General features: G+C 68.1%; 55 protein-coding genes, 1 tRNA gene, 1 pseudogene and 1 riboswitch (2 of these 58 running past the window's edge). Of the genes and pseudogenes, 20 read left to right on the forward strand and 37 right to left on the reverse strand.

Annotated elements, in window-relative coordinates:
• Positions 1-400 carry the end of an aspartate ammonia-lyase gene (locus Q9R02_RS09505; protein ID WP_305996434.1) on the forward strand. Its footprint begins 1,037 nt before the window's first position, so 400 of the gene's 1,437 nt are visible here — the last part of the coding sequence; its start codon lies beyond the left edge, outside the window; its stop codon occupies positions 398-400.
• A gap of 77 nt (positions 401-477) precedes the next feature.
• A complete protein-coding gene (locus tag Q9R02_RS09510) occupies positions 478-2,004 on the forward strand; it encodes an amino acid permease (protein ID WP_305996435.1) in 1,527 nt (508 codons plus the stop codon).
• 88 nt (positions 2,005-2,092) lie between these two features.
• Here Q9R02_RS09510 and Q9R02_RS09515 read toward each other — a convergent pair whose 3' ends face one another.
• Positions 2,093-2,533, reverse strand: coding sequence for an Lrp/AsnC family transcriptional regulator (locus Q9R02_RS09515; protein ID WP_305996436.1), 441 nt, complete (start codon positions 2,531-2,533; stop codon positions 2,093-2,095).
• 80 nt (positions 2,534-2,613) lie between these two features.
• Here Q9R02_RS09515 and Q9R02_RS09520 point away from each other — a divergent pair, with 80 nt between their 5' ends.
• On the forward strand, positions 2,614-3,357 hold the full coding sequence (locus Q9R02_RS09520; protein WP_305996437.1) for an AzlC family ABC transporter permease: 744 nt from the start codon (positions 2,614-2,616) through the stop codon (positions 3,355-3,357).
• On the forward strand, positions 3,350-3,676 hold the full coding sequence (locus Q9R02_RS09525; protein ID WP_305996438.1) for a branched-chain amino acid transporter permease: 327 nt from the start codon (positions 3,350-3,352) through the stop codon (positions 3,674-3,676). Before Q9R02_RS09520 ends, Q9R02_RS09525 begins: the two co-directional genes overlap by 8 nt.
• Before the next feature lie 78 nt (positions 3,677-3,754).
• Here the strand turns inward: Q9R02_RS09525 and Q9R02_RS09530 are convergent, their stop codons facing one another.
• The 3 genes from Q9R02_RS09530 to mca all read right to left on the reverse strand — a co-directional run bounded on the left by Q9R02_RS09530 (position 3,755) and on the right by mca (position 7,226).
• A complete protein-coding gene (locus Q9R02_RS09530) occupies positions 3,755-5,950 on the reverse strand; it encodes a thioredoxin domain-containing protein (RefSeq protein ID WP_305996439.1) in 2,196 nt (731 codons plus the stop codon).
• A gap of 33 nt (positions 5,951-5,983) precedes the next feature.
• Positions 5,984-6,259: a hypothetical protein gene (locus Q9R02_RS09535; RefSeq protein ID WP_305996440.1), complete on the reverse strand. Its 276-nt coding sequence runs from the start codon at positions 6,257-6,259 to the stop codon at positions 5,984-5,986.
• Positions 6,260-6,320: 61 nt separating this feature from the next.
• Positions 6,321-7,226, reverse strand: coding sequence for a mycothiol conjugate amidase Mca (mca, locus tag Q9R02_RS09540; RefSeq protein ID WP_305996441.1), 906 nt, complete (start codon positions 7,224-7,226; stop codon positions 6,321-6,323).
• 106 nt (positions 7,227-7,332) lie between these two features.
• Here mca and Q9R02_RS09545 point away from each other — a divergent pair, with 106 nt between their 5' ends.
• The 3 genes from Q9R02_RS09545 to Q9R02_RS09555 all read left to right on the forward strand — a co-directional run bounded on the left by Q9R02_RS09545 (position 7,333) and on the right by Q9R02_RS09555 (position 9,139).
• The gene (locus Q9R02_RS09545; protein WP_305996442.1) at positions 7,333-7,749 is read left to right on the forward strand and encodes a DUF4307 domain-containing protein; all 417 of its coding nucleotides are present in this window, start codon (positions 7,333-7,335) and stop codon (positions 7,747-7,749) included.
• A gap of 188 nt (positions 7,750-7,937) precedes the next feature.
• Positions 7,938-8,432 carry a transcription elongation factor GreA gene (gene greA / locus Q9R02_RS09550; protein WP_305996443.1) on the forward strand — a complete coding sequence of 165 codons (495 nt, stop codon included), beginning with the start codon at positions 7,938-7,940 and terminating at the stop codon, positions 8,430-8,432.
• 431 nt (positions 8,433-8,863) lie between these two features.
• Positions 8,864-9,139: a hypothetical protein gene (locus Q9R02_RS09555; RefSeq protein WP_305996444.1), complete on the forward strand. Its 276-nt coding sequence runs from the start codon at positions 8,864-8,866 to the stop codon at positions 9,137-9,139.
• 113 nt (positions 9,140-9,252) lie between these two features.
• Here Q9R02_RS09555 and ilvA read toward each other — a convergent pair whose 3' ends face one another.
• The 5 genes from ilvA to Q9R02_RS09580 form a co-directional block, all read right to left on the reverse strand.
• Positions 9,253-10,491 (reverse strand): threonine ammonia-lyase, encoded by a 1,239-nt coding sequence (ilvA, locus tag Q9R02_RS09560; RefSeq protein WP_425279249.1) that lies wholly within the window; start codon positions 10,489-10,491, stop codon positions 9,253-9,255.
• Positions 10,481-11,692 (reverse strand): AI-2E family transporter, encoded by a 1,212-nt coding sequence (locus Q9R02_RS09565; RefSeq protein ID WP_305996446.1) that lies wholly within the window; start codon positions 11,690-11,692, stop codon positions 10,481-10,483. Before Q9R02_RS09565 ends, ilvA begins: the two co-directional genes overlap by 11 nt.
• 96 nt (positions 11,693-11,788) lie before the next feature.
• Positions 11,789-12,718: an aldose 1-epimerase family protein gene (locus tag Q9R02_RS09570; RefSeq protein WP_305996447.1), complete on the reverse strand. Its 930-nt coding sequence runs from the start codon at positions 12,716-12,718 to the stop codon at positions 11,789-11,791.
• 46 nt (positions 12,719-12,764) lie between these two features.
• The gene (locus Q9R02_RS09575; RefSeq protein ID WP_305996448.1) at positions 12,765-13,808 is read right to left on the reverse strand and encodes a LacI family DNA-binding transcriptional regulator; all 1,044 of its coding nucleotides are present in this window, start codon (positions 13,806-13,808) and stop codon (positions 12,765-12,767) included.
• Between the two features lies 1 nt (position 13,809).
• Positions 13,810-15,054 carry a Gfo/Idh/MocA family protein gene (locus Q9R02_RS09580; RefSeq protein ID WP_305996449.1) on the reverse strand — a complete coding sequence of 415 codons (1,245 nt, stop codon included), beginning with the start codon at positions 15,052-15,054 and terminating at the stop codon, positions 13,810-13,812.
• A gap of 133 nt (positions 15,055-15,187) precedes the next feature.
• On the opposite strand from Q9R02_RS09580, the gene Q9R02_RS09585 reads away from it, so the two are divergent.
• The 6 genes from Q9R02_RS09585 (at position 15,188) to galK (ending at position 23,184) form a co-directional block, all read left to right on the forward strand.
• A complete protein-coding gene (locus Q9R02_RS09585) occupies positions 15,188-16,135 on the forward strand; it encodes a carbohydrate ABC transporter permease (RefSeq protein ID WP_305996450.1) in 948 nt (315 codons plus the stop codon).
• Between the two features lie 9 nt (positions 16,136-16,144).
• On the forward strand, positions 16,145-17,041 hold the full coding sequence (locus tag Q9R02_RS09590; RefSeq protein WP_305996451.1) for a carbohydrate ABC transporter permease: 897 nt from the start codon (positions 16,145-16,147) through the stop codon (positions 17,039-17,041).
• A gap of 38 nt (positions 17,042-17,079) precedes the next feature.
• Positions 17,080-18,435 carry an ABC transporter substrate-binding protein gene (locus Q9R02_RS09595; protein WP_305996452.1) on the forward strand — a complete coding sequence of 452 codons (1,356 nt, stop codon included), beginning with the start codon at positions 17,080-17,082 and terminating at the stop codon, positions 18,433-18,435.
• Between the two features lie 102 nt (positions 18,436-18,537).
• Positions 18,538-20,739, forward strand: a complete 2,202-nt coding sequence (locus tag Q9R02_RS09600) for an alpha-galactosidase (protein ID WP_305996453.1) — start codon at positions 18,538-18,540, stop codon at positions 20,737-20,739.
• 100 nt (positions 20,740-20,839) lie between these two features.
• Positions 20,840-22,024, forward strand: a complete 1,185-nt coding sequence (gene galT, locus Q9R02_RS09605; RefSeq protein WP_305996454.1) for a galactose-1-phosphate uridylyltransferase — start codon at positions 20,840-20,842, stop codon at positions 22,022-22,024.
• A complete protein-coding gene (gene galK / locus Q9R02_RS09610) occupies positions 22,021-23,184 on the forward strand; it encodes a galactokinase (protein WP_305996455.1) in 1,164 nt (387 codons plus the stop codon). The genes galT and galK overlap by 4 nt, the downstream gene beginning before the upstream one ends.
• Before the next feature lie 264 nt (positions 23,185-23,448).
• On the opposite strand, the gene Q9R02_RS09615 is transcribed toward galK, so the two are convergent.
• Complete coding sequence (locus tag Q9R02_RS09615) at positions 23,449-24,309, reverse strand: Bax inhibitor-1/YccA family membrane protein (RefSeq protein ID WP_305996456.1); 861 nt, start codon at positions 24,307-24,309, stop codon at positions 23,449-23,451.
• A gap of 106 nt (positions 24,310-24,415) precedes the next feature.
• Positions 24,416-24,479, forward strand: a riboswitch (guanidine-III (ykkC-III) riboswitch).
• Positions 24,480-24,489: 10 nt separating this feature from the next.
• Between Q9R02_RS09615 and Q9R02_RS09620 the strand changes: the two genes are divergently transcribed.
• On the forward strand, positions 24,490-24,804 hold the full coding sequence (locus Q9R02_RS09620; RefSeq protein ID WP_305996457.1) for a DMT family transporter: 315 nt from the start codon (positions 24,490-24,492) through the stop codon (positions 24,802-24,804).
• Entirely contained in the window at positions 24,805-25,140 is a 336-nt protein-coding gene (locus Q9R02_RS09625) for a DMT family transporter (RefSeq protein ID WP_305996458.1), read from the forward strand.
• A gap of 3 nt (positions 25,141-25,143) precedes the next feature.
• Here the strand turns inward: Q9R02_RS09625 and Q9R02_RS09630 are convergent, their stop codons facing one another.
• The 4 genes from Q9R02_RS09630 to Q9R02_RS09645 form a co-directional block, all read right to left on the reverse strand.
• Entirely contained in the window at positions 25,144-26,187 is a 1,044-nt protein-coding gene (locus tag Q9R02_RS09630) for an FUSC family protein (protein WP_305996459.1), read from the reverse strand.
• Positions 26,188-26,332: 145 nt separating this feature from the next.
• Positions 26,333-26,767 (reverse strand): Clp protease N-terminal domain-containing protein, encoded by a 435-nt coding sequence (locus Q9R02_RS09635; protein ID WP_305996460.1) that lies wholly within the window; start codon positions 26,765-26,767, stop codon positions 26,333-26,335.
• A complete protein-coding gene (locus Q9R02_RS09640) occupies positions 26,760-26,999 on the reverse strand; it encodes a helix-turn-helix domain-containing protein (RefSeq protein ID WP_425279250.1) in 240 nt (79 codons plus the stop codon). The genes Q9R02_RS09635 and Q9R02_RS09640 overlap by 8 nt, the downstream gene beginning before the upstream one ends.
• A 439-nt stretch (positions 27,000-27,438) precedes the next feature.
• Positions 27,439-27,891: a MarR family winged helix-turn-helix transcriptional regulator gene (locus Q9R02_RS09645; RefSeq protein WP_305996461.1), complete on the reverse strand. Its 453-nt coding sequence runs from the start codon at positions 27,889-27,891 to the stop codon at positions 27,439-27,441.
• 161 nt (positions 27,892-28,052) lie between these two features.
• On the opposite strand from Q9R02_RS09645, the gene Q9R02_RS09650 reads away from it, so the two are divergent.
• Together Q9R02_RS09650 and Q9R02_RS09655 are read left to right on the forward strand one after the other, a co-directional pair.
• Positions 28,053-29,243 (forward strand): MFS transporter, encoded by a 1,191-nt coding sequence (locus Q9R02_RS09650; RefSeq protein WP_305996462.1) that lies wholly within the window; start codon positions 28,053-28,055, stop codon positions 29,241-29,243.
• Between the two features lie 40 nt (positions 29,244-29,283).
• Positions 29,284-30,111: an aldo/keto reductase gene (locus Q9R02_RS09655; RefSeq protein ID WP_305996463.1), complete on the forward strand. Its 828-nt coding sequence runs from the start codon at positions 29,284-29,286 to the stop codon at positions 30,109-30,111.
• A 94-nt stretch (positions 30,112-30,205) separates the two neighbouring features.
• Here the strand turns inward: Q9R02_RS09655 and Q9R02_RS09660 are convergent, their stop codons facing one another.
• From Q9R02_RS09660 to Q9R02_RS09680, 5 genes are all read right to left on the reverse strand, one after another.
• Positions 30,206-30,919, reverse strand: a complete 714-nt coding sequence (locus Q9R02_RS09660) for an ABC transporter ATP-binding protein (protein WP_305996464.1) — start codon at positions 30,917-30,919, stop codon at positions 30,206-30,208.
• A complete protein-coding gene (locus Q9R02_RS09665) occupies positions 30,906-31,793 on the reverse strand; it encodes an ABC transporter ATP-binding protein (protein ID WP_305996465.1) in 888 nt (295 codons plus the stop codon). The genes Q9R02_RS09660 and Q9R02_RS09665 overlap by 14 nt, the downstream gene beginning before the upstream one ends.
• The gene (locus Q9R02_RS09670) at positions 31,786-32,982 is read right to left on the reverse strand and encodes a branched-chain amino acid ABC transporter permease (RefSeq protein ID WP_305996466.1); all 1,197 of its coding nucleotides are present in this window, start codon (positions 32,980-32,982) and stop codon (positions 31,786-31,788) included. Before Q9R02_RS09670 ends, Q9R02_RS09665 begins: the two co-directional genes overlap by 8 nt.
• Positions 32,979-34,010, reverse strand: a complete 1,032-nt coding sequence (locus Q9R02_RS09675) for a branched-chain amino acid ABC transporter permease (RefSeq protein ID WP_305996467.1) — start codon at positions 34,008-34,010, stop codon at positions 32,979-32,981. Before Q9R02_RS09675 ends, Q9R02_RS09670 begins: the two co-directional genes overlap by 4 nt.
• Positions 34,011-34,092: 82 nt before the next feature.
• On the reverse strand, positions 34,093-35,268 hold the full coding sequence (locus Q9R02_RS09680) for a branched-chain amino acid ABC transporter substrate-binding protein (protein WP_305996468.1): 1,176 nt from the start codon (positions 35,266-35,268) through the stop codon (positions 34,093-34,095).
• A 281-nt stretch (positions 35,269-35,549) separates the two neighbouring features.
• On the opposite strand from Q9R02_RS09680, the gene Q9R02_RS09685 reads away from it, so the two are divergent.
• On the forward strand, positions 35,550-36,005 hold the full coding sequence (locus Q9R02_RS09685) for a MarR family winged helix-turn-helix transcriptional regulator (RefSeq protein ID WP_305996469.1): 456 nt from the start codon (positions 35,550-35,552) through the stop codon (positions 36,003-36,005).
• A complete protein-coding gene (locus tag Q9R02_RS09690) occupies positions 36,002-37,600 on the forward strand; it encodes a chloride channel protein (RefSeq protein ID WP_305996470.1) in 1,599 nt (532 codons plus the stop codon). The genes Q9R02_RS09685 and Q9R02_RS09690 overlap by 4 nt, the downstream gene beginning before the upstream one ends.
• 67 nt (positions 37,601-37,667) lie before the next feature.
• Here Q9R02_RS09690 and fdhA read toward each other — a convergent pair whose 3' ends face one another.
• The 11 genes and pseudogenes from fdhA to Q9R02_RS09740 all read right to left on the reverse strand — a co-directional run bounded on the left by fdhA (position 37,668) and on the right by Q9R02_RS09740 (position 48,331).
• Positions 37,668-38,885 (reverse strand): formaldehyde dehydrogenase, glutathione-independent, encoded by a 1,218-nt coding sequence (gene fdhA / locus Q9R02_RS09695; protein WP_305996471.1) that lies wholly within the window; start codon positions 38,883-38,885, stop codon positions 37,668-37,670.
• A 361-nt stretch (positions 38,886-39,246) separates the two neighbouring features.
• Entirely contained in the window at positions 39,247-39,504 is a 258-nt protein-coding gene (locus tag Q9R02_RS09700; RefSeq protein ID WP_305996472.1) for a (4Fe-4S)-binding protein, read from the reverse strand.
• An 85-nt stretch (positions 39,505-39,589) separates the two neighbouring features.
• Positions 39,590-40,741, reverse strand: a complete 1,152-nt coding sequence (locus Q9R02_RS09705; protein ID WP_305996473.1) for an epoxide hydrolase family protein — start codon at positions 40,739-40,741, stop codon at positions 39,590-39,592.
• A gap of 82 nt (positions 40,742-40,823) precedes the next feature.
• Positions 40,824-40,897, reverse strand: a tRNA-Leu gene (locus Q9R02_RS09710).
• Positions 40,898-41,039: 142 nt separating this feature from the next.
• Positions 41,040-42,452 (reverse strand): NAD(P)/FAD-dependent oxidoreductase, encoded by a 1,413-nt coding sequence (locus Q9R02_RS09715; protein ID WP_305996474.1) that lies wholly within the window; start codon positions 42,450-42,452, stop codon positions 41,040-41,042.
• 74 nt (positions 42,453-42,526) lie between these two features.
• Entirely contained in the window at positions 42,527-43,918 is a 1,392-nt protein-coding gene (locus Q9R02_RS09720; RefSeq protein ID WP_425279255.1) for a S8 family serine peptidase, read from the reverse strand.
• An 88-nt stretch (positions 43,919-44,006) separates the two neighbouring features.
• On the reverse strand, positions 44,007-44,972 hold the full coding sequence (locus tag Q9R02_RS16510; protein ID WP_342006915.1) for a Ppx/GppA phosphatase family protein: 966 nt from the start codon (positions 44,970-44,972) through the stop codon (positions 44,007-44,009).
• Positions 44,964-45,629: pseudogene (locus tag Q9R02_RS16515) on the reverse strand (DUF501 domain-containing protein); the annotation flags it as partial. The gene Q9R02_RS16510 and the pseudogene Q9R02_RS16515, both read right to left, overlap by 9 nt.
• A 39-nt stretch (positions 45,630-45,668) precedes the next feature.
• Entirely contained in the window at positions 45,669-46,397 is a 729-nt protein-coding gene (locus Q9R02_RS09730) for an FtsB family cell division protein (RefSeq protein ID WP_305996476.1), read from the reverse strand.
• Positions 46,398-46,527: 130 nt separating this feature from the next.
• On the reverse strand, positions 46,528-47,808 hold the full coding sequence (eno, locus tag Q9R02_RS09735; RefSeq protein ID WP_305996477.1) for a phosphopyruvate hydratase: 1,281 nt from the start codon (positions 47,806-47,808) through the stop codon (positions 46,528-46,530).
• Positions 47,809-47,950: 142 nt separating this feature from the next.
• Positions 47,951-48,331 (reverse strand): helix-turn-helix domain-containing protein, encoded by a 381-nt coding sequence (locus Q9R02_RS09740; RefSeq protein ID WP_305996478.1) that lies wholly within the window; start codon positions 48,329-48,331, stop codon positions 47,951-47,953.
• Positions 48,332-48,378: 47 nt separating this feature from the next.
• Here Q9R02_RS09740 and Q9R02_RS09745 point away from each other — a divergent pair, with 47 nt between their 5' ends.
• A complete protein-coding gene (locus Q9R02_RS09745; RefSeq protein WP_305996479.1) occupies positions 48,379-49,332 on the forward strand; it encodes an MBL fold metallo-hydrolase in 954 nt (317 codons plus the stop codon).
• A gap of 60 nt (positions 49,333-49,392) precedes the next feature.
• Here the strand turns inward: Q9R02_RS09745 and Q9R02_RS09750 are convergent, their stop codons facing one another.
• From Q9R02_RS09750 to Q9R02_RS09780, 7 genes are all read right to left on the reverse strand, one after another.
• A complete protein-coding gene (locus tag Q9R02_RS09750; protein WP_305996480.1) occupies positions 49,393-50,085 on the reverse strand; it encodes a MazG nucleotide pyrophosphohydrolase domain-containing protein in 693 nt (230 codons plus the stop codon).
• Positions 50,082-51,215, reverse strand: a complete 1,134-nt coding sequence (locus tag Q9R02_RS09755; RefSeq protein ID WP_305996481.1) for an adenosine deaminase — start codon at positions 51,213-51,215, stop codon at positions 50,082-50,084. Before Q9R02_RS09755 ends, Q9R02_RS09750 begins: the two co-directional genes overlap by 4 nt.
• Positions 51,216-51,310: 95 nt before the next feature.
• Positions 51,311-52,009, reverse strand: coding sequence for a DedA family protein (locus Q9R02_RS09760; RefSeq protein ID WP_305996482.1), 699 nt, complete (start codon positions 52,007-52,009; stop codon positions 51,311-51,313).
• A 207-nt stretch (positions 52,010-52,216) separates the two neighbouring features.
• A complete protein-coding gene (locus tag Q9R02_RS09765) occupies positions 52,217-53,542 on the reverse strand; it encodes a thymidine phosphorylase (RefSeq protein ID WP_305996483.1) in 1,326 nt (441 codons plus the stop codon).
• Positions 53,539-54,006 (reverse strand): cytidine deaminase, encoded by a 468-nt coding sequence (locus Q9R02_RS09770; RefSeq protein ID WP_425279251.1) that lies wholly within the window; start codon positions 54,004-54,006, stop codon positions 53,539-53,541. The genes Q9R02_RS09765 and Q9R02_RS09770 overlap by 4 nt, the downstream gene beginning before the upstream one ends.
• Complete coding sequence (locus Q9R02_RS09775) at positions 54,003-55,289, reverse strand: ABC transporter permease (RefSeq protein WP_305996485.1); 1,287 nt, start codon at positions 55,287-55,289, stop codon at positions 54,003-54,005. The genes Q9R02_RS09770 and Q9R02_RS09775 overlap by 4 nt, the downstream gene beginning before the upstream one ends.
• On the reverse strand, positions 55,286-55,542 hold the end of the coding sequence (locus tag Q9R02_RS09780; protein WP_305996486.1) for an ABC transporter permease. The gene runs 958 nt beyond the window's last position; only the last 257 of its 1,215 coding nucleotides appear in the window; the start codon falls outside the window, past its right edge — the gene reads right to left on this strand; the stop codon is at positions 55,286-55,288. Before Q9R02_RS09780 ends, Q9R02_RS09775 begins: the two co-directional genes overlap by 4 nt.

Consider the following 55,542-nt stretch of genomic DNA (forward strand, 5'->3'; position numbering starts at 1 on the left):
CGTGAGCCAGGTCGCCTACGAGGTAATCGGCAATGACGTCACCATCACCATGGCCGCCGAAGCCGGTCAGCTGCAGCTGAACGCCTTCGAGCCGGTGATCGTGCACAGCCTGCACAAGAGCATCACCCACCTGGAGCACGCGTGCCGCACCCTGACGGCCCGCTGCGTCCAGGGCATCACGGCCAACTCGGCCCACCTGCGCGCCACCGTGGAGCACTCCATCGGCCTGGTCACGGCCCTCAACCCGTACCTGGGCTACGCCGCGGCGACGTCCATCGCCCAGGAGGCACTCGCCAGCGGACGCGGCGTCGCCGAACTCGTCCTGGAGCGTGGCCTGCTCTCGGCCGAACGTCTTGAGGAACTGCTCAAGCCCGAACGCCTCGCCAACCTCTCCTCCTGACCTCCGTCTCCCCAGACGCTCGGCCGGCGGCATGCCCCCGGCTCCGAACCACCCGAACCAGACCGAAAGGACGCCTCATGTCCTCCCCCGGAACCCCTCAGAGCCCCCAGGCCGTTCCCGATCATCTGGAGGACGGCGGTCACGCCCACTCCACCGACCATGTCATCCATGCCGAGGACGCCGGCTACCACAAGGGCCTGAAGAACCGTCAGGTCCAGATGATCGCGATCGGTGGTGCGATCGGCACGGGCCTGTTCATGGGCGCCGGCGGCCGCCTGGCCGCCGCGGGCCCGTCCCTGGTCATCGCCTACGCCCTCTGCGGCGCCTTCGTCTTCCTGATCCTGCGTGCCCTGGGCGAACTGGTCCTGCACCGGCCGTCCTCGGGCTCCTTCGTCTCCTACGCCCGTGAGTTCTTCGGCGAGAAGGCCGCGTTCATCTCCGGCTGGTTCTACTGGATCAACTGGGCCTTCACCACCATCGTGGACACCACCGCCGCGGCCCTGTACATGCACTTCTTCGGCAAATACGTCCCCTGGATCGACGCCGTCCCGCAATGGGCCTGGGCCCTGATCGCCTTGGTCGTGGTCCTGGCCCTGAACCTGGTCTCGGTGAAGGTCTTCGGCGAAATGGAATTCTGGTTCGCCCTGATCAAGGTGGTGGCCCTGGTCGCATTCCTGATCATCGGCATCTACCTGGTCATCTTCGGCACCCCCACCGGAGCCCCCACCGGCTTCTCCCTCATCACCGATCACGGCGGCATCTTCCCCAACGGCCTGATGCCCATGATCCTGCTCATGCAAGGCGTGGTCTTCGCGTACGCCTCCGTGGAACTCGTCGGCACCGCCGCCGGCGAAACCCAGAACCCGGAGAAGATCATGCCCAAGGCCATCAATTCCGTGGTCTTCCGCATCGCCGTGTTCTACGTCGGATCCGTCATCCTGCTCTCCCTGCTCCTGCCCTACACCGCCTACCAGTCCGGTGTCAGCCCCTTCGTGACGTTCTTCGGCTCCATCGGCGTCAACGGCATGGACTCCATCATGAACCTCGTGGTCCTCACCGCGTCCTTGTCCTCCCTGAACGCCGGACTCTACTCCACCGGACGCATCCTGCGCTCCATGGCCGCGGCCGGCTCCGCCCCGAAATTCGCCCTGCGTATGAACAAGGCCGGCGTCCCCTACGGCGGCATCGCCCTGACCGCGATCGTCTCCCTGCTCGGCGTCCCGCTGAACTACCTCGTCCCGGGCCAGGCCTTCGAAATCGTCCTCAACGTCGCCTCCGTGGGCATCATCGCCTCCTGGGCCACCATCATCCTCTGCCAGATCCAGCTCCAACGCTGGGCCGCCAAGGGCTGGCTGGAACGGCCCTCCTTCCGCATGCCCGGCGCCCCCTTCACCGGCTACCTCACCCTGGTCTTCCTGGTCATCGTCCTGATCATGGTCTTCATCGACTCCCCCTGGACCCTCGGCGCCACCATCATCGCCTGCGCCCTCATGACCGCCGGCTGGTACGCCTGCCGCGAGCGGATCCGGCAGATCGCGGAGGACCGCCGCGGCTTCACCGGCGCCGCGCCCGTCATCGCCAATCGGCCCACACCGAAGAAGTAAACCCCTTCACACCGGTGCCCGGCCCGCACTCCTTGAGGGCCGGGCACCGGCGTTTAACGACGACGGCGGCCGCACCGCCGTCGGGCTGTCACCGCATCGCCTTGAGCACCTTCATGGTGAGGCGGGAGTCCACGCGGGAGATGGCGGGGTCCCCCATGAGTTTCGCGGTCAGCCATCGCTCGTAGGCGGCCAGGTCCTCCACGCCCACACGGATGAAGTAGTCCGGGATGCCGAACATGCGGCGCAGCTCCAGCACCTCCGGCATCCCGGCCAGGCGCTCCTCGAAGGCCTCCACCGTGGCGAGGTCCTTGGCCACCAGGTCCGCGTAGACGATCACCTCGAAGGCCCGGCCCATCGACACCGGGTCCAGCACGGCACCGTAGCCGGTGATCACGCCGTCGGCCTCCAAGCGCCGCACCCGGCGCAAGCAGGGCGCCGGCGTGAGACCGACGCGCTCAGCGAGTTCCTGGTTGCTCATGCGCCCGTCCCACTGGAGAAGATCCAGGATTGCGCGGTCAATGGAGTCCATAAAAGAATATTGCCCTGTTTCGCCGTAAGACAGCAATGATCGGCATTCATATTGCTCCCAGGCCTCCTTAGGATGGAGGGGTGCCTGACACTTCCCAGCCCATCGTCTCCACCCCGGCTGCCCACTCGGGCTTCCGGGACGCCGTCTCAGAGGCCGGCATGGTCTGCCTGGGTTTCGTCCCGCTCGGAATGGGCCTGGGTGTCCTGGTCACCAGTCACGGCCTGCCCTGGTGGCTGGCGCCCCTGCTGTCCGGGGTGGTCTTCGCAGGCTCGGTCGAGTTCATCCTCGTGGGGCTTCTGGCCGCGTCCACGCCAGTCCTGAGCATCGCGGCCACGGCGTTCCTGGTGAACTCACGCCACCTGTTCTACGGTTTCTCCTTCCCGCTGGAGCGCGTGAACGGACCGCTGGCGAAGACCTACAGCATCTATTCGCTCTGCGATGAGGCGTTCGCACTCCTGTCCGGGCACCGCGGCGGGAAGGCATCATCCTCTCAGATCCTCTGGACCCAGGCGCTGCTCCAGATCTCCTGGGTCAGCGGTTCCGTCCTGGGCGCCCTGCTCGGGAGCGGGTTCCTGGGCCAGGTGAAGGGCCTGGGCTTCCTCATGGTGGCCCTCTTCACGATCTTGACGATCGATGCCATCCGTGCCCGCCCCGAACTGTCCCTGGTGCTGTGCGCTGCGGGTGCCGCGGTGGTGGCTCTCCTGATCGCCCCGGCGCAGATGCTCCCGATCGCCCTCGGCCTCTTCGTGGTGCTGCTGCTGGCGCGCCACTGGCTGGAGGCACGACGACGCCGCGCGGCTCACGGGGAGGCCCACCATGGCTGACGTCCCCTATCTCCTGCTCGGGGTGGGTGCCGCGGCGGCCGTGACGTTCGCGCTGCGGGCCATCCCGTTCGCCCTCAAAGGAGCGCTCAAGGACTCCGCCTTGCTGGCCGATCTGCGCAGCTGGATGCCCCTGGGTGCGATCCTGATCCTGCTCGTCTACGCGGTGAGCGGGGTGGATTTCGGCGGTTCCTCCCACGGCATCCCCGAGGTGTCCGGCATCGTGGTCACGGCTGGGGTGCATTGGTGGCGCCGGAACGCCGTGCTGAGCATGCTCGCCGGCACCGCGGTGTGCCTGGTCCTGGCAAACCTGGTGTTCTGACGCCTCCGCGAGTGCGCCCGTCGCTGAGTGCTCAATTGTGGTGGGCTGCGGGCGCTGCACGTCACCACAACTGAGCAGTCAGTCGCCGGTGAGTTCCGCGCGGAGCTCCTCCACCGTGCCGACCGGCGCGTGGCACACCATCTCCCGGCACACGAACGCCCTCGGGCTTCCGTCCGGGGCCGGGCCACGGCCGGCCAGGAGCGGCACACTCGCGTCCGCCTCGCCGCGCCCCCAGGCGATCGCCACGCCGGGCCGGGCACTTGCATGCGCCGCACCGCGCAGGGCATCCAGTGCCGTCCCTTCGGGACCCACCAGGGCGACTTCCAGGACGCCGAGGTGCGCCGTCAGCAGCACCGCATTGGCCGTCCCGCCCACCCGTGGCTGGCCGGACGCGGCCTGCGCGGCCGTCCGGGCCAGACCGACGGCACGGTCCCGGAGCTCCGTCTCCCCCGTGAGTGCGGACAGGGTCAGCCAAGCCGCGGCGAGCACGCCTGCGGGGGCGGGCGTGGCGCCGTCGTACAGCTCGACGGCGGTGCTGCCGCCGTACGCCGCGCGCAGGGGGTCCAAGGCCTCACCGGTCTGACGGGCATCCTCGTTCAGGAGCCGGCCGTCATCCAGGAAACCCTGCTCGACGGCGGCCGCGAGCTCGCGTGCCCAGGCGAACCAGGACGCATCGCCCGTGGCCGAATACAGGGCCAGTGCGGCTTCCAGCCCGTGGGCGTAGTCCTCCAGGAGGCCCGCCACCGCGCCGGGCCGGCCCTCATGGGACACCCGCGCGAGTGTCGCGGAGGCCTCGTCCCAGTGGACGTCGCGCAGGTACCGTCCCGCGGCCACGGCCCGGCTCACCCATTCGGGCCGGTCCAGGGCGAGGCCGGCCTCCACCAGGCCCGTCACGGCCATGGCGTTCCAGGCGGCCACCACCTTGTCATCGACCACCGGCAGCGGCCGCCGCGCCCTGGATTCGAGCAGGGCGAGCCGCGCCGAGTCCAGCAGCGCGCGGTCCTCGGCGCTGAGCGGCCCGCCAGGGTGCAGGGGTGACCCGAGCGCGGACACGGTGCCCCGCTCGGACACGTGGAGCGCCCGGGCCAGCCGCACGCCGACGTCATCACCCAGGACCTCCCGGAACTCATCCAAGCTCCAGACGGCGAAGGCACCCTCCCGCTCGTGCAGGCCGGCGCTCTCCAAACCCGCCCGGCGCAGCTGCTCCTCAGCCGGCGTGGAGTCCGCGTCCAGGGCGGAGAGGAACGCTCCGGCCGCGGGTCCGACCCCGCGGAGCCCGCCGTCGGCGGATGGCGTGGTCAGAAATGCGACCAGTTCCTCCGTGGCGGCGACGGCCTCGGACTCGGGATACAGGGCGGCCCACCGCTCACGATGGATAGCCCCTTCCGGGGACCGGAGCAACCGCAGGTGGCGGGCGTGACCGCGCAGAAGCTGGGCGTTGTCGTAGAGCATCTTCTCGAAGTGCGGGACGGACCAGTCCGCCGTCACCGAGTACCGGCAGTAGCCGCCGTCCAGCTGGTCACGCAACGCGGAGCGGGACATGGCTGCCAGGGTCCGTGCCAGCACATCCCCCGCGGTCTCAGCGCCGTCCAGGCCGCTCGCTGCATGGCCGGCCAGGAAGGGCAGCAGTGGGCTGGGCGGGAACTTGGGGGCGGTGCCGAAGCCGCCGTCGGGCGATTCGAGCTCCCCCAGCCGCGCGACGCCGGCGCTCAGGGCGGCGGCCAGGCGTGCGCCGACGTCGTCGAATGTCTGAGCGGTGACGCGCACGGGCGAGGCGTAGTCGCCCAGGCCCGCGGCGAGCTTGGCCGCCTGTTCGGTGACCTGTTCGCGGCGGTCCCGCCAGGCCTCCACCACGGCGGTGAGGATCTGCGGGAAGGATGGGCGCCCCCCGCGCGGTTCGGGGGCGAAATACGTCCCGGCGAAGAAGGCCCGGCCGTCCGGCAGTGTGAACACCGTCATCGGCCAGCCGCCCTCACCGGTGAGCGCCTGGGTGGCCGTCATGTAGACGGCGTCGACGTCCGGCCGTTCCTCCCGGTCCACCTTGATGGCGACGAAGTGCTGGTTCAGGTACGCGGCGACGGTTTCATCGTCAAAGGACTCATGGGCCATGACGTGACACCAATGGCATGCCGCATAGCCGATCGAGAGGAACACCGGGACATCCCGGCGGCGCGCCTCGGCGAACGCCTCAGGCCCGAAGACGTGCCAGTCCACGGGCTGGTGGGCGTGCTGGCGCAAGTAGAGGCTGCTCTGTCCGGCGAGGTGATTGGCCATGAATCCACGCTAACCCCTCGGACAGACAGGGATTCAGTCCTGTGACGGACCGTCCTGTGCCGTGGGCTCCTCGCCCGCGGCCTCGGCGGCGTCGAGCTCCGCCTTCTCCGCCAGCTCACCGCGGTACCGCACCCGGCGGATGCGGCGGACCATGTCCACGATCAGGAACGCCATGATGATGACGATGAACGCCGTGGCGATGAAGCCGAGCAGGCCCGGCGTGACCATGTCCTGCGTGAGGCCCGGCTTCAGGCCCGGGAGAGGGCTGGGGCTCGGGTCATTGGCAAGTTGCACGAACAGCTGGAACACGCTTCACACCTTCGGTCTGTGGGGAACTGTTCAATTCTACGCCGGATAGAAGAGCGTGGAGTCAGCGCAGGCCGGCGAACAGATCGGTCTCCGGCACGGTCTCCCCCAGCCGGGAGTGGATCAGCACGAATTCCTCGTACGGCCAGATGCGGCGCTGCAGTTCGGCGGGGAAGGCGAAGAAGAAGCCGTCCGGGTCGATCTGGGTCCGGTGGGCGCGGAGCGCGTCGTCGCGGCGCGGGAACCACTCGCCGCAGTCGATCCGAGTGGTGGGAATGTGCAGCGGCTCGGCCTTGGAGTCCAGCCAGGCGTCGATCCACCCCAGGTTCGGGATCTGCAGCCCTTCCTCCCGTGCCGCGTCGCGCAACGCACGCATGCGGGGCAGGCTCATCCCGCAGTCGTAGTAGAGCTTGCTCGGCTCCCAGGCGGCACCGGTGCCCGGATAGCGGTCCGGGTCGCCGGCGGCATGGTACGCCTCCACGGCCACCCTGTGCGCCATGATGTGGTCGGGGTGCGGGTAGCCGCCGTTCTCGTCATAGGCGACGACGACGTGCGGCCGGAACGCGCGGACCAGGCGAACCAGCGGGGCTGCGGCGATCTCCAGCGGCTGCACGGCGAAACTTCCGGCGGGCAGCGGAGGCAAGGGGTCCCCCTCCGGGAGACCCGAATCGATGAAGCCGAGCCACTGCTGCTGCACGCCGAGCACCTCAGCCGCACGGTCCATCTCCTGGCGGCGGGCGCCGGCCATGTCCCGTTTGGGGTGCGGCGCCGTCTCCATCCCGGGGTTCTGGATGTCACCGCGGGAACCGTCGGTGCAGGTGGCCACGAGGACCTCGGCACCCTGGTCCACGTAGCGTGCCATGGTGGCCGCGCCCTTGCTGGACTCGTCGTCCGGGTGGGCGTGAACGAACATGACCCGGAGGGTCTCCTGAGTGGACGCGTCCGGGACGATGGCGTCGACGACGCTCATGGGGTGCCTCCTGGCAGGGGCTCGGCCCACCTCCGCGGATCCGCGCGGGCCGGTGGGTTCAAGGAACTAGAATGGTGTGGTGACGTCGAGCCAGAGTCCAACGCCTGTGAAGTCAAGCCTAGCCAATCGCTACGGCGGCCAGAAGCGTCCCGTCACACGCAAGACCAAGATCACCCTCATCATTTCCGGCGTCGTCGTGGCGTGCGGTCTCGCCGCTCTGCTGAACGTGAACGTGTCCAACGTCGACAGCGTGAACTTCAACACCGTGAGCTTCAGCGCCAATGACCCGTCGTTCGCCGAGGTCGACTTCCAGGTCTCCAAGGACCGCACCCATGAGGCCGTCTGCGCCGTCAAGGCGCTGGACAACCAGTTCGCCGTGGTCGGCTGGAAGTACGTGGACATCCCCGCCAACGCAGCCGATTTCGGAGCCGAGAACGGCCGCACCACGCAGCAGCGCGTGAGCATCCGCACGGAGTCCCTGGCGGTCTCCGGCGTGGTGGACAGCTGCTGGTCCAAGGGCTGACACCCTCTTCGCGCTCCGGCGGGCGCCCATGAACCGGTGGTCGCCGTGAGTCCCATGTGACTTTGGTTTATCCGGCCACTTGCCTACACTGGTCGAATACCTTTTGCCCCGTCGCACTGGTTTGTGCCTGTCATACAGCGGCCAGTCACGGGGTCTTTGCTTGTCTGTTGATCAAGAGGAGTTCATACGTGTCCACCACCAATGGCGCACCCGCAGCGTGGCTGACCCAGGAAGCGTACGACCGTCTCAAGGCTGAACTGGAGCACCTTTCCGGCCCCGGTCGCGCTGAGATCGTCGGGCGCATCGAAGCCGCGCGCCAGGAAGGCGACCTCAAGGAGAACGGCGGCTACCATGCCGCCAAGGATGAGCAGGGCAAGATCGAGGCCCGCATCCGCCAGCTGACCGTGCTGCTGCGCGACGCCCAGGTGGGTGCCGCACCCGCCGACGACGGCGTCGTGGAGCCCGGCATGGTCGTCGTCGCGAAGATCGCAGGGGATGAGGAGAAGTTCCTCCTCGGTTCCCGTGAGATCGCCGGCGGCTCCGACCTGGACGTCTTCAGCGAGAAGTCCCCCCTCGGCGCGGCCATCACCGGCCACAAGGAAGGCGAGACCGTCACCTACACCGCCCCGAACGGGAAGCAGATCACGGTGGAGATCATCTCCGCCAAGCCGTTCACCGGCTGAGAATCCGCCTCCCTCTCCGCGAGAGTACAGAAGTGGTCGCTTCCCATCACGGGAGGCGACCACTTCTGTCTTCTCGCGAGGTGAATGCGCGACGGCGGGTGAAGGCTCTCGACGGACGGGACCCCGGCGTCTAGGCTCGGGTCATGTCGGGGGATACAACTGCTGCGACCGCTGGGCGGCGCTTCTTGATCGTTGCTCTGGTCCTGCCACTTCTGGCGGGGTGCTCACCGTTCGAGCCACCGCCGGACATGGCACCGATGCCGCAGCGCACCGCCGTGTACTCGCCGGCTCCAGGGGCCAGCGGCCCGGCCCTGCCCGCGCCGCCGCCGGCGCCCTCGGACTTTCCCACCCTGCCGGCTGTGCCCACAGCCGGCCCTGTGGTTATCGACACCTCGAAAGTGGCGCAGAAGGTCATTTTGAAAGTCGACCGCATGACCAAGGTTTCCTGGCTCGTGCACCTACGGAGCGTGACACAGGGGACCGTGATCTTCACCGTCCAATGCCGGGGAAAGGGTCAACTCACGGTCTCCCTGCACACGTCCGTGGGGCCGGACTACGGCGTCAGCGGCGATTGCGGCGCATCAGGCGAGCCCGGCACCTTTGCGGGATCCATGCAGACCCCACCGGACGGTGTCATCGACGTCTCCGTCACCGTTCCGCCCGGTGCCGAATGGGCTCTCCTGGTCACCCAGCCGGCCGGCTCCTGACCGCACGCGCCAGCCACCCGTCGTCGTACCCCTTCGCGAGAGGACAGAAGTGGTCGCATTCCGTGATGGGAAGCGACCACGTCTGTCCTCTCGCGGGGACGAGGGGCGGAACTCTAGAAGTGCACCACGATCGGCTGGAAGCCCTCGGCGCGGAGCGCGTTGAGCACCACTTCGGAGTGTTCGTGGCCCTTGGTCTCCAGGTCCACGGTGATGGACACGTCGCCCATGCTGATGGAGCCGCCCACGCGGGTGTGGTCTACGCCGGTGACGTTCGCGTCGTGCTCGGCGATGATGCGGGAGATCGTCGCCAGCGAGCCGGGACGGTCGTCCAGGAGGATCCGCACGGTCAGGAAGCGGCCCGCGGCGTAGAGACCGCGCTGGATGACCTTCAGCATGAGCATCGGGTCGATGTTGCCACCCGAGAGGATGACGGCCACCTTGCCGGGGTTCTCGATCCGTCCTTCCATGAGCGCGGCCACCCCCACGGCGCCCGCGGGTTCCACGACGAGCTTGGCACGCTCCAGCAGGAAGATCAGGGCCCGGGCCAGGGCGTCCTCGCTGACCGTCACCACATCGTCCACCAGCTCGCGGATGATGCTGAACGGCAGCTGGCCCGGGCGGCCCACGGCAATGCCGTCGGCCATGGTGGAGACCTTCTTCAGCGGCACCAGGGCGTCGGCGGCCAGCGACGGCGGGTAGGCCGCCGCGTTCTCCGCCTGCACGCCGATCACGCGGATCTCGCGGCCCAGCTGCCGCGCGCGCTCCTTGATGGCCACGGAGACGCCGGCCAGCAGCCCGCCGCCGCCCACCCCCATGACGATCGTGTCGACGTCGGGCACCTGCTCCAGGATCTCCAGGCCGATGGTGCCCTGGCCTGCCACCACGTCCACATTGTCGAACGGGTGCACGAAGACGGCGCCGGAGGCGTCGGCGTAGCGCTGCGCCTCGGCGAGGGCCTCGTCCACATTGTGGCCGTGCAGGACCACCTCGGCGCCGTGGTCGCGGGTGGCCGCGAGCTTGGGCAGGGCCACACCGAGCGGCATGTAGATGCGGGCCTTGATGCCCAGTGCCTTGGCCGCGGAGGCGACACCTTGGGCGTGGTTGCCGGCGGAGGCCGCGACGACGCCGCGGGCCTTCTCCTCGTCGCTCAGCCGGGCCATGCGGACGTAGGCGCCGCGGACCTTGAAGGAGCCGGCGCGCTGCAGGTTCTCGCACTTGAACACCACGTCGCCGCCGACCATCCGGGACAGTGCCCTGGATTTCTCGATGGGCGTGACGGTAATGACGCCGTCGAGCAATTCCTGTGCACGGACGACGTCATGGAGCGTGACGGGCAGGGCTTCAGTGGTCATCACTGATGGCCTCCTTGGAATTGATCGGCTGTTCTTCTTGCGTCTCCGTCTCGCCGTCGGCGAGAGGAAGTTCAGGGGTGGCCGGGACGACGTCGGTCTCCCAGCCGCGGGCGGCGATGAACCGGATGGCGGAGTTCAGGGCCGCCAGGACCGGCACCGCGAACAGCGCGCCGGGGATGCCGGCCAGGAAGGAACCGGCCGCGACGGCCAGAATCACGCCCACCGGGTGGAGGGAGACGGCCTTGCCCATGACCAGCGGCTGCAGCACGTGGCTCTCCAGCTGCTGCACCACCAGGACGATCGCCAGCATGATCACGGCGTTGACCAGGCCGTTGGCCACGAGGGCCAGGAGGACGGCCACGGCGCCGGTGACCAGGGCGCCCACCACCGGGATGAAGGAGCCCAGGAACACGGCAAGCCCCAGCGGCAGGGCCAGCGGGACCCCGATGATCGCCGCACCCGCGCCAATGCCGATCGCGTCCACGGCGGCCACGAAGACCTGGATGCGGACGTAACTCCCCACCGAGGTCCAGGCCTTCCGCCCCGCGCCGTCCAGCGCAGGGCGGGCTTTGCGGGGCGCCAGTTTCGTCAGGAAGGCCCAGATCTGGCGGCCCTCCAGGAGGAAGAAGATGAGGATGAAGAGGGTCAGGAGCAGCCCGGCGGCGATGTGCCCGGCGCCGCTGCCCACGCTGAGCGCGCCGGTGAGGATGGCGCTGCTCTGGTTCTGGAGGCTGCCGGTCAGCTGACTCAGGTACTTGTCCAGCTGGTCCGTGGTGATCTGCAGAGGCCCGTCCTGCAACCACTGCTGGACCTGCTTGACGCCTTCCAGCGCCTGTCCCCACAGCTCCTTGAACCCGGCCGTGGCCTGCCGCCCCACGAAGATCAGGGTGAGCACGACGACGGCGATGAGTCCCAGCATGGTGATCGCCACGGCGATGCCACGGGGCAGCCGGCGCCGGCTGAGCCAGGCGACGACGGGGTTGAGCAGTGCGGTGAAGAGCGCTGCCAGGAGGAGCGGGATGAGGAGGAAGCTGACCTTGGAGAGGAGCCAGATGAGCACTCCCCCGGTGATCAGGATGATCCCGACGCGCCAGGCCCATTCGGCGGCGACGCGGACTCCGTAGGGGATGTCCTCATCAAGCATCCGGCCACGCGTCGGACGGGGCTCCACTGACGTGCCGTTCTTCGCGGTTCCTGACATGCATCAATCCTGGCGCAGTGGCACGCTGTTTGGAAAATGCGTTCGCATGGCGGGCGTCCGGCGGACCGGACAGTGGCCCTGCGGGCACCCTCTCCGTCACCAGGACGCGGCGATCCCCCAGCTCATGCTGAACTCCTGGCCCGGCTCCACCCAGGTCAGTCCGGCGCCGGTGTTGAACGCGTTCGCCGGCCCCGTCATGGGTTCCACGGCGAGCGCTTTCGGGCCGCCCCAGGAGCCTTTGGACGCGAAGATGTGGACGTAGCCGCAGTGCTCGTCCTGCCAGAGCGTGACCTCGCGGCCGTCATCTCCGCGCAGCACGGTGCGCGCCCGCCCGTCCTCACCGCGGCTGAGGCCCGTGTACGCGGTGTCCGTGTCCAGCGCGGCCAGAGGGGCGCCACCGCGGAGATCGTGGACCCCGTCCACGGCGCGCACGGCCCGCGGAATGAGACGCTCGTCCGCTTCCAGCCACGAGTCCGCGGCGACGGTGAGCGTGAGCTGCTCCGGGCTCAGATCCCCGAGCTTCACGTAAGGGTGCGCGCCGAGCACGACGGGGGCGGCAGCCGCGCCGTCGTTGGCGAACGTCTGGGTGACCGTGAGCGCGCCGGAGGCCTCCAGTTCATAGCGCACGCGGTGACGTGCGAGGAACGGGTACCCGTGCTGGGGGAAGATGGGCGACTCCAGCACCACATGCGCCGGCCCCTGCTCCACGCAGGCGTACGGGGCGTTGCGCAGCAGCCCGTGGATGGCGTTGTTCCGCGGCACCTCGGTGATGTCCAGCTGCTGCACCGCACCGTCGAGCATCCAGCGGCCGCCCTCCACCCGATTGGCCCAGGGAGCCAGCGTGATGCCACAGGCGCCGGGCGGGATCTGCTCATCCGTGAACGTCTCGGTGACGGGCACGCCGCCCACGGCGAAGCTGCGGAGAGCCGCCGCCAGCTCGGTCACGACGACGACGGCGCCGCCGCGTTCCAGCCGGTACTGGGCGCCACTGGCGCAGGTCGAGGGGGTGTCAGCGTGTGCGGGCATGGCACCACCGTACCGGGAAGGCCCGGCCAGCGATACGTCCCGCGGCTCACCCGGAATGCGTGGTCCCGCAGCCGCACGAGCGGCGCAGCACCAGCTCGCACGGGAACACCTGGATCCTCGCCGGATCGTCCCGGCCGGAGCCGATAATGGCGCGCACGGCCGCCTCGGCCATCTCCTGCACCGGCTGGCGCACCGTGCTCAGCGGAGGCCAGGTGAACTCGGCCTCTTCGGAGCCGTCGAAGGAGAAGACCGCCACGTCCTCCGGCACCCTCACCCCCGCTTCATGCATGGCGCGCAGGAATCCCACCGCCTGTTCGTCCGAGGTGATGAACACGGCCGTGGGCCGCTGCGGAAGCGCCAGGAAGCGGCGCCCTGCCTCATATCCGCCGGCCCGGTCGAACGGACAGCGGATGACCCGGCCCTCAGGCAGGCCGAGGCCCTCCAGTGCGTCCCGCCAGCCCTGTTCGCGGCCGTCCAGGGTGTTCCCGGTGACAAGGCCCTGGACCAGTGCGATGTCCCGGTGGCCGTGGCCGGCCAGGTGCTCCACGGCCTGGCGGGAGCTGCCCACGAATTCGGGGCCGATCGCGTCGAACGGCAAGGGGTATTCGGAGAAGTTGAGCAGGACGGTCTTGATGCCCCGCCCGTCCAGCTCACTGACGTCCGGGCGGTGGTTCACCACCGAACACAGGAACACCCCGTCCACCTGGCGGTCCACGAAGTTGCGCAGATGGCGCGACTCCACCGCGAGGGAATCCCGGGAGTCGCCCAGCAGCATCGCAAAGCCCCGCTCCTCGGCTGCCTGCTCCACGGCCTTCGCCAGGCCGGCGAAGAAGGGGCTGCTGATCTTGGGCACCACCATGCCCAGGATCTGGGAGGACCCCACTTTCAGGGCCCGTGCGGCGATGTTGGGCCGGTAGCCGAGCGCGGCGATGGCCTGCCTGACCTTCTCCTCCGTGGCCGGGGAGACGTTCTTCGGCCCGCCATTGACCACGTAGCTCACGACGGCGGTGCTGACGCCCGCCAGACGGGCGACGTCCTTGCGCGTGACGACGGGGCGAGGCGAGGCGGAGAGGTCCGGCATGAGGACCATGCTAGCCGCGCGACCCGGCGGTTCCGGCCGCCGGGAGGGCCGCGGGGGCGTCCCCGAAATCGCGGATCGGGAGCCGCTCGCCGCCGCGGAGAGCGGATTCATGCGCGACGACGCCGGGCAGGGTGAAGCGGGCGGCCACCCAGGCGTTGACCGGCGGCAGGGTGCCGGTGGCCACCGCGGTGACGAAGTCATCCACGAGGAAGGCGTGACTTCCTTCGTGGCCGCTCGACAGCGCCCGCAGCGCTTCGGGGAGGCGGCCGGCGTCGTGCACGGGGGCGAGCCCGGAGACGAAAGCGTCCCGGAGCGCGGGGTCCAGGCCGGCGAGGGAGGGATCGTCCAGCGGGAGGCTCGGAAGCGTCTTGATCTGTTCGCTCACGTCCGTGAAGCCCTCCTTGTCCTGCCAGACGGCGGTCTCCACGAGCTGCTCGAAGCTGGCCTCGGTGCCGAAGAAGCGGAAGCGGCTCTCCCGCAGGTGGGAGGGGTACCCGACGCGGCGGAACTCGTTGATCCGGACGCTGCCGCCGCCGTCGAGCTCGAAGAGTGCGCTGGCGTTGGAGAAGTCGTTGCCGAACCGGCTGATGTCCCGGTCGAAGACGCCATCGCCACGGTCGTCGCGGACACCGACGCAGCTGACGCTCGTGAGGTGGCCGCCGATCCCACCGAGCACGCCGCCGATCGAATGGGTCGGGTACAGCATGGGCGGGTAGCTGGCGGTGCTCCGCCAGTCCTCGCCGCCGCTGTACTGATAGGCGGCGTAGAAGCCGAGGTCCATGTCGTGGACATAGTCGCCCTCGGCGTAGAAGATCCGGCCGAAGGCGCCCTCGGCCACGCGGTCCCGGGCGTAGACGGTGGCCGGGTTGTAGTAGCTGGTCTCCCCCATCATGTAGCTCAGGCCGGTCTCCTGCACGGCCTGGATGATGGCGGCGATCTCCGCCTCGCTGATGGCCATGGGCACCGCGGAGTAGACATGTTTGCCGGCGCGGAGTGCCTGGACCACCAGCGGCCCGTGCGTCCACCGCTGCGTGAAGATGGCGACGGCGTCGACGTCGCTCGCCAGCATCTCCTCGAAGCTCGCGAAGGTGCCACTGAGGCCCTGTTGCCCCACCAGAGCGGCGGCGCGCTCGGGCAGCAGGTCCGTGACGTACACGTCCGTCACGAAGGGGTGCGCCGCGAACAGCTTGGAGAACTGGCCGGAGAACTGGCCGGCGCCGACGATGCCGAGGGAGAACGGTGTGCTCTGAGTCATGCCACGAGTGTGCACCGTCGATCTACTCGAGTCAATAGATCAATTAAGTTGCCTGAAAACTCTTGATCATCAGAAAGTTACTCGTGTAGATTCATCGACAGTTGTAAGCCATATCACACCGATGGAGGTCATCATGGCTACCCCAGTACTCGCCGGCAGGAGCGCCGGCACCAGGCCCGGAAGGCCCCGGCGGGGAGGACCCGCACGCCGCCGCACCTCAGGAGACCTGAAGATCGCGCTCGTCTTCATCCTCCCCGCACTGATCGGCCTGGTCTTCTTCTACCTGGTGCCCACCATCCGCGGCATCTACCTGAGCTTCACCGACTATTCGATCCTGGGAGACCCGGACTGGGTGGGCGTGAAGAACTACCAAGCCATCGCGAAGGACCCGCTGTTCTGGAACGCGTTGTGGGTGACCGTCGAGTACGTCGTCATCAACATCGTCCTGCAGACCGCCATCGCCCTGGGGCTCGCGCTGCTGATGCATCACGTGGCCAGATCCACCTGGGTCCGGGGCGCGCTCCTGATGCCCTATCTCATGGCGAACGTGATCGCGGCTCTCCTCTGGTTCTGGATGCTGGACTATCAGATCGGCATCGTGAACCAGATCATCGAATGGCTCGGCCTGCCGCGCGTGGCGTTCTTCGGTGATGAGGGCTGGGCCATCCCCACCCAGGCCCTCATCAACACCTGGCGCAACATGGGCTACACGGCTCTCCTGATCTTCGCCGGCCTCCAGGCCATCCCAGGCAACCTCTACGAGGCCGCCCGGCTGGACGGCTCGGGTCCATTCCAGACCTTCGGGCGCATCACCCTTCCGCTGCTGCGGCCGGTTCTCGCCCTGGTCCTGGTCCTGACCGTGACCGGCTCCTTCCAGGTGTTCGACACCGTCGCCGTGACCACCGGCGGCGGCCCGGTGAACGCCACCCGGGTGCTCCAGTACTACATCTTCCAGCGCGCCTTCAATGAACAGGACTTCGGCTACGGCTCCGCCATCGCCGTGATCCTGTTCCTCATCCTCATGGTGGTCGCGATCCTCCAGATGAAGTTCCTGCGCGGCAACGAATCGGACCTGGACTAGGAGCGCCCCGTGAGCACACAACGCACAGCCCGCCGCATCACCCCCGGCAAGGTCGTCGCCTTGATCTGCCTGGCCCTGGCCATCGCGGTCAGCGTCCTGCCCTTCTACTGGGTCCTCCGCACGGCTCTGTCCACCAACGGCTCCCTCGCCGCCAACTCGGCCAGTCTTCTTCCCGCCGACTTCAATCTGGGCGCCTTCCAGCGCGTCTTCGGGCTGCAGAGCCCCTCCGAGGCGATCGCGGAAGGCGGTTCCGGCGGCTCCATCAACTTCTGGGGCTACCTCCTGAACTCGGTCCTCTACGCGGGGATCACCACGGCGGGCGCCGTCTTCTTCAGCTCACTGGCCGCCTACGCGTTCGCACGGCTCCACTGGAAGGGCCGGGACAAGGTGTTCGCCCTCTTCCTCGGCACCGTGCTGGTGCCCGGCATCTTCACGGCCCTGCCGAACTTCCTGTTCGTGAAGAACCTGGGCCTGCTGAACACCATGGCGGGCATGGTCCTCCCCTACGTCTTCATGACACCGTTCGCCATCTTCTTCATGCGGCAGTTCTTCCTAAACTTCTCCCGCGAAGTGGAGGAGGCCGCCATGCTGGACGGCGCCGACCACTGGCGGATCTACTTCCGGATCGTCCTGCCGAATGCCGCCGCACCCCTGGCCACGCTGGCCCTGCTGACCTTCATGGGCCAGTGGAACGACTACTTCTGGCCGCTCCTGGTCGGTGGCGATGAGAGCTCCCGCGTCCTCACCGTGGGCCTGGGCGTCTTCAAGTCCCAGTCCCCGCAAGGCGCCCCGGACTGGTCCGGCCTGATGGCCGCCACCCTGGTCTCCGCCATCCCCGTCCTCATCATCTTCGGCCTCTTCGGCAAGAAGATCGTCAACTCCATCGGTTTCAACGGCACCAAGTGAACTCCCCCTGCCCTCCGGCACCAAGAGAAAGCACCACGATGAAGAATTTCCCCACCACCACGAAGGCCCTGGGCGCCCTGGCTGTCGCCGCTGTCGCCGCCGCCACCCTCAGCGCCTGCGGATCCGGCGGCTCGAGCGCCTCCGGCCAGATCGACTACTGGCTCTGGGACGCCAACCAGCTCCCCGCCTACCAGCAGTGCGCCGACGACTTTCACGCGGCACACCCCGATCTCACGGTCAAGATCACCCAGATCGGCTGGGGCGACTACTGGGGCAAACTGACCAACAGCATGGCCGGCGGAACCGCACCGGACGTCTTCACGGATCACCTGGCCAAGTACCCGGAGTTCCTGAAGACCAAGCAGCTCCTCCCCCTGGACGACGCGGTCGCCCAGGACAAGATCGACCTCACGCAGTACCAGGACGGGCTGGCCGACCTCTGGGTGGGCCAGGACGGCAAGCGCTACGGGCTGCCGAAAGACTGGGACACCGTCTCCGTCTTCTACAACAAGGACATGGTGACCAAGGCAGGCCTCACGGACGCCGACATGTCCAAGCTGAGCTGGAACCCACAGGACGGTGGCACGTATGAGAAGGCCATCGCCCACCTGACCCTGGACAAGAACGGCAAGCGCGGCGACGAGCCCGGCTTCGACAAGAACAACGTGGCCGTCTACGGCCTGGGGCTGAACAATTCGGACATCGAGAACGCCGGCCAGACCCAGTGGAGCTTCCTGGCCGCCACCACCGGCTGGACCACCACGGACAAGAACCCGTGGGGCACGCACTACAACTACGATGACAAGCGGGTCCAGGACGTCTACACCTGGTGGGCCGGCCTGATCCAGAAGGGCTACATGCCCAAGCTGGAGACCACCGTGGGCGCCAGCATGGCGGACAGCTTCGGCGCCGGCAAGGCCGCCATCAACACCAATGGTGACTGGATGATCAACCAGTACAAGGGCTACAAGGGCATCAATGTCGGCATCGCGCCGACTCCTGCCGGCGTGAATGGCAAAAGCATGTCCATGTTCAACGGCCTGGCGGACTCCATCTGGGCCGGCACCAAGAAGAAGGACGCGTCCATCAAGTGGGCCGAGTACCTCGCCTCCGCCACGTGCCAGGACGTGGTCGCTGCCAAGGCCGTGGTGTTCCCCGCCATCAAGAGCTCCACGGACAAGGCCGAAGCCGCCTTCAAGGCGAAGGGCATCGAGGTCACGCCCTTCACCCAGCACGTGAAGGACAAGACCACCTTCCTCCTGCCCATCACGGACAACGCCGCCAAGGTGGGCGGCATCCTGACTCCGGTGGCGGACGCCATTCTGTCCGGAAAGTCCCCAGCCGGCTCGCTCACCGCTGCGAATGAGCAGGTCAACGCGCTCTTCACCAAGTAGCGCAACCAAGACCGCCGTGGCGGGCAGGGTCCTCAAAGCCGCCCGCCACGGTGACCAGCCGTCGTCGTCCTCCACCCCCTCCGTCCAGCGAAGGCAGTTCCCATGAACCCCCTCCACCTCTCCGCCGCCGGGACCAGCCTGGTCCTCTCCTTCGACTCCGGCGAGGCACAGATCGCCCACTGGGGCGCAGCGCTCGGCGCGGACCTCCCTGATCTCAGCCGGCTGACAAACCCGGTGCCGCACTCGGCACTGGACGTGCCCGTCGTCGCCGGCCTCATCCCGCAGGCGTCCTCCGGCTGGCTGGGCCGTGCGGGACTGCGCGGCCACCGGCTGGACGACGACGGCATGCCCGGCTTCGACTTCTCCCCTCGCCTGCGGGTGGTGGAGGCCGGGCTCCTGCCGCCGGATGCCCGCGGCGCGCAGACAGCGCACCTCCTGCAGCGGGACGAGGAGGCGGGCGTCGAGGTGGCGACCACCCTGATCCTGAACCCCGGCGGTCTGCTGGAGATCAGCCACGAGCTGAGCAACACCGGCTCCACCCCGTATTTCCTGGAGGAGCTCGCGCTGGTCCTGCCCCTTCCCGGGCAGGCGGGCGAACTGCTGGACCTCACGGGCCGCTGGTGCCGGGAGAACCACCCGCAGCGCCACGACATCCGGCAGGGCACGTGGGTCCGCAGCGGCCGACATGGGCGCACCGGGCACGATTCCTCCCTCCTCGTGGCCGCCGGAACGCCCGGTTTCGGGAACCGCCGCGGCGAGGTGTGGGCCACGCATTTCGGCTGGTCCGGCAACCACGAACAGTTCCTCGACTCGCTCGCGGACGGCCGCCGGATGCTGGGCGCGTCGGAGCTGCTCGGACCGGCCGAGGTGACCCTGGCGCCCGGCGAGCACTACTCCACCCCGGTCCTGTACGCGGCGTATTCCGCCCGCGGCCTGGACGGTGTCACGGAACGCTTCCACCGGTGGTTCCGTGCCCGCCCGCACCATGTGGACACCACCTCCGGACGCCTGCGGCCCGTAGTCCTGAACACCTGGGAGGCCGTCTACTTCGATCACCGCCTGGAGCCGCTGAAGGAACTGGCCACCGCGGGTGCCGCGCTGGGAGCCGAGCGGTATGTGCTCGACGACGGCTGGTTCCGCGGCCGCCGGGACGATCACGCCGGGCTGGGCGACTGGTTCGTGGACGAGGCGCTCTGGCCGGACGGTCTGACGCCGCTCATCGATCACGTCACCGGGCTCGGCATGGAGTTCGGGCTGTGGGTGGAGCCGGAGATGGTCAACCTGGATTCGGATGTGGCCCGGGAACACCCGGACTGGATCGCCGGGCCGGCCCGTGCACCGCACACGGAGGGCGGGCGCCTGCCCCTGGAGTGGCGGCACCAGCACATCCTGGACCTCGCCAACCCCGGCGCCTGGCAGTACATCCACGGCCGCCTGGACGCGCTCCTGAACGAGAACCGGATCGCCTATCTGAAGTGGGACCAGAACCGCGACCTGGCCGAGCACGGTCACTGCGGACGGTCCTCGGTGCATGAGCAGACCCTGGCCTACTACCGTCTCCTGGACGTGCTCAAGGTCTCGCACCCCGAGGTGGAGATCGAATCCTGCGCCTCGGGTGGTGCCCGCGTGGACCTCGGCGTCCTGCAGAGGACGGACCGGGTGTGGGCCTCCGACTGCAACGACGCCCTGGAACGGCAGACCATCCAGCGCTGGACCCAGGCGGTGCTGCCGCCGGAGCTGGTGGGCTCACATGTGGGCCCGACGCACTCGCACACCACCGGCCGCGTGCACGACGTGACTTTCCGCGCCATCACGGCCCTCTTCGGGCACTTCGGCATGGAGTGGGACATCCGCCAGGCCACCGAGCGGGACCGGACGGTGCTCCGCCGGATCATCGCCGTCTACAAGGAGCACCGCCCCCTGCTCCACTCCGGAACCCAGGTGAACGCCGACCTGGGCGATGAGCGCCTGCGACTGCACGGCGTCGTCGCGCAGGACCGCTCGGAGGCGCTCTACGCGGCGGTCATGCTGGGCACTCTGGCCGCCGAGCTGCCCGGCCGGGCGGGGCTGCCGGGGCTGGACCCGCGCCGCAACTACCACGTGGAGGCACTCATGCCGACCTCGGAGGATCTACCGAAGACGGTGGAAGGCGACGCCGTGAGCCCCTTCGTGCAGATCTCCCCGCCGAGCTGGTTGGAAGACGGCTTCACGGCGAGCGGCGCATTCCTGGAGCACGTGGGGCTGCCGCTGCCGGTGCTCCGCCCAGAGCACGCGCTGCTGCTGCGGGTCACCGAGGTCGGTTGACCAGGTCCGGCACAGCCCCGTTGTTAACTATTGTGCTTTAATGTTTGTTGTTGATAGAACCATGCATCGGCTTCCACTCCGTCCAGGAACAGGGACATCCATGACTCATGTGACACGCTCGCGGCTCTCCGATGGCCGCGAGATCCTCTACTTCGACGAGGCCCCGGGCAGGGTCCCCGCCACGGATCTCCGTGGCCTGACCCCGCGCGCCACCGGGGCCGACGGTTCCGGCGAGGTGCGGTTCGATGCGCTCAGCGGCGAGTGGGTCGCCGTCGCGGCGCACCGGCAGAGCCGCACGCATCTGCCCCCGGCCGACGAATGCCCCATCTGCCCGAGCACACCCGGGCGCTCCACGGAGATCCCGGCGGACGACTACCAGGTGGTCGCCTTCGAGAACCGCTTCCCCTCGCTGGGCCCGGTCCTGGGAGAGATCCCCGGCAATCCGGGCTGGGGAACCCTGGCTCCCGCCTCGGGTCGCTGCGAGGTGGTCACGTTCACCCCCAGCCACACCGGGTCCTTCGCGGAGCTCCCCTGGGACCGCGCCCGCACCGTGGTGGAGGCCTGGTCCCACCGGACCGCCGAGCTCTCCGCCCTGCCCGGGATCCGGCAGGTGTTCCCGTTCGAGAACCGCGGTGCGGACATCGGTGTGACCCTGCACCACCCCCATGGCCAGATCTACGCCTACCCGTACGTCACTCCGCGCGCGGAGGCCATGGCCCGCACCGCCGTCGCCCATTGGGGTGAGACGGCCCACCGGGAATCGCTCCTCGAGACCGTGGTCCGGCAGGAGCGTCAGGACGGCTCGCGCATGGTCCTGGAGGGTGAGCACTTCAGCGCCTATGTGCCCTTCGCCGCCCGCTGGCCCCTGGAAGTGCACCTCGCCCCGCATCGCCGCGTGCCGGACTTCGCGGCCCTGACCCCGGAGGAGAAGGACGAACTCACCGGTCTCTATCTGGACCTCCTGGGCCGGGTGGACGGGGTCTACGGCTCCCCCACTCCGTACATCGCAGCGTGGCACCAGGCCCCGTTGGCCCCCGGCTATCGTGAGGCCATGGGCTTCCATCTCCAGCTGACGTCCCCGCGCCGGGCGGCGGACAAGCTGAAATACCTGGCCGGCTCCGAAGCGGCCATGGGGGCGTTCATCAACGACGTGACCCCGGAGGCCGTGGCAGCCCGGCTCCGCGCCGCCGTCTCGCCCTACCCGGCGCCGGGGCGCGGCGTCGTCGTCCCTCACACCGCCGCACTTCACACGATCACCGCACCCACGCAAGGACTGCCGGCATGACCACTTCCTCCTCCGAACAGGACCTCGTCGACGCGTTCCGCAGCGCCTTCGGGCACGCTCCGGACGGCGTGTGGATGGCGCCGGGGCGCGTCAATCTGATCGGCGAGCACACGGACTACAACGAGGGCTTCGTCCTGCCCTTCGCGATCGATCTGCGGGCCCGCGTGGCCGTGAAGGCCCTGCCGGGCACTCGGACGGTCAGGCTCGTGTCAGCGCAGGGTTCGGCAGAGGTGCAGGAGTTCAGCCTGGGCGCGATCGAGCCGCGCGGCGACTACGGCTGGTCCACCTATCCCCTGGGCGTCGCCTGGGCCCTGGAGCAGCATGGGATCGCAGTTCCAGGGTTCGAGCTGTACCTGGACTCCACCGTGCCGCTCGGTTCGGGGCTCTCCTCCTCCCACGCCATCGAATGCGCCACCATCACGGCGCTGGCGGAGCTGTCCGGGGCGACCCTGAGCCCGCAGGAGTTGGTGCTGCTGACGCAGAAGGGCGAGAACGACTTCGTCGGCGCGCCCACCGGCATCCTGGACCAGTCGGCGTCCCTGCGCGGCGAGCGCGGCCATGCCGTGTTCCTGGACTGCCGGGACCAGCATGTGGAGCTCATCCCCTTCGACGCCAAGGCCGATGGTCTGGTCATGCTCGTGATCGACACGCGTGTGGCGCACTCCCACAGCGACGGCGGCTACGCGAGCCGCCGGGCGGCGTGCGAGGCGGGCGCGGCGGCTCTGGGCGTCCCGGCGCTCCGAGACCTCGGCGTGGACGACCTCCCCCGGGCGCAGGCGCTGCTGGACGACATCACGTTCCGCCGCGTGCGCCACGTGGTGACGGAGGACGCGCGGGTGCTGGAGACGGTGGCCACGCTGACGTCCGCCGGCGCCGCGGCGATCGGCGGGCTCCTCGATGCCAGCCATGTCTCCATGCGGGACGACTTCGAGATCTCCTGCCCCGAACTGGACCTCGCCGTGAGCGCTGCCCGCGAAGCCGGGGCGATCGGCGCCCGCATGACCGGCGGCGGATTCGGGGGCTCGGCCATCGCCCTGACTCCCCGCGCGCTGGAATCGGAGGTCCGGACCGCGGTCCTGGACGCCTTCCGTGAGGCCGGCTTCACGGAGCCGCACCTCTTCACGGTCACCCCGGCCGAAGGCGCCCGCCGGCTGGCGTGACACCGGTCCCCTCGGCGCAAAACAGTGGGCCGTCTCGGCGCCACCCCTGGGCTGTCTCGGCGCGAAACAGTGGGTTTCCGCTGAGACAGTGGTTTAAACCCACTGTCTCAGCGGAAACCCACTGTTTCAGCGGAAGGGCCGGGGACCACCCTGCTTCGACGAGGCAGCACTGGGACATCAACGACGTCGGCGCCCCTCACCTTTCGGTGAGGGGCGCCGACGCGAAGCGGCGATTCGGCCTTGCTTCGGGGAGCGCGGCGTGGGTCAGTCGTTGCCCCGCAGGATGGCGATCAGCCGCAGCAGCTCCACGTACAGCCACACCAGGGTGACCGTGAGGCCGAAAGCCGCGGTCCAGGAGTAGCGGGCCGGGGCACCGTTGTGGACGCCGGCCTCGATGTTGGTGAAGTCCATGATCAGGGAGAACGCGGCGAGCACCACGGCCAGCAGGCCGACGAACACACCCAGCGGGATGCCGAAGATGTGGACACTGCCTCGCAGGCCCCACGGGTCCTGGACCACGCCGAAGATCATGAGGAAGAGGTTGACCAGGCTGAAGGCCGCGTAACCCAGCATGGCGATGAGGAAGAAGCGCATCATCTTGGGCGTGGCGCGCACCTTGCCCGAGGTGAAGAGCAGCAGGGTGACGGCGAACACGGCCAGCGTGGCGATGACGGCCTGCAGGCCGATGCCGGGAAGCCGGGCCTCCAGGACCTTGGTGAGCCCGCCCAGGAACAAGCCCTCAAGGCCAGCGTAGCTGAGGATCAGCGCCGGGACCGGCTCCTTCTTGAAGGTGTTCACCATGGCCAGGACGAAGCCGCCCAGGGCACCCACCACCATGAGCAGAGCGGCCACGCCGAAGCTGCTGAACCAGGTGATGGCGGCGCCCACCAGGACGGCACCCAGGCAGAGCAGCGTCTTGATGATGACATCGTCGAAGGTCATCCGGCCGGTCTGGGCCGGCCCCGCGGACGGCTGGGAGTACATCTGCTGCAGTTGCGCCGCGGAGAGCTCCTGCTGAATCTGATGTGTCTGCCCGTACTGATTCTGGGCATTCGGGGGCGGCGGCGCTTGCAGCGCCCCCCGGAAGTTCTTTCCGTTGAAGATCGGGTTGCCACCGGCAGCCATTTGACGTCCCTCCTGGATTCGGTGCGAATAAGTCCAAGCTACCAAGGTCAACGGCCGGGCGGGAGGAACAGTTCCCGGTCGTCGCAGGCCACCGGGTTAGACTCGGTGGGAGGCCGTGACCGGTCTGCGGACGAGGGAGCAGTACCCGCACAGGACAAGACTGACTCAGGAAGAACCACCATGTCATGGATCGTCTTGATCGTCTCCGGAGTCCTGGAGGCGGTGTGGGCATCGGCCCTGGCCGCATCCCAGGGCTTCCGCAGATGGAAACCCGCCGCCCTGTTCCTGGTGAGCTCCATCGCCAGCATGGCCGGGCTCGCCTACGCCATGAAGGAACTCCCCGTGGGCACGTCCTATGCGGTGTGGGTCGGCATCGGCGCATGCCTCACGGCGGTCTGGGCCATGATCACCCGGCAGGAGAAGGCCACCGTGGCGCGCATCGCCCTCCTGGCCCTGCTGGTGGGCAGCGTGGTCGGTCTGAAGGCGGTGAGCTGAATGCCGTGGATCGTCCTGCTCGCAAGCGCCGTCCTCGAAGCCGTCTGGGCCACAGCTCTGGGGCTCTCCGACGGACTGACGCGGCCCATCCCCGTCCTGGTGTTCGCCGTCGGGCTCGTGCTCAGCATGGCCGGGCTCGGCTGGGCCGCCAAGCACATCCCCATGGGCACCGCCTACGCCGTGTGGACAGGCGTGGGCGCCGCCCTGACGGTCGGATACGCCATGGCCACCGGCCACGAAGGCGTGAGCCCGCTCAAGCTGCTGTTCATCGGCGGCATCATCGCCGCCGTCGGCGGTCTGAAGCTCCTGCCGTCCAGCACGCCGGGCGGCCACTGACATTCAGGCAGCGACGACGGCGGGGCGGCCACCGGGTTTGCGGTCGCGCAGCAGCACGGCCACGGCCATGCCGATGGCAGCACCCAGGAGCGTCTCGAGCGCCCGGTCCATCAGGACCCTGGCGGGGTCGGCCGCAGGGCTCGCGAGGAGGGTCACCAGGAGGACGACGGGGGTGAAGAACGCCTGGGCCGTCCCGAAATGGTGCCGCATGAACAGCTCGGACGGGAACTGCAGCACCGGGATGAGCAGGACGAGCACCATCAGCGGGGGCTGCGGCCAGAGAATCAGCGCGGTCAGGCCGATGCCCACGAGCGTGCCGAGCATGCGATGTACGCCGCGGATCAGCCGGGCGCGGGGCGAACCGGCGGCGAGCAGGACCGCCGCGGAGGCCATGGCCCAGTAGGGATGGCCCCAGCCGCTGGCGAGCCCCGCCGCTCCCGCGATGCCCACGGCCAGGAAATACCGCAGCGCGTGCCGCCGGATCCGGGAGCTGCGCCAGGGACTCTCGATGCGGATGCGCCGCATGTCCGGCGAGGCGTCCGGCAGGAAACGCCAGACGGCCAGACTCAAGATGATGCTGACCGCGGAAGCCGCGCCTCCGATGAGCAGGGGGATCCAGAGCGGCTGGGGCTGGGCCACTGAGGCGGAGGCGCCGAGGGCGAACAGCGCCCAGAACGGTCCCACCGGATTGAGCTTGGCGGCGTCCGCTGCCATCGAACCCACGTAGGCGAAGCAGGCCTCCACCAGGACCAGGGTGCCGACGGGTGCGTGCGCTTCGGACAGCAGGGTGCCGATCAGCACGGCGGACAGGAGTAGGACGGAGGCCTCCAGCTGGTGGACCACGCGCCAGAAGTGGGGTTCACACCGGCCGTACATGCTGGTGAACCCCCCGAACACCGCATAGAGGGTCAGCTCCGGATGCCCGATCGCCAGGAGTGCCAGCACCGGGACGGCCACGCTGACGGCCACCCGCACTGCGGCCACGCCGTGGTTCCCGGCGGGGCCGGTGGCGAAGAGTTCGCGGCCCAGTTTCTGAAGAATGCCCACAATGCCTTCCGTCGAGGATGCGAGCGGGCCGGGTTTCCGCCGTCGGCCGGCTCGCAGAAGTACCGGAGAGCTGTCACTCCCCGGTATCGATTTTAAGTCGGCGGCGCCGCCACGGACGACTGCCACAGGAGCACCCGGGCCAGGCTCAGGACCCTTCCCGCCCGTGCAGCCGGTCCAGGATCACGGCGGCCGGCTCGGTCCCGGCACACTCCCGCAGGGCCGACAGCAGGTGCCGGGTCCCGATGGTCCGGGACTTCTCCTGGACGGCATGGCCCAGAGCTCTTTTCAGAGCCGTCTTGGCGCCGGGGGTCAACGGCAGATGGAGGGCGCCGACGGCCGGGGCCAGCGGCCCGAAATCCTGAAGATCGACGCCGACGGCGGCGAGGGCGTCCCGGTCCAGACGGTCTTCGATTCTCCTGACGTCCTCCGCTCCTGCCCCCAGCGCCCGCGCCGCCTCCGGGTCGTGAAGTGTCCCGTAAAGAAGGTGGCCGGTTCCGACCTTGCGGTCTCCCCGCCTCCCGGCCTCGGCGAGCGCCAGAGTCACGGCATCCCGGCACTGACGTGTGAATCGCTCAAACATGGTGGTCCGCCTTCCCGTACTTCGCATGAATCGACTGTCTGGTGACGCCGAGTGCGGCACCGATCTGCTCCCACGACCATCCGGCCCGGCGGGCCGCCGCCACATGGGTGGCCTCCACCCGTTCCGCGAGCCGGCGGAGTGCGGTGGCCGCCCGGAGGCCGGTCTCCGGATCGATGTCGAGCGGCTCGTTCGCCGGATCTTCGATGCCCATGCCGTCAGTTTGAACTGACACGCCGCAATTGTCAAGGAAAACTGACATCGACGGCGCGAGTCGCACCGCCTTCGAGATCCCCGGCCGACCACTCCGGCTCCGGAACTGAAGCCGCGTCCCTGTTGATAATTTTTGTCACATGAAAGTCAAAAATGTATTGACATGATCCGGACGAGCCTCAAGACTGGAACGCGGAACGACCTTGACCGCACACCGGAACCCGCAGGCCGGCACCGGGACCCCTGACCGCACTCAACCGCGGAGGAGCCCCTGACCGGCCCGGCGGGAGCCGGTCCACCGGGAACCGGACGCCCCCCTCGTCCCGATTCCCGCGAATCCCCAGACCCTGAGAGTGAACAGACTCATCGGAGGTGAGTGAAGATCCTCCAGGAACGCCGAAGGCTCCTTCCCCAGCGGAAGGAGCTTTCGGTGTGTGCCGGGCGAGGCCTGCGGCGTTCACTCAGGCGACGGGCGCCGAGAATTCATGCAGTGCACCGGCGAGACCGGCCAGCTCGGGCCGCTGCGCGGCTTCGTTGAGGATCCGCTCCAGCGTGTCGTCATGAATCGGCTTGGCCTTCTCATACAGTACGCGGCCATTGACCGTGAGCTCGGTGTAGATCCCGCGGCGGTCATCCGCGCAGAGGATGCGCGTCAGGAGCGCCCGGTCCTCCAGGCGGGTGACCAGGCGCGTCGTCGCACTCGGGCTCAGCGCCGTGGCCTGCGCCAGCTGCTGCATTCGCATATGCCAGCCATCCTGACGACTCAGCGCATCAAGCACGGTGTATTCAACCACGGACAGCTTGACCGCATCCGTCAGTGCACGCTCCAGGGCGGTCTCGATCATGCCGTGCAATGCGGCAAGCGTGCGCCAGCCCTGGGTACGGACCTCGACCGCATTGTCATCGATGCTCATGAAACCTCCCGGGTGCTCTGGGTTGCAATCATTCATTGCGTGTGCAATTATTGTATCTGCAACTGCAATATAAAGCGTTTGCAACTAATTCCAGTGTAGCGCATCGTCCCCTCCGGTTCACATGGCAGGCCGTGCGCGCGACCAGCAGGAGTGCACGCATCATGCCTATCGGTCTTATCGCGCTGTCGCTCGGGGCCTTCGGGATCGGGCTGACCGAGTTCGTCATCATGGGTCTCCTTCCCGAGGTCGCCGGCGACTTCGGGGTGTCGGAAGCGACCGCCGGATGGCTGATCTCGGGATACGCCCTCTCCGTCACCGTCGGCGCCCTGTTCCTCACCGCGTCCACCACCCGCCTTCCCCGCAAGCCCGTGCTGCTGGGCCTGCTCGGACTCTTCATCGTCGGCAACACGCTCTCCGCGATCGCACCGTCCTACGAGGTCATGCTGACCGGCCGCATTCTCGCGGCCCTCTGCCATGGCGCCTTCTTCGGCATCGGTTCCGTCGTGGCCGCAGGCCTCGTGGCACCGTCCATGAAGGCCCGCGCCGTGGCCATCATGTTCACCGGCCTCACCGCCGCCAACGTCCTGGGCGTCCCATTCGGCACCCTCCTGGGCCAGCAGCTCGGCTGGCGCTCCACCTTCTGGGTCATCTCCGCCACGGGTGTGATCGCGTTCATCGGAATCGCGACCCTGGTCCCGGCACTGAACAAGGATGCGCAGGCCGCCGGCCTCCGACACGAACTCCGCGCCTTCCGCAACGGCCAGGTCTGGCTGTCCCTGGTGATCACCATCCTCGCCTACGGCGGCATGTTCGGCGCCTTCACCTACATGGCTTACACCCTGACCGGGGTCTCCGGGTACCCGAGCAGCGCCGTGCCGTGGCTCCTCATCCTCTCCGGCCTGGGCCTGTTCGTGGGCAACTGGATCGGCGGACGTCTGGCGGACCGAAGCATCGACGGCACCCTGATCGCCTTCGTCGCCGGCCTCCTGGTCACCCTGGTCCTCTTCGGCCTGCTGGCCTCCATCCCGGTGGTGGCCGCCGTCGCCCTGTTCGTCATGGGCGGTTTCGGCTTCGGCACCGTACCGGGCCTCCAGTCCCGCATCATGCACTACGCCGGAGGGGCACCCACCCTGGCCTCCGGCGCCAACATCGGCGCGTTCAACATCGGCAACGCCCTGGGCGCCTGGGCCGGCGGCGTCGCGATCTCCGCGGGCCTCGGCTACGCCTCCCCCGTCTGGACCGGTGCGCTGATCACTGTCCCGGCCCTGATCATCATGATCATCGCGGCCGCCAAGGCACGACGCGAAACCCCGGCCCCGGCCGACGTCGAACCCGTCACGACCGCTGCCTGACCACCCGGCTTCCGTTCCACAACCCGACGAAAGAAGATCCATGAACACCGTCCCCACCATCACCCTGAACAATGGCGTCGAGATGCCCCAGCTCGGTTTCGGCGTGTTCCAGGTCCCTGACGCGGAGACCACCGCCGCCGTGTCTGAAGCCCTGAAGGCCGGCTACCGCAGCATCGACACCGCCGCCATCTACGGCAACGAACGCGGCGTCGGCCAGGCGATCGCCGAGTCCGGTATCGCCCGTGAAGACCTCTTCATCACCAGCAAGGTCTGGAATTCCGAGCAGGGCTTCGAGGAGACCCTGGCCGCGTACGACGCCAGCCTGGAGAAGCTCGGCCTGGACTACCTGGACCTCTACCTGATCCACTGGCCGGCCCCCGCCAATGGCCGCTTCATCGACACCTGGAAGGCCCTGGAGAAGATCTTCTCCGACGGCCGCGTCCGCGCCATCGGCGTTTCCAACTTCGAGCCGGATCAGCTCGAGCAGCTGCTCACCGAGGCCACCGTGGTGCCCGCGGTGAACCAGGTGGAGCTCCACCCGGCCCTGCAGAACCGTGCCGTCCAGGCCTTCGGCGCCGAGCGCGGCATCGCGACCGAGGCGTGGAGCCCCCTCGCCCAGGGCGCCGCCCTGAAGGACCCCTCCGTCCTGGCCATCGCGGAGAAGCACGGCCGCACCCCGGCCCAGGTCATCCTGCGCTGGCACCTGCAGCAGGGCCGCGTGGTCATCCCGAAGTCGGTGACCCCGTCCCGCATCGCGGAAAACCTGGACGTCTTCGGCTTCGAACTGAGCGCCGAGGAACTCACCACCATCGACGGCCTGGAGCGCGACGGCCGCACCGGCCCCCACCCGGCCAGCTTCAACGGCTGAACTGTTCAGCAACGGGTGACGGCCCGCCGTCGATGACGTGCAGAAGTCCCCGGAACCGCGGCGGTTCCGGGGACTTCTGCACGTCAGCCGTGCGTCAGGCAACGCCCAGGTAGGCCTCCTTGATGGCCGGGTTGGCCATCAGTTCCTTGCCGGTTCCCCGGTGAGTGATGGACCCGGTCTCCAGGACGAACGCACGGTGTGAGCGGGCCAGCGCCTGGTTGGCGTTCTGCTCCACCAGCAGCACCGTGGTGCCCTGGTCGTTGATCTCCGTGATGATCTTGAAGATCTGGCGGATGAACTGCGGGGCCAGGCCCATGGACGGCTCATCCAGGAGCAGCAGCTTGGGGTTGGACATGAGGGCCCTGCCGATGGCCAGCATCTGCTGCTCGCCACCGCTCATGGTGCCGCCGAATTGCTTGGACCGCTCCTTCAGACGGGGGAACAGGTCAAAAACCCGTTCCAGGTCCTTGGCGATACCGGAGCTGTCGTTACGGCCGTACGAGCCCATGTTCAGGTTCTCCATGACCGTCATGCCCGGGAAGATGCCGCGGCCTTCCGGCGCCTGGGAAATGCCCTTGACCACACGGATGTGGGCCTTCATGGAGGTGATGTCCTGGCCCATGAAGCTGATGCTCCCGTAGGACGGGTTCAGCAGGCCGGAGACGGTCCTCATGGTGGTGGTCTTCCCGGCACCATTGGCGCCGATCAGGGAGACGATCTCGCCTTCCTCCACCGTGAAGGACATGTTGTGAATGGCCTGGATGCGCCCGTAGTGAACGGACACGTTCTTCAGCTCAAGCAAGCTCATCTTCAGGCTCCCCGAGGTAGGCGGATATGACTTTCGGGTTCTCACGGATCTCCTTGGGCACGGCGTCCGCGATCTTCTTGCCGAACTCCAGCACCACGATGCGGTCCGTCACGCCCATGACCAGCCTCATGTCGTGCTCAATGAGAAGGACCGTGTAGCCGTCATCCCGGATGGTCCGGATGAGCGCCATGAGCTCTTCCTTCTCTGCCGGGTTGAAGCCGGCAGCCGGCTCGTCCAGGCACAGGACCTTGGGATCCGTGGCGAGCGCGCGCGCGATTTCCAGCCTGCGCTGATAGCCGTACGGCAGATGCCGGGACAGGAACTGCGCATGATCCGCAATGCCCACGAATTCCAGGAGTGCCATGCCGCGTTCGATGGCGCTTTTCTCCTCCCGGACATGCGTGGGGAGCCGGAGCAGGGCACCGCCCACGCTTGTCCTGTGGCGGGCGTCCAATCCCACCACCACGTTCTCCAGGGCCGTCATCTCTCCGAAGAGGCGGATGTTCTGGAACGTGCGGGCCAGGCCGCGCCGGGTGATCTTGTGCTGGGGCAGGCCGTTGAGTGCCTTGCCTTCCAGCTTGACCGTCCCGGACGTCGGCTTGTACACGCCCGTCATGGCGTTGAAGCAGGTGGTCTTCCCGGCGCCATTGGGGCCGATCAGACCCAGGATCTCGCCGCGGTTGATGTCGAAGGTGACCTTGTCCAGGGCCGTGAGACCGCCGAACTTCATGGTCAGGTTCTCCACTTGGACCAGCGGCTCCCCCACCTTGACCGGACTGTCCCGTTCCGGTGCCACTTTCTCAGCGACCTTGAGGTCCACGCCCTGTTCCTTCAGAGCGTCGACGTCGATTTCCGGCTCGACCGCTTCACTCATCACCGGCCTCCTTCCCGCCGTCCGTGGTCACCTGGACGCGTCTGCTCATCGGGGGTTCCTTGAGCTTGTTGTACGCCAGACGCCCGTACGCCAGCAGACGCTGACGTGCCGGGAGCAGGCCGGCCGAACGGAAGATCATGATCAGCACCAGCGCCACACCGAAGATGAGGTACTTGAACTCCGCAATCGACGTGAACCGCAGCGGGATGTACGCCACCAGGGAACCGCCCAGAATAGCGCCGACCTTGTTGCCCGTGCCGCCCAGAACCACGGCAGCCAGGAACAGGATGGACGTGGCGATGTCGAACTTCTGATTGTTCACAAAGCCCACCTGCCCGGCGAACAGCGCTCCGGAGAGGCCACCCACGGACGCACCGATGGCGAACGCCCAGACCTTGTACTTGAAGGTGGGAACACCCATGATCTCTGCGGCATCCTCATCCTCGCGGATGGCGATCCAGGCCCGGCCCACCCGGCTGCGCTCCAGGTTTCCCGCCAGGAGCAGCACGATGATGATGACCGTCAGCGTCAGCCAGTACCAGGGTGTGCCGTTCGAATTCAGGAAGATCGGGTCGCCGTTAGCGTCAGTTCCCGGAGGATGGCCCACATTCTGGAAACCCACCTGGCCTTTCATGGCCGGGATGATGGTGGCCAGGATGCGCACGATCTCACCGAAGCCGAGCGTGACGATGGCCAGGTAGTCACCGCGCAGACGCAGCGTGGGAACTCCCAACAACACGCCGAAGAACATGGTGATCGCCATGGCCAGCGGCAGAGTCCACAGGTACGGGATGTGGAGGTACGGCGAGTCCGGGCTGGTGAACATCGCCGCCGTGTAGGAACCCACGGCGAAGAAGGCCACATAGCCGAGGTCCAGGAGCCCGGCGTAGCCCACCACCACATTCAGGCCCACGGCGACGAGAGCGTAGACGGACATCTGCGCCAGGGCGATCTGCCAGTTGTTGCCGGGTTCGGTGGTGATGAACGGAGGGTTCAGGATGGGCAGCAGGTACGCGATGACCACGACCACCATGAGCCACAGCCACTGGATGTGGCGCGGGAGGGCGTTCCATTTGTCGCCAAGGCCGGGGAACCAGCCCCGACGACGACGGCCCTTGGCTTCGCGGTCGGCCATCGCCTGGGCGGCGGCAGAGTCTGGGATCAGGGTGGGGCCTTCTGTGGTGCTCATGCCTTACTCTTTCCAAGCGAGGTTCCCAGAATGCCATCTGGACGCACGACCAGCACCAGGACCAGGACCACGAACGCCACGACGTCCGTCCACTGGGAACTGCCCAGCAGGACCTGTCCGTAGTTGCCAATCAGACCGATCAGCAAGCCGCCCAGGAGAGCGCCGCGCACATTGCCGATGCCGCCCAGGACTGCTGCGGCAAAGGCTTTGACGCCCAGGATGAATCCACCGTTGTACTGCACACCGGACGGGATTTTCATGACGTAGAACAGGGCCGCCGCACCGGCCAGGAGACCGCCGATCGCAAAGGTGGTGAGGATGATCTTTTCCTTGTTGACGCCCATGAGCGTCGCCGTATCCGGGTCCTGGGCCACCGCGCGGATGCCGCGGCCGGTCTTGGACCTCCGGATGAACTGGTCCGTGGCCACCATCAGGATGACGGCGGCGATGATGATCACCAGCTGCTGAGAGTCGACGATGGTGCCGAACACGTCGAAGATCGGCGTGGGGCGGAACATCGTCAGAGCCGCCTCGGGGCTGGGTCCGCGCCACCAGTAGATGAGGTACTGGATGGCGAAGGAGACACCGATCGCTGTGATGAGGAACGCCAGCCGGGGGGCTTTACGCCGGCGCAGCGGCTTGTACGCCACGCGCTCCACGATCACGGCCGTGAGGGCGGAGGCGATGACGGCCACCACCAGAGCCAGGAGCAGATTGCCCACAATGGCCCAGAACGGCAGATGAGGTGCGGATGGGCCGAAGTTGAGTGCGCTGAGGGTGAAGAACACGCCGTAACAGCCCACGATGAACACTTCCGAATGGGCGAAGTTGATGAGGTTGAGGACGCCGTACACGAGCGTGTAGCCAAGGGCCACCAGGGCGTAGATGGCACCGAACGTCAGGCCGTCGAAGGTTGAGCTCCAGAAATTCTCTGCCAGAGAGTTGACGTCAAAGGTGATCCAGGTGTCGTCCATGGGCACGGCCATCGGCACGGCATGGATGAGGCTGGGGATTGCTTCACTGATCATAGGATCTTCCTGAGGTGATCAAGAGAAATGCTGGGGGTACGCACCAGTGCTTACCCCCAGCATTCTCGTGAGACGGCCGGCCTTACTTGCCGATCACGCCGATCGGAGCGATCTTGCCGTTTTCGACCTTGTAGCCGTAGACGTCAGGCGTGGCCAGTTCGCCGGTGGCATCCCACTTGTAGTGCTTGGACAGGCCATCAGCGTCGTAGGACTTGACCCAGGAGAGCAGGTCCTCGCGGGTCTGCTTGCCGTGGTCGATGCCGGAGAGCAGGACGGTGGCGGCGTCGTAGCCTTCGATGGAGTAGGTGCCGGGCTCGGCGTTGGCCAGCTTCTTGTACTCGGATTCGAAGGTGGGGATCAGCTCACCCGGGATGCAGGGGCAGGTGAAGAAGGCGTTGGACGATGCGTCGCCGGCCTGCTTGATGAACTGGTCATCCTTCACACCATCCGGGCCCACGAAGGAACCCGTGAAGCCCTTGGCCACCAACTGCTGGTCGAACGGCGCACCCTCGGCGTAGTAACCGGCGTAGTAGACCGTGTCGGCCTTGGCGTTCATGATCTTGGAGATCACCGCGGAGAAGTCCTTCTGGCCGGTGATGACCTTGTCAGAGCCGACCATGGCGGAGCCGAGAGCCTGGGAGGTCTGGGTGCCGAGGCCGATGCCGTAATCCGAATCGTCCTGGACCACGTAAACCTTCTTGGCCTGCAGCTTGTCCGTGAGGAACTTGGCCGCGGCCGGGCCCTGGACAGCGTCATTGCCCAGCGCACGGAAGAAGGTGGTCCAGCCGTTCTTGGTCAGGTTCGGGTTGGTGGCCGACGGCGTGATGTGCACCAGCTTCTTCTGCTCGAAGATGTTGCCCGTGGCCTTGGATTCACCGGAGAACGGCAGACCGACCACACCGATGATGTCCGCTTCAGACACGATCTGGGTGACCGGGCCGGTGGCCTTGTTGGGGTCACCTTCCGTGTCGAACTTCTTGAACTGCACCTGGCAGCCGGGGTTGGCGGCGTTGTGCTGGTTGACGGCCAGCTGGATGCCGTTGAAAATGTTGATGCCCAGCTGGGCGTTGGGGCCGGTTTCCGCACCGGCGTACGCGAGTGTGGTGGTGGCAGCACACGTGGCCTTGCCGTCCCCGGCGGGGAGCACCGCGGCTTTGGGGACGTCCACCGTGGAGATCGACGGGATGTTCACCTTGCCGTTGTCGCCGCCTGAGGTGCCCGTGGAGCTGGGGCCGCTCTGATTGGCGCAACCTGACATCAGCATGCTGAGCGCTACAGCTGCAACTGCCGTGACTGAAAGGGCTTTCTTCCTGTACATGTATGGCCTCCGCGCCAAATCAGGGTCTTGATCATGCGCCCGCAGCGGGTTGGTCGCGAGCACTTTCAAGAGAGTACTCCCATCAATGTGACCCGGGCCACACTTTGGCGGGTCAGAATCTGATAACGAATGTGCCGCCTCACCAGCCAGAACACGGACGGGGCCCGGTCGCACTCCGCAACGCCGGAACTTTGCCATTTGCATTAAGCAATACTTGTCCTATGGCAAATGATTTGGACGCCCAGGTGGAATCACTGCAGCGCGCCACGCGGGACTTCCTCGCCGTGGCGATGCGCAGTGTGGAGGACGCCACCGAGCTGACCCTCCCGCAGATGCGTATGCTCTTCGCCCTGCACGACCACGGCACCGTGCCCAGCGGCACCCTCGCCACCATCCTGGAGAGCGCGGGCTCCTCCGTGACACGGCTCGCGGACCGGCTCGGCACCGGCGGCTACGTTGAACGCAGCGGCTCGCCGGACAACCGCAGCCTGGTCCTCCTGTCCCTCACCGAGAAGGGGGCGTCCGCCGTCAAGGCCGTCCGCCGCCGTCGCGAACAGGAGTTCCGCACCGCGCTCGAGGAGCTGGCCCCGGGCACTCGCGAGCAGCTCAGCGCAGGCCTCACGGCCCTGCACGCCCACCTCTCGGCCGCCTCCCTCAGCCGGGCGGTGGTGGCATGAGCGCTCACGCGCGCCAGAGGCTCGGCGATTTCTCCGTAGACCGGCGCCTGCCCGTGATCGCCCTGCTGGCTTTGCCGGTCGGCGCCCTGGGCGCGTGCGCCGCCTGGGCCCTGCTCTCCCTCATCGGACTGGCCACGAATCTCTTCTTCTTCGGCCGGGTCTCCACGGCCATGGTCGCCGTGGGCCCGGGACATCCGTGGTGGCAGGTCCTGTTCGTGCCCATCGCAGGAGGCCTGGTCATCGGTCTCATGGCGCGTTTCGGCTCCGAGAAGATCCGGGGGCACGGCATGCCCGAGGCGATCGAGTCGATCCTCATCAAGGGCAGCCGGATCATGCCCAAGGTGGCGATCCTCAAGCCCGTGTCCGCGGCCATCAGCATCGGCTCGGGTGGCCCGTTCGGCGCCGAGGGGCCCATCATCATGACCGGTGGCGCCGTCGGCTCGATCCTGGCCCAGCACCTCCACCTCACAGCGGACGAACGCAAGACCCTTCTGGTCACCGGCGCCGCCGCCGGTATGGCTGCCACCTTCAACTCGCCGCTGGCCGCCGTGCTGCTCGCAGTGGAACTGCTGCTGTTCGAATGGCGTCCGCGCAGCTTCATCCCGGTGTCACTGGGAGTCGCCGTCGCCACCGTGGTGCGGGGGCTCATCCTCGGCAGCGCCCCCGTCTTCCCGGTCTCCACGGCCGGCATGCACCTCTCCCCCACCGTCGATGCGCTGGCCGCCGTGGTGGGCGTGACCGGTGCCATCGTGGCGGCCGGCGCCACCTGGCTGGTGTACCGGGCTGAGGATGCCTTCGCGCGGCTGCCGTTCCACTGGATGTGGTGGCCGGCCATCGGCGGCCTCATCATCGGGCTCGGCGGTCTCGTGGAGCCGCGCGCCCTGGGCGTAGGCTACGACGTGATCGACGCGCTCCTGACCGGGCAGGCGACCACCGGCCTGATCGTCGGCATCCTGGTGGTCAAGACGCTCATCTGGTCCCTGTCACTGGGCAGCGGAACCTCGGGCGGCGTGCTGGCCCCGGTGTTCATGATCGGCGGGGCGCTCGGCGCCGCTGTCGGGCTGCTGCTGCCGCCCGTCATCCCCGGATTCTGGGCACTTCTCGGGCTCACGGCCGTGGTGGGTGGGGTGATGCGCTCGCCGCTGACGGGCGTGGTGTTCACCCTGGAGCTCACGCACGCCTGGGATGCGGCGCTGCCCCTGCTGATCGCCTCGGTGGTCGCCTACGGGATCTCCGTGCTGGTCCTGCCCCGCTCCGTGCTGACGGAGAAGATCGCCCGGCGCGGACTGCATCTGACCCGCGACTACAGCACCGACCCGTTGGAGACGTTCTTCTGCGAGGACGCCATGCGGCCGGCGGAGGGGCCGACGACGCCGCGCACCGGCGTCGCGCTTCACCCGCGCCACACGCTGAGGCACGCCGCGTATCTGCTGGCTGAGGCGGAGACGGACGAACTTCCGGTGATCGACGACGACGGCCGCGTCCGGGGAGTGCTCGGCCCTCGTGATCTGCTGGTGGCCAGACTGCACGACCTTTCCGAGTCGACGGACCGGGAGCGGTCGCTGCGGTACCTGGCGAAGCTGCCCGCATCGTAGGCGCCTCCACACAGCGGAGGGCCGCCGGGACCCCATGGTCCCGACGGCCCTCCGTTGGCGTCCAGCGTCAGTTGCGCACGTAGCCGTTCGGGTTCAGTACGTACTTGGTGGCCGCACCGGCGTCGAATTCGGCGTAGCCGCGCGGCGCATCCTCAAGCGGGATGGCCTTCGCGTTGACGGCCTTCGCGATCTGGACCTTGTCATGCAGGATCGCCATCATCAGCTGCCGGTTGTACTTCATCACCGGGCACTGGCCCGTGGTGAAGGACAGGGACTTCGCCCAGCCCGTCCCGAGGGACAGCGACAGCGAGCCGCGCTGCGCGGCCTCGTCGATGCCGCCCGGATCCCCCGTGACGTACAGGCCGGGAATGCCGAGCGAGCCGCCGGCCGCGGTCAGATCCATGAGGGAGTTCAGGACGGTGGCGGGCGCCTCGTGAGAGGCGTCCTTGCCGTGGCCCTTCGCCTCGAAGCCCACTGCGTCGATGCCGCAGTCCACCTCCGGGACGCCGAGCAGCTGCTCGATCTGGTCCCGGGGGTCACCCGCACCCACGTTGACGGTCTCGCAGCCGAAGGAACGCGCCTGCGCCAGGCGGTCTTCGTTCATGTCGCCGACGATCACCACGGCGGCGCCGAGCAGCTGCGCGCCGGCGGCGGCCGCCAGGCCGACGGGACCCGCACCGGCGATGTAGACGGTGGAACCGACCCCGACATTTGCCGTGACGGCGCCGTGGAATCCCGTGGGGAAGATGTCGGAGAGCATGGTCAGATCCATGATCTTCTCCAGCGCCTGATCACGGTCCGGGAACTTCAGGAGATTCCAGTCGGCGTACGGGACCAGCACGTACTCGGCCTGGCCGCCGACCCAGCCACCCATGTCGACGTAGCCGTAGGCGCTGCCGGGACGGTCCGGGTTCACGTTCAGGCAGATACCGGTCTTGCCCTCCTTGCAGTTGCGGCAGCGTCCACAGGAGATGTTGAACGGCACGGAGACGATGTCCCCCACCTTGATGAACTCGACGTCGGATCCCACCTCCACGACTTCGCCCGTGATCTCGTGGCCCAGGACCAGGTTCTGCGGCGCCGTCGTCCGGCCGCGGACCATGTGCTGATCCGAGCCGCAGATGTTGGTGGTCACGGTCCGGAGAATCACTCCGTGCGGCACCTTGCGCCCGACGTTCAGCGGGTTGACGCCCGGGCCGTCCTTCAACTCGAACGTCGGGTATTCCGTGTCGATGACCTCGACGACTCCCGGCGACTTGTAGGCGACCGCCCTGTTTCCTGACATTCCCGCTCCTTCAACACTTCATTGAGTTGATCGATGGTGATCCGGGCCGACGGCATCACGGTGCCGACGGCCGTGCAGGCATCCGTCCGCGATCGCGGAGCGGATCCCAGCGGTTCAGACGCGATGGTGTGCTCGCATACTCGACGGCGATGCGCCGCCACGGGAAGTCATCGATCCGGCCGCCTGATGGGCTTCCGCACGCTTCCCGTTCGCTCGTTATGACAGAGCCTAAGTGAGGTGTGAAGGAAAAACCATACCGTGGGGATGGTTATTTTAAGATTGATATATCAATGGACGACTAGTTGTCGGCCGCTCAGGACCCGGCTGCACCGATGCGGGACCTGCCCTTCTTCCAGGCGGGCTACCGGGGTGCCGTGCGCACCCGCCCGTCCTCCGTGCGGTAGCCGAGCGCGTAACTGGGACAGCGGTCGATGACCGCGACCACCTCGTCGACCGTCGCATCGTCAGTGGAGATCCAGGGCCTGCGGTCTCTGTCGAACACCGTCGGGAGCCCTCGGACGCACTCGGTCGCGTGCCGGCAGCGCACGGCCTCCCACGTCACCACGAAGCCTTCACCGGGGTACTCACGGATGGACGGTGATTCGTCATGCTCGCTCATGAATGAAGACTACTCCCGGGCTCCCCGACGGCTCCCCGTGGGCGCACGGTCTCAAGGCCGCGCGCCCACGGGCAGAGGCCCGGGATCAGACCTGCTCGGTGACGAGCCCGAAGAACCCCCGGATGTCCGCGGTGAGAACCTCCGGCGCTTCGTGAGCGGCGTAGTGGCCGGCCGCGTCGTTCGGCCCTCCACCCGGGACGTTCACGTCGTAGCGGTTCCAACTGACGATGGCCGCGTGATCCCGGTCCGCGAACTTCCGGATGGACTGGAAGTCCCCGGCGAACATGGCCAGCCCGGTGGGAACCGTGGTCTGTCCACTCGGCTGCTGCTCGGCGTGCGCGTCCTCGTAGTAGAAGCGGATGGCCGATCCCGCCGTGCCGGTCAGCCAGTAGCTGGCCACGTTGGCGATGACGAACTCATCCTCCAGGCCCTCACCGAAGAGCTGGATGTTCCAGCCGAGCAGCCCCACCGGTGAATCGGCCAGCGCGTACGCGAGTGTCTGTGGCTGCTGGCTGTGCAGGATGTTGAAGGACATCTTGTTCTCGTAGAACCACTGCAGATGCTGGAGCCCCGCCTGATCCTCTTCGGAGAGGTCAGCGAAATCGGACGGATCTCCCGTGGGGAAGGAGAAGAGCTGTGTCACATGCACACCGACCACGTGCTCCGGATCCAGCCGGCCGATCTCCGGCGAGACCATGGATCCGCCGTCATTGCCCACCGCACCGTAGCGTTCGTAGCCCAGCCGTGCCATCAGCTCCGCCCACGCCGCGGCCGTGCGGTACCGGTTCCAGCCGGTGCTCCGGGTGGGCCCGGAGAAGGCGAAGCCCGGGAGGGAGGGGATGACCACGTCGAAGGCGGGCGCCGACGGGTCCTCCGGCTCCGTGAGCGGGCCGATGATGTCCAGGTACTCGAACACACTGCCCGGCCAGCCGTGGGTGAGGATCAGGGGGATGGCGTCCGGACGGCTGGAGCGGACGTGGATGAAGTGGATCTGCTCGCCGTCGAGCTCCGTGACGAACTGGGGGAAGGAGTTGAGCCGGGCCTCGACGGAACGCCAGTCGAAGCCGTTCCTCCAGTACTCGGCCAGCCGGCGCACCCGCCCGAGTGGGACCCCGTAGGAGTCGCCCACGCCAGGAAGCTCGTCCGGCCAGAGCGCCCGTTCCAGCCGGGTGGCGAGGTCGTCAAGACGGTCCTGCGGGATGTCGATACGGGTGGGACGAATTGCGGTGTTGCTCATCATTACTCCGTTCGTGATCTTGCGGTGGGACTCTCACAGTCTACGAACGGGCTCTGACACTGAAGCGGCATACCGCCACTCGTGCCCCAGCAGGGACTCGAACCCTGACTGTGCCGATTTTAAGTCGGCTGCCTCTGCCAATTGGGCTACTGGGGCGCCCGGACCATCCTATCCAACAGCCGCGGTGGGCCCGCATGGCGCCCGGAAACGACGTCGGCGCCGTTCACCGGGAAGGTGAACGGCGCCGACGTCGTGAATCAGGCAGCCTCAGGCGGCCTCCTCACGGAGACCCTACGGCCTACTTGGACGCGGTCTCAGCCGGCTTCGGGGCCGGACGGGCGGCGGCCTCGAAGGCACCGCGCGGGTTGTCCAGGTCCACCAGCTGAGTGGTGTCGCGGCCCGAGAAGAGGCTCAGGAACCAGCCACCGACCACGCGGAACTTACGCTCGAAGGTCGGCATCGCCATGCCGTGGTAGCCACGGTGCGCGATCCAGGCCAGCGGGCCCTTAAGACCGATGCGGCCCAGCAGGTTGATGTTGGCGACACCCTTCCAGGAGCCGAAACCGGCCACAGCACCGAGGTTCTTGTGCTTGTAGTCGTGCATCGGCTTGTCCCAGCGGGAGGCCCACAGGTTCTTCGCCAGAACCTTGGCCTGACGCAGGGCGTGCTGGGCGTTCGGCACGCAGGTGCCGTCCGGCAGGCCCTTGCCCGTGAGGTCCGGAACGGCGGCGACGTCGCCGGCGGCCCAGGCGTTGTCGATGATGCCCTCGTCACCGGCGATGCGCAGGTCAGGCAGCACGCGGACGCGGCCACGGGGCTCCAGCGGGAAGTCGGTGGAGCGGACCATCGGGTTCGCCTGAACACCGGCGGCCCAGATGAGGGTGTCCGCGGCGAATTCGCCCGCCGGGGACTTGTCCGCCATGTTGATGAGCTTGAGCTTGTCCTCGGCGTCGGCCAGGGAGGTGTTCAGCAGCACCTCGATGCCGCGGCTGCGCAGGTGCTCGACGACCCACTCGGCCTGCTCGGCGGTGACCTCGGGCATGATGCGGCCCATGGCCTCGACCAGGACGAAGCGGATCTCGCTCTGGTCCACGCGCGGGTTCTCGCGGACAGCCTGGCGGGCCATGTCCTCGAGCTCGGTGATCGCCTCGATGCCGGCGAAGCCACCGCCCACCACCACGAAGGTCAGGGCGGCCTTGCGGGCCTCGGGATCGGTCATGGTGGAGGCGAGCTCGATCTTGCTGAGGACCTTGTTGCGGAGGGCCACGGCCTCTTCGATGGTCTTCAGGCCGATGCCCTTGTCCGCCAGACCCGGGATCGGGAAGGTGCGGGTGATGGCGCCGGCAGCCAGAACGACGTCGAAGTACGGGATCTCGAACGGTGCGCCACCGTCGGCCGGCGCGACGACGGCCTTGCGGTTGGCGTGGTCGATCGCGGTGACGCGGCCCTGGATGAGTTCGGTCTGCTTGAGGTGCTGACGGTGGGAGACCACGGCGTGGCGGGCCTCGATGTTGCCGCCGGCCACCTCGGGCAGGAACGGCTGGTACGTCATGTAGGGAAGCGGATCGACGACGGTGACGATGCCACCGGCGTTGGCGATCTTCTTCTGAAGCTTCAGGGCTACGTACAGTCCGACGTAGCCGCCGCCGACGACGAGGACGCGCGGACGGTCCTGCAATTGGGGAGCGAGGGGCTGCTGAGTGGTTGCCATGCTCCCAGAATACCGCAGTTTGTGAAAACATTCACATAGTGAGTGCGGGGCTCATATCGTTCCAGGCGGACGGCTCAGCCTCCGGTGTCCGGCTCCTCGGCCGCGGTCCCGGAACCACTCTCCGCTGAGACGTCACGGGCCTCACGGCGCCCGACCCTCCGCACGTGCACCACGGCCGCGGCCAGCAGCAGCACCAGCAGAGCGCCGAACCCGAGCACGATGGCCGCCGGGCCCGTCGCGTCCAGCCCGTTCACGGCCTGGGCCACCGGGACCGGCGGGTCGGAGACGGACGGCTGGGGCATGAGACGTCCGGGGTCCGCCGGGGATTTCCCGTTGGCATCTCCCCCGCGCCGGTGCACCCTGATCCAGTCGGCGATGCTGCCCAGCGGATTCACATCGGTCTCCGGGACGTCGGCGGTCAGGGCCTTGTCCGCGTCCAGAATGCCGAACCCGTACAAGGGATCGCGACCGGGCGCTCCCGTGTCCCTGGCCGTGGAGACGATGCGGTTGATGACCTGCTTGGCGCTCATGTCCGGATATTTGGAACGGATGAGTGCCGCCACGCCGGCCACGATCGGCGCCGCTCCCGAGGTTCCGCTCCAGGTGGCATACAGGCCACCGGGCAGGGCGCCCTCCAGATCCTCCGCCGGCGCGGCCACCGCGATACTGATCCCCTGCGAGGACGAGTCCTGACTGGCCACGTTGTTCCGGTCCAGGCCGGCCACCGTGACCACGCCCGGGATGGTCGCCGGTGCGCCCACCTGGACATTGCCTCCGGCCCGGTTGCCGGCCGCGGCGACGATCACCACGTCCTTCTGCTCGGCGTAGAGGAACGCGGCGTCCCAGCTCTGCGGCCAGTCCGGGGAGGAGCTGCCCAGCGAGATGTTGATGACCTTGGCCCCGTGGTCGACGGCCCAGCGCACGGCCTCCGGGATCTGGTCCTGGTCCGACTTGCCCGCCGGGTTCGGGGAACCCAGCCAGGTGGAGATGGAGAGCAGTTGGGCGTCCGGGGCGACGCCGATCATCCCGTCCGGACCTGTTCCCGCGCCGGCCACCGTGGCGGGGTCCGGGCTGGGACTCGGACTGGAGCCGGGTCCGGCGGTCGGCCAGCTGCCGTGGCCCCGTCCGGCCAGGAGGCTGGCCACCAGCGTCCCGTGCTCGGGCTTGGCACCGATGCTCTTGGTCCCGTCAGGGGCGCCGGCGCCGGAGACGTCCGTGCCGTCCACCACGGCGCCCTTGAGATCGGGATGCGAAGTGTCGATGCCGGAGTCGATGACCGCCACCTTCACCCCGCCGCCGCGGCTCTGCTTCCACGCCTTGGTGATGCCGTAAGCGTCAAGCCAGTACTCGCCGTCGCGCACCGAGTCCGCATGGGCGGGGACTGTGGCCGTCAGCGGCCCTGCCAGGGCCAGTGAGAGGGCACCCGCCATCACACGGAGACCGGCACGCAGGCCTGTCTTCGTCATCGAGCGTCGTGCCACATGCACTCCTGTCGTTCCGTCGCGGGGACGGCAGCGGACCAGCTCGGGGCCGCCGTCCCATCGGCGTCGCGTCTCAGTCGATGCTGAGGGCGATTCCGTCCAGAATATCGTGCTCGCTGGTCACGGCCTCCGTGAGGCTCCCGCCGCTGAGCTCCTCCAGACGGCTGAGGATGGTCCGCCACACCAGGGCGCCTGCCCCGATCACATCCACCCGTCCCGGATGCATGAAGCCGAGCGCGGCGCGCTCGTTATGGCTCATCGCCAGGAGACGGTCGCAGGCGTCGCGGAAGGCGTCCAGGCTGTGGCGGCTCCCGTGGATCAGGCTGGAGTCGTACTGTTCCAGGCCCAGGGCGAACGCCGTGATGGTGGTGATGGAACCCGCCACCCCGACGACGGCGCTCGCGCGGCCGAGCGGGACGGTTTCCAGCACCAGGTCGATCGCCGCATTCACGTCCACCTCTGCGGCCGCGATCTCCTCCGCCGTGGGCGGATCGCTGCGCAGGTGCCGCTCGGTGAGCCGCACACAGCCGATGTCGACACTGCGCGCGGCCTGCACACCGTCGTCGTCGCCGACGACGAACTCGGTGCTGCCGCCGCCGAGGTCCACCACGAGCGTCAGCTCGCTGCCGCGGGGCGGCAGGACGCTGGCGGCGCCGGCGAAGGACAGCGCCGCCTCCTCGTCGCCGGAGATGACCTCCACCTCCACGCCGAGCCGCTCGCGGATGCCTTCCAGGAAGAGTTCCCGGTTCCGGGCGTCGCGGGTGGCCGAGGTGGCCACGAAGCGGATGTCGGCCGGGGTGAGGTGGGTGGTGCCGCCGTCCGCGGTGGGTTCGGGATGTCCGGCGATGAGTGCGGCGTACTCCTCCGCCGCGGCAAACGTGCGCTCCAGGGCCTCCGGGGCGAACTTGCCCGTCTTGTCCACGTCCTGGCCCAGCCGGACCACGCGCATCCGGCGTTCGATGTCTTCCAGGCGGCCCTTGGCGTCGCGGTCCGCGATCAGCAGGCGGATCGAGTTGGTGCCGCAGTCGATGGCCGCCACGCGGCGGGTGGTGGAGCGGCGCGGGGCCGGGCGGCCCACCAGATCGGGGCGGCCCTGGGGGCCATGGCGGCTCAGGTCCTTCTCCGGTGCCTGGCCGCTGGTGTCCCAGGCGCCGTCGCAGTGGCAACGCTCCACGGTCCACCACTCGGCGATCCCCCCCAGGGCCTCATCGCCCAGCGGGTTCACTCCGGAGCCGGCGGCCAGCGAATGGCCCACCAGCACATGGAGGCACTTCACGCGTTCCGGCATGCCGCCGGCGGAGATCCCGTCGATCTCCGGAACCTCGCCCACGCCGCTGGTCCGTCCGATCTCGGCACGCGCGGCCAGATAGGCCTCGTGAGCGGCACGGTGAGCGGCCGCCAGCTCCGGATCGGCCGCCAGACGGTCGTTCATCTCGTTCATCCGGCCGGCCGCCTCCAGGCGGGACACGGCGGAGGTGATGACGGGGTGGGTGAGGTAGAAAGTGGTGGGGAACGGCGTGCCCGTGCTCAGCCGCGGCGCCGTGGCGGCGACGAGCGGGTTGCCGCAGACGCAGCGTGCGGAGATCTCCACGACGTCCCGGACCGGGCGCCCGAGCTGCCGGCTCAGCGTGTCCAGGTCGTGTTCCGTGACCCTGCGGGCCTCGCCGCCGGTCGCGCTCTGCGCCACTGCGCTCATTCGTTTCGTCCTCACTGTGGCGGGGAATCCGCCGATGCTCTACTTGTTGGCTTCCCGGACCGAGTCCAGGAATTTCTGGGTCCAGGGTTCGTCCTGGCCGGTGGCCGCCGCGGTCCCGTCCGGCGTTCCCGCGGGGATCCCGGCCGTGCCGCCGTCCTTCCCGAAGACCCAGTACCCGATCTCTCCGGGCATCACCATGTTAATGCGGTCGCGGGCCTGCTGCCGGACGTAGGCCGGATCGTTCCACCGGCTGATCTGCTTGGTCAGGTCCTGCCGCTCGGCCTGACGTGCTCGGATGTCCGCCTGGAGCTGCGAGATCTGCTGCCGCTGATCCCACCAGTTCTTCACGGTCGGGGCCAGCAGGACCGTGATGGCCACCATCACCAGCCCGAGGGCCAGCAGCCGCCCGGAGAAGGCGCGGGCCGGGACGGGGGCGGCATCCTGTTCCTTGGACTTGGAGTGGTCCTTGCCGGACTTCTTGCCACTTCCGTCGCCGTGCCCCTTGCCGGATCCGCCGGCCGGCTTGCCAACCGCAGTCTTCGACTTGCCATGGTGGCTGCCGTGACCGTCCTGAGATTTGCCGGACTCAGCCTTGGGCTCCGGCTTCGGCCGTACCTTGACCGGCAGCTCCGTCACCTCGGCGTCGCGGGCCTCCGGTGCCGGTGCGCTCGGCCTCTCGGCCGCACTCAGCCTCTCAGCCGCACGGGGCGCGCGAGCACCGCCGTCGAGCACATGAGCGCGCGGTACCTTGGGTCGGCGGGTGGCCACGGTGATCACCTCTGAAAAGTCTGGCTGCGGGAGTCTGGACGAAAGCGGTTCCGCCGCACGGGCGGTTAAACGCCGGAACGGCGGTCATGGTTCCTTCAACCATAACCACCGTTCCGGGCAGCGCCGGGCTTTAGCCCTTGAAACGCGGGAAGGCGCCACGGCCGGCGTACACGGCGGCGTCGGCGAGCTCCTCCTCGATGCGCAGCAACTGGTTGTACTTGGCCACGCGCTCCGAGCGGGCCGGGGCACCGGTCTTGATCTGGCCGGCGTTGGTGGCGACGGCGATGTCCGCGATCGTGGTGTCCTCGGTCTCGCCGGAGCGGTGGGAGGTGATCGTGGTGTAGCCGGCGCGCTGGGCCAGGGAGACGGCGTCCAGGGTCTCGGTCAGGGAACCGATCTGGTTCACCTTGACCAGCAGGGAGTTGGCGGTGCCGGAGTCGATGCCCTGCTGCAGGCGGACCGGGTTGGTGACGAACAGGTCGTCGCCCACCAGCTGGACCTTGTCGCCCAGGGTGTCGGTCAGGTGCTTCCAGCCGTCCCAGTCGTTCTCATCCAGCGGATCCTCGATGGAGACCAGCGGGTAGGCGGCGACGAGCTCGGCGTAGTACGCGCTCATCTCCTCACCGGAGAGCTGCTTGCCCTCGAACTGGTAGGCACCGTTCTCGAAGAACTCGGAGGAGGCGACGTCCAGGGCCAGGGCGATGTCCTTGCCTGGGGTGTAGCCGGCCTTGATGATCGCCTCCTGGATCAGGTCCAGGGCGGCGCGGTTGCTGGGCAGGTTCGGGGCGAAGCCGCCCTCGTCACCCAGACCGGTGGCCAGGCCCTTCTCCTTCAGGACGGACTTGAGGTTGTGGTAGACCTCGACGCCCCAGCGCAGGCCCTCGGAGAAGGTCTCGGCGCCGACGGGGGCGATCATGAACTCCTGGATGTCCACATCGGAGTCCGCGTGGGAGCCGCCGTTGAGGATGTTCATCAGGGGCACGGGCAGCACGTGGGCGTTGGGGCCGCCCAGGTACTTGTAGAGCGGCAGGTCGGCAGAGGCGGCGGCGGCGTTGGCCACGGCCAGGGAGACGCCCAGGATGGCGTTGGCGCCGAGCTTGCCCTTGTTCGGGGTGCCGTCCAGTTCGATCATGGCGGCGTCGATGGCACGCTGGTCGGTGGCGTCGAAGCCCTCAAGTGCCTCGCCGATGGTCTCGATGACGGCGTCGACGGCCTGCAGCACGCCCTTGCCGAGGTAACGGCCCTTGTCACCGTCACGCAGTTCCACGGCCTCGTGCTCACCGGTGGAGGCGCCGGACGGAACGGCGGCGCGGCCCAGGGAGCCATCGCTCAGGAGGACTTCAACTTCAACGGTCGGGTTGCCACGGGAATCGAGGATCTCGCGGGCGTGGATGGCATCAATGAGCGCCATGAAAAGCTCCTGTTCTTCAGCTGACGTGTCACCGTGTGGACACATCGCTACTCAGTCGTGGATGGGCCGTGCGGTGAGGACGGCCTCGTCCCGCCTCAAGCCTAGCGCAGGGGCTGATCGCCCACGCTCGGGGGACGGAGTATTAACGCTCGCCGGGACCATCTTGGGCGTAGCGCCGGCACTGGGGACACTCCTCGATCACCGCATGGCTGCAGCTCATGGTGTGACGGAGAAACTGTGCGGCGGAGTGTGCCTGAGTGGCCTCCCGCTCCAGCCTCTCGGCAACGGCGGCAAGAATGGCCCCACGCTCGGCGGCGGGCGCGGCCAGCAACTGTCTGAGGGTGGGGATCCCCACTCCGGCCAGACGCAGCCGGCGGATGATCACCGCCTGGTCCACCTGATCCCGGGTGTAGTCGCGCTGATTCCCGGCGCGTCGCTCGGGTCTGAGCAGAAGTTCGTCCTCCCAATGGCGGAGCACATGGGTGGGGACTCCGGCCAGCTCGGCCGCACGGGAGATCCTCATGAACCCATCTTGCCTTCAGGCCGACCTGAACTTCTACTGTCGAAGCCATGGACGTCACCTTCCACCCCAATCCGTTCGCCGGTCTCGACTCCCGTGCCGCGCTCCTGACCCCCTCTGAAGCCGTGTCGATGGCCCTGGCCGAGGTCCGGTCCCTCGCGCTGCCGCGCCGCCCGGACCGAGGGCTGCTTGCCACCTTCGCCGAGAGGGCCTCCGGTCCCCTTCCGAAGGCCCGGCGGACCGTGCGTCTCCAGCTCCTGCGCCAGGTGCCCCGCTCCGTGCCAGGCCGGCTTCTCTTCGAACGAGCCACCGGAGCAGAGCAACTCAGCCTGCAGTCGTTCGTCATTCATCATCCGGCGGCCAGAATCCTCGTCGACCCGGCGATTCCCGCGGAGGTCCACACCCGGGTCATGCCGGACCTTGAACCGCTCATGAGGGCCACGATCAGGCCTCCGGCATCGACCATTCCGACGGCGGTGGCCCTCCAGGAGGCGGGGATCGTTCCGGACATCTCCTTGTGCACTCATGCCCACTGGGACCACGTGTCAGGACTGCTCGACCTCCCGGCGCTGCCGGCACTTCTCCGTGACACCGAAGTGAGCTGGGCCGCCACCGGAGCCCGCGCTCCGGCAGGCGGTGTCCGCCGGGCGCTCGGCGGACGGGAGCTGTTCACCTTCAGCTTGGAGGGACCGCCGGTCCTGACCTTCGACCACAGCCACGACCTGTTCGGCGACGGGAGCGTGGTGCTGGTGGATCTGGCCGGTCATACACCGGGAAGCATCGGGATCCTGCTGGCCACGGACAGCGGTCCCGTCCTGCTTGCCGGAGACGTCGCGTGGCACGGGATGCAGATCGAGCAGCTGCGACAGCGCTCCGGATTCCCAGGATGTCTGGTGGACACCGATCGGGAGGCGAACTGGCGCGCGCTCCACCGCTTGCATGTTCTGCCGCCATCGGTGCAGGTGATCCCGAGTCACGACCATGGAAGGGCCACTCGCATCTGAGCCCGCGGCACCATTCAACACGGGCGATCCATTCGGATCCCGGACGGACCGGGCGGGTGTCTACTGCCCGGGCTCCCGACGCCGGAGAGCCGCCCGCAGGGCACGCTCGGCGTCAAGGCCCCGAACGTGAGCCTTGGCGACCATCGCGAGGAGGAACTCTCCGAGCGCTTCCTCGTCACCGAACACCTCATCCGGAAAAGCCCCGTCGGACGACGGCGCCGCCGCCGGTTCCAGCGTCACGCCCTGCCGCTCGGCCCGGCCGAGCAGCTTGGCGGCCCGGGCGAGCGCGGGCAGGGACTCCGGGACGCCGTCGAACACGGAACCCCGGCGCGGTTTCTCCGCGCGCTTCACCGCGTCCCAGCGCAGCTCGATCTCCTCCACGGTCGCGGGGAAGGTGTCCCGGAGGGAGCCGTCGGCGTGGAACACATGGGGGTTACGGCGGATGAGCTTGGCCCGCAGGCCGTCGGCCACGTCGCCGAAGGCGAACCGCCCGTCCTCTTCGGCGATGCGCGCGTGCAGCACCACCTGGAGGAGGACGTCGCCCAGCTCCTGCGCCAGCTCCTGTGTCAGATCGGTGCCGCGTTCCAAGGTCTCCACCACCTCGTGAGCCTCCTCGATCAGGTACTCGAGGAGGCTCACGTGGGTGAGCGCCCGGGTCCAGGGGCAGTGGGTGCGGAGGGCGGCGATGCACTCCAGGAGCGCATCGGTCCGCTCCCCCGCCGTCACGTTCTGGTCCCCGGGCACGTGGCTCATGCCAGGTTGGCGTACGCCTCGTTGATGTACTCCACCAGGGCTTCCTTCTCCTCCAGCGGCAGGAAGGTGGCCTCGGCGGCATTGAGGGTCAGTTCCAGGAGGTCGTCCAGGTCATAGTCGAAGGTCTCCACCAGGAGCTCGAACTCGTCCGTCAGCGTGACGCCGCCCATGAGGCGGTTGTCCGTGTTGATGGTGACGTTGAAGCCCGTCTGGTACAGCATGTCGATCGGGTGGGCGGAGATGTCTTCGCCGAAGCCGGCGATCGCGCCGGTCTGCAGGTTGGAGGACGGGCAGATCTCCAGCGCGATGCCGCGGTCGCGGACCCAGGACGCCAGGTGGCCGAAGGTCACCATGCCCACCTGGTCGCCGTCGTCGTCGGTCTCGAACTCCACCGAGACGTCCTCGGCGATGCGCACACCGTGACCCAGGCGGAGGGCCCGGCCGTCCACCAGGGCGGACTGGATGCTGGCCAGGCCGTCGGCCTCGCCGGCGTGCACGGTGGCCGGGAAGTTGTTTTCGGCCAGGTACGTGAAGGCGTCACGGAAGCGCGACGGGGGGAAGCCGAGCTCCGCGCCGGCGATGTCGAAGCCGACGGCGCCGCGGTCACGGTGGCGGACGGCGAGTTCGGCGATCTCCTGTCCGCGGTCGGCGTGCCGCATGGCGGTGATGAGCTGGCCGACCTGGACCTCCTGGCCGCGCTCCTCGGCGGCGGCCATGCCGGCCTCCAGGCCCTCCTGCACGGCCTCGACGGCCTCATCCAGGGTGAGGCCGCGCTGCAGGTGCTGCTCCGGGGCCCAGCGGACCTCGCCGTAGACGACGCCGTCCTCGGCCAGGTCCTCAACGAACTCACGGGCCACGCGGATGAGGCCCTCTCGGGTCTGCATGACGGCGATGGTGTGGTCGAAGGTCTCCAGGTAGCGGACCAGCGAGCCGGAGTCGGCGGAGTCGCGGAACCACTCGCCCAGGGCCACCGGGTCGGTGGAGGGCAGCTCATGCCCGACCTCGGCGGCCAGCTCGATGATGGTGGCGGGGCGCAGGCCGCCGTCCAGGTGGTCGTGCAGCGAGACCTTGGGAAGGGTCTTGAGGTCGAAGTCGACGGCGGGAGCGGTGTTGTTCAGGGCTTCAGTCACGGGACAAACTCTAGTGTGCGGAAGCGGCGGCCTGGAAGCGCGGGGCCCGCGGCCGGATTCCTTTTCCGCGGGTGAATCACGGCGCAAAAACTGAATTAGGGCGCGGACGGCGTCTCCGTGCTGCCGTTCTGGGGGTGGGGTTCGGGATCCAGACGTTCCTTCTTCAGGCTGACCGGGCGGTGGAGGTCCTCGGCGTCGCCCTTGCGCTTATGCCACCAGCGCAGCGCGTGGTCGATGACGAAGCCCAGTACCAGGGCGAATCCGACGGCGATTCCGACGCCCAGCAGAGGATTGTGATGTACCCAGCGGCCCGCGAGCAGGCCGATGCCCATTGAATATCCCACCCAGGTCAGGCACGCGAATGCGTCCAGGGCGAAGAACTTCCGGTGCTTGAACCCGGTCTGACCTGCCACGTAATTGACGGCCACCCGGCCCCACGGGATGTACCGCGCCGTGAAGATCAGGACGGCACCGCGTTTGGTGAGTTCATAGCGCGCCCATTCGAACATCTTCTGCACCCGCGGCCGACGCATCCATTTCCAGCGGTCGGTGCCGATCTTCCGGCCGAGCAGATATGCCGTGTTGTCGCCTGCCATGGCACCCACGAGTGCAGTCAGTGCCAGGAATACCAGATTCGGCTCCCCACTGTGCAGGGAGAGTGCGGACAGCGCGACGAGGGCGGTTTCGCTCGGGAGGATGGTCGCGAAACCGTCGACGAAGAAGAAGATCAGGAGCACCGGGTAGAGCCACGGCTGGCTTGCTGCATGAATCAGCCAGAGATTCAGAAAATCCACGCGGTGGCGCTCCTAGAGGAAAAGAAAAGATGAGGAAAGTGTCCCACGGTGGCCGCGCCGTTCGCTACACGGCCACCGTGGATTCGACACCTTCAACGCTACGCGGCGCCATCCACTCAGCGCTTCCCCCCAGGGGCCGATCATTCCGGCGTTCCGTCCTCATACCCAGGACGGAGCGCCGGGCGCCGGTTCTCCCCCTTCCGGGCGTCAGAGCGCGATGCGATCGATGATCAGTTCCCGGGCCGGCCGTGCACCTTCCGGGGCGATCGTGACCGCCCCTTCCAGCGCCTCCTGTGCCCGGGCGAAGCGCTCCGAGGTGTCCGTCAGGAGCGTCATGAGCGGTTCCCCCGCGCGGACGACGGCGCCCGGCTTGGCGTGCATCCGCACCCCGGCGCCTGCCTGCACGGCGTCCTCCTTCCGGGCGCGCCCGGCGCCGAGACGCCAGGCCGCGACACCCACCTTGAGCGCGTCCAGCTCCACCAGGACCCCGTCAGCCGGGGCGAGGACCGTCTCGCTCTCCTTCGCCACGGGCAGCGCGGCATCCGGATCGCCACCCTGGGCTGCGATCATGCGGCGCCAGACGTCCATGGCACGGCCGTCCTTGAGCGCGACGGCGGGATCGGCGTCGGTGACGCCGGCCGCCTGAAGCATCTCCTCGGCGAGCCGGACGGTCAGTTCGACGACGTCCTGCGGGCCCCCGCCGGCGAGCACTTCCACGGACTCCTCCACCTCGATGGCGTTGCCCGCGGTCAGGCCGAGCGGCGTGGACATGTCCGTCAGGAGGGCCACGGTGTTCACACCGGCGTCATGGCCTAGCTCCACCATGGTCCGTGCGAGCTCACGGGCCTGGGCCTCATCCTTCATGAACGCCCCGCTGCCCACCTTGACGTCCAGCACCAGGGACCCGGTGCCCTCCGCGATCTTCTTGCTCATGATGGAGGAGGCGATGAGCGGGATGGCCTCCACCGTCCCGGTGACGTCCCGCAGAGCGTAGAGCTTCTTGTCCGCGGGGGCCAGCCCGGTACCGGCCGCACAGATCACTGCGCCCACGTCTTGCAGCTGCGCCAGCATCTCCTCATTGCTCAGCGCGGCACGCCAGCCGGGGATCGCTTCCAGTTTGTCCAGGGTGCCGCCGGTGTGGCCGAGCCCGCGGCCGGACAGCTGCGGCACGGCCACCCCGTAGACGGCGACCAGGGGCGCCAGTGGCAGGGTGATCTTGTCCCCCACCCCGCCCGTGGAGTGCTTGTCCGTGGTCGGCTTGGCACCTGTGCTGTTCGCCGGCCCTCCGTCACGGGGCCGTAGGGAGGAGAAGTCCATCCGCTCCCCCGAGGCGATCATGGCCGCCGTCCAGCGGGCGATCTCCTCCCGATTCATCCCGTTGAGCAGGATGGCCATGCCCAGCGCGGACATCTGCTCCTCGGCCACCGCCCCGCGCGTGTAGGCGTCGATGACCCAGTCGATCTGGCCAGGGCTGAGAACGCCTCGGTCCCGCTTGGTCCGGATCACGTCCACGGCGTCGAATGCTTCGCTCATGCTTCTCCTCCTGCTCCGTCCGGGCTCTCCGGCCGGACCTCCTCGAGGTGCTGCGGCCCGAAAGCGTCCGGCAGCACCTCGTCCATGGTCTTCACCCCATGGCCCGTCATGAGGACCATGTCCGGGGCGCGGAATTCGTACAGCAGCTGACGGCACCGGCCGCACGGCATGAGCACCGAGCCGTCACCGTCCACGCAGTAGAACGCACGGATCAATCCGCCGCCGCCCATCCGGATCTGGCCGACAAGAGTGCACTCGGCGCACAGGGTCAGCCCGTAACTGGCGTTCTCCACATTGCAGCCGGACACCACACGCCCGTCGTCCAGCAGGGCCGCGGCGCCGACCGGGAAGCGGGAGTAAGGCGCATACGCCTTCTCCATCGCGACGACGGCGGCTCGCCGCAGCGCCTCCCAGTCGGGATCGCCGCGGCGCGCCGCCGTCGTCGTGCTTTCCGGCACCCTCATTCCTTCACGTACGGTTCGCCGCTGGCCGCCGGCCCGCGGGACCGGCCCACCAGGCCGGCCACGGCCAGGATGGTCACCAGGTACGGCAGCATGGCCATGAACTGGCTGGGCACCGGGGTGCCGATGATCGTCACGAGCGACTGGAGGTTGTCCGCGAAACCGAACAGCAGAGCGGCCAGGAAGGCACCGATGGGGTTCCAGCGGCCGAAGATCAGGGCCGCCAGGGCGATGAAGCCACGGCCCCCGGAGATCTCCTTGGTGAAGGAGTCCACCGCCACCAGCGTGAAGTAGGAACCGCCGATGCCGGCGATCGCACCGCCCAGGGTCACATTCCAGAACCGGGTGGCGTTGACGTTGATGCCCAGGGTGTCCGCGGCCTGCGGGTGCTCCCCCACGGCACGGACGCGCAGGCCCCACTTGGTTTTGAACAGGGCCACCCACACCACGAACACGGCGATGTACATGGCGTAGCCGATGATGGACTGTTTGAACAGGATCGGGCCGATCACCGGGATGGCGGAGAGCAGCGGGATGTCGATCTCCGCCAGGCGCGGAGGGGTGTTCAGGTGCTCGAAGTCCGGCTGCAGCAGCGTGGTGAAGAAGAAGCCCGTGATGCCGGAGACCAGCACGTTCAGGACCACGCCCACGATCACCTGGTTGACCAGGTACTTGATGCTGAACACCGCCAGCACCATGGACACGAGGGCACCGGCCACGGCTGCGGCCAGCATGCCGAGCATGGCGCTGTGGGTGACGCTGCCGACGAGCGCTGCGGTGAAGGCTCCGCCCAGGAGCTGGCCTTCGATGGCGATGTTGACGACGCCGACGCGCTCACAGAGCACGCCGGAGAGGGAACCGAACACGAGCGGCACGGCGAGCGTCACCGAACCGCCGAGCAGGCCGGCCAGGGAGATCTCGTGAAGCCGGGCGCCGCCGACCATGGCGGTCAGGAAGGCCATGACGAACGCGGCCACGAACACGGCGGTGGCCCAGGCAGGGATGGACCGGCCCTGCCTGCGAAGCATCACGGACCAGACCGTGATGGCCACCATGACGAGCCCCAGCACGATGCCCGTGGCCTTCCCCGGGAGGGTCAGCTCGGGGATCTGGAAGACGTCCCCGCTCTGCGAGATGCCGAAGGAGGCACTCGAGTCCGGGCCGAGGATCCCGCAGAAGAGGAGGGTGGCCACGGACACGATGCCCAGGATCACCGGGATCTTCCAGCCCAGCGTGCTGATGGCGGTGCCCGGAAGGGCGGTACCGGGTGCGAGTGTGGTGCTCATGCTGCGCCTCCTGCGACCGTGGAGGCGGCCGCCTTCTTCTTCCGGTTCATGCCGAACACGGCCTTCACCAGCGGGGGCGCCGCGATGAAGAGGACGATCAGGGACTGGACGACCAGGACGATGTCGATGGGGGTGCCCGTCTGGATCTGCATCTGGACGGCACCGGCACGGAAGGCGCCGAACAGCAGGCCGGCGAAGAACGTGCCCCACGGGGTGGAGCGTCCGAGCAGGGCCACGGTGATCGCATCGAAGC

This window comes from Arthrobacter horti, assembly GCF_030731045.1.
Classification (GTDB): Bacteria; Actinomycetota; Actinomycetes; order Actinomycetales; family Micrococcaceae; genus Arthrobacter_E; species Arthrobacter_E nanjingensis.

Bases quoted from the DNA above. Each gene is read 5' to 3' on its own strand.
- Q9R02_RS09510 (WP_305996435.1), top strand. From the start codon at position 478: ATGTCCTCCCCCGGAACCCCTCAGAGCCCCCAGGCCGTTCCCGATCAT.
- Q9R02_RS09515 (WP_305996436.1), bottom strand. From the start codon at position 2,533: ATGGACTCCATTGACCGCGCAATCCTGGATCTTCTCCAGTGGGACGGG.
- Q9R02_RS09525 (WP_305996438.1), top strand. From the start codon at position 3,350: ATGGCTGACGTCCCCTATCTCCTGCTCGGGGTGGGTGCCGCGGCGGCC.
- Q9R02_RS09530 (WP_305996439.1), bottom strand. From the start codon at position 5,950: ATGGCCAATCACCTCGCCGGACAGAGCAGCCTCTACTTGCGCCAGCAC.
- mca (WP_305996441.1), bottom strand. From the start codon at position 7,226: ATGAGCGTCGTCGACGCCATCGTCCCGGACGCGTCCACTCAGGAGACC.
- Q9R02_RS09555 (WP_305996444.1), top strand. From the start codon at position 8,864: ATGACCAAGGTTTCCTGGCTCGTGCACCTACGGAGCGTGACACAGGGG.
- ilvA (WP_425279249.1), bottom strand. From the start codon at position 10,491: ATGACCACTGAAGCCCTGCCCGTCACGCTCCATGACGTCGTCCGTGCA.
- Q9R02_RS09565 (WP_305996446.1), bottom strand. From the start codon at position 11,692: ATGTCAGGAACCGCGAAGAACGGCACGTCAGTGGAGCCCCGTCCGACG.
- Q9R02_RS09570 (WP_305996447.1), bottom strand. From the start codon at position 12,718: ATGCCCGCACACGCTGACACCCCCTCGACCTGCGCCAGTGGCGCCCAG.
- Q9R02_RS09575 (WP_305996448.1), bottom strand. From the start codon at position 13,808: ATGGTCCTCATGCCGGACCTCTCCGCCTCGCCTCGCCCCGTCGTCACG.
- Q9R02_RS09580 (WP_305996449.1), bottom strand. From the start codon at position 15,054: ATGACTCAGAGCACACCGTTCTCCCTCGGCATCGTCGGCGCCGGCCAG.
- Q9R02_RS09585 (WP_305996450.1), top strand. From the start codon at position 15,188: ATGGCTACCCCAGTACTCGCCGGCAGGAGCGCCGGCACCAGGCCCGGA.
- Q9R02_RS09595 (WP_305996452.1), top strand. From the start codon at position 17,080: ATGAAGAATTTCCCCACCACCACGAAGGCCCTGGGCGCCCTGGCTGTC.
- Q9R02_RS09600 (WP_305996453.1), top strand. From the start codon at position 18,538: ATGAACCCCCTCCACCTCTCCGCCGCCGGGACCAGCCTGGTCCTCTCC.
- galT (WP_305996454.1), top strand. From the start codon at position 20,840: ATGACTCATGTGACACGCTCGCGGCTCTCCGATGGCCGCGAGATCCTC.
- galK (WP_305996455.1), top strand. From the start codon at position 22,021: ATGACCACTTCCTCCTCCGAACAGGACCTCGTCGACGCGTTCCGCAGC.
- Q9R02_RS09615 (WP_305996456.1), bottom strand. From the start codon at position 24,309: ATGGCTGCCGGTGGCAACCCGATCTTCAACGGAAAGAACTTCCGGGGG.
- Q9R02_RS09620 (WP_305996457.1), top strand. From the start codon at position 24,490: ATGTCATGGATCGTCTTGATCGTCTCCGGAGTCCTGGAGGCGGTGTGG.
- Q9R02_RS09625 (WP_305996458.1), top strand. From the start codon at position 24,805: ATGCCGTGGATCGTCCTGCTCGCAAGCGCCGTCCTCGAAGCCGTCTGG.
- Q9R02_RS09635 (WP_305996460.1), bottom strand. From the start codon at position 26,767: ATGTTTGAGCGATTCACACGTCAGTGCCGGGATGCCGTGACTCTGGCG.
- Q9R02_RS09645 (WP_305996461.1), bottom strand. From the start codon at position 27,891: ATGAGCATCGATGACAATGCGGTCGAGGTCCGTACCCAGGGCTGGCGC.
- Q9R02_RS09650 (WP_305996462.1), top strand. From the start codon at position 28,053: ATGCCTATCGGTCTTATCGCGCTGTCGCTCGGGGCCTTCGGGATCGGG.
- Q9R02_RS09655 (WP_305996463.1), top strand. From the start codon at position 29,284: ATGAACACCGTCCCCACCATCACCCTGAACAATGGCGTCGAGATGCCC.
- Q9R02_RS09660 (WP_305996464.1), bottom strand. From the start codon at position 30,919: ATGAGCTTGCTTGAGCTGAAGAACGTGTCCGTTCACTACGGGCGCATC.
- Q9R02_RS09665 (WP_305996465.1), bottom strand. From the start codon at position 31,793: ATGAGTGAAGCGGTCGAGCCGGAAATCGACGTCGACGCTCTGAAGGAA.
- Q9R02_RS09670 (WP_305996466.1), bottom strand. From the start codon at position 32,982: ATGAGCACCACAGAAGGCCCCACCCTGATCCCAGACTCTGCCGCCGCC.
- Q9R02_RS09675 (WP_305996467.1), bottom strand. From the start codon at position 34,010: ATGATCAGTGAAGCAATCCCCAGCCTCATCCATGCCGTGCCGATGGCC.
- Q9R02_RS09680 (WP_305996468.1), bottom strand. From the start codon at position 35,268: ATGTCAGGTTGCGCCAATCAGAGCGGCCCCAGCTCCACGGGCACCTCA.
- Q9R02_RS09685 (WP_305996469.1), top strand. From the start codon at position 35,550: ATGGCAAATGATTTGGACGCCCAGGTGGAATCACTGCAGCGCGCCACG.
- Q9R02_RS09690 (WP_305996470.1), top strand. From the start codon at position 36,002: ATGAGCGCTCACGCGCGCCAGAGGCTCGGCGATTTCTCCGTAGACCGG.
- fdhA (WP_305996471.1), bottom strand. From the start codon at position 38,885: ATGTCAGGAAACAGGGCGGTCGCCTACAAGTCGCCGGGAGTCGTCGAG.
- Q9R02_RS09700 (WP_305996472.1), bottom strand. From the start codon at position 39,504: ATGAGCGAGCATGACGAATCACCGTCCATCCGTGAGTACCCCGGTGAA.
- Q9R02_RS09705 (WP_305996473.1), bottom strand. From the start codon at position 40,741: ATGAGCAACACCGCAATTCGTCCCACCCGTATCGACATCCCGCAGGAC.
- Q9R02_RS09715 (WP_305996474.1), bottom strand. From the start codon at position 42,452: ATGGCAACCACTCAGCAGCCCCTCGCTCCCCAATTGCAGGACCGTCCG.
- Q9R02_RS09720 (WP_425279255.1), bottom strand. From the start codon at position 43,918: ATGACGAAGACAGGCCTGCGTGCCGGTCTCCGTGTGATGGCGGGTGCC.
- eno (WP_305996477.1), bottom strand. From the start codon at position 47,808: ATGGCGCTCATTGATGCCATCCACGCCCGCGAGATCCTCGATTCCCGT.
- Q9R02_RS09740 (WP_305996478.1), bottom strand. From the start codon at position 48,331: ATGAGGATCTCCCGTGCGGCCGAGCTGGCCGGAGTCCCCACCCATGTG.
- Q9R02_RS09745 (WP_305996479.1), top strand. From the start codon at position 48,379: ATGGACGTCACCTTCCACCCCAATCCGTTCGCCGGTCTCGACTCCCGT.
- Q9R02_RS09750 (WP_305996480.1), bottom strand. From the start codon at position 50,085: ATGAGCCACGTGCCCGGGGACCAGAACGTGACGGCGGGGGAGCGGACC.
- Q9R02_RS09765 (WP_305996483.1), bottom strand. From the start codon at position 53,542: ATGAGCGAAGCATTCGACGCCGTGGACGTGATCCGGACCAAGCGGGAC.
- Q9R02_RS09770 (WP_425279251.1), bottom strand. From the start codon at position 54,006: ATGAGGGTGCCGGAAAGCACGACGACGGCGGCGCGCCGCGGCGATCCC.
- Q9R02_RS09775 (WP_305996485.1), bottom strand. From the start codon at position 55,289: ATGAGCACCACACTCGCACCCGGTACCGCCCTTCCGGGCACCGCCATC.